Source organism: Mycobacterium sp. IDUB_1 (genome assembly GCF_055419625.1).
Map to the genome: position 1 here is coordinate 1,511,904 of NZ_JBVAYA010000001.1, position 50,464 is coordinate 1,562,367.

The window sequence follows — 50,464 nt, forward strand, 5'->3', positions numbered from 1 at the left end:
CGTCGACGCCGAAATCGCGTTCCTCCGCACCATCCCCGGCGGTGACCAATGACCGCCCCGGTCACGCACGACGGGGATGAACGGATGGGCCTTCGACGCGGAATCGAGTCGCTCGAGGGACTCATCGGACATGTCACCTTCGCCGACGCATTCCGGTGCAGCCAGTGCACTTCCGACGAAGGCAGCCGCAAGCACCGCGGCACCCACGCCATGGCGAAAAGCCGGAGCCGGCGAGATGAGCGGACCGCTCAAATGGCGGGTCGGCTAGCCGCCAAGGTTGGCGACGATGCGCTCTATCCGCTGTTGGCGTTCTGCGAGATCGGATATAGCGCTGGCCAGCTGACCCAGGCCATCGGCAAGCTGCTTGTGGAATTCGCTCGGTCCCGCCGCGCGATACGCCGCCCCGAAGGTGGCGTAGGCGGTATCGGCGTGGTGAACGGCGTCAGCCATCACGATCTCCTTACGTCTGCACGGGCTGTCACCCGTTATGTAGCCGGCGCGATCCTTACCGCGTCTCGGTGGTTGCAGCGTAGGGCGGGGTTCCGACGCGCCGCGGTTCCGCGGCCGTCTGACTCCACTTCGTTCCGACTACTCGATGATTTCGAACGCGGCGTAAGCGCCCGGGTCGATTACAGCCCAGCCCGTGCTCAAAGGCAGGCTCACCGAGTCGCCCGGACGGCACTGGAGCAGCTGACCGCCAACCTCCGAGGGGTCAAGGCTGTCGTCGAGGGTCCATTCGATCGCCTCGGTCGAGCCCTTCGGGAAAGCCTTCAGTACGGCCACGGTGATCTCCTCGCGTTGCACGGGCCTATGCCCCGTCGTGTGACCGGCGCGGTCCTCGCGGCGCGCCTGCAGTTGCAGCGTAGGGCGTGGAACCGGCCTTGCGGCGGTGCGCGATGACCGTGTCTCGTCGCCCGCTGCACTGTGCGCCCGCCGCCCCGTACCCGCCGTGCGGGCTGATCCATCACCGTCCCGGATCCAAGGTCCAGTGGCAGCGGTGGCGTGACGGCCGATTCGACACCGTCACCGGGACTGTCCGCTCCCACCGTGATCGGGTCATCACGATCGCCGCTGAACCCGACGGCCGCCCCCTCACCACCTCTTGCGGGCACGTCACCCCGGCGGAGGTGTCCACATCATGAGCTCAGTTGCCTTCCAGCTTCGCGATGCGTCGGACAAGGTGCTGGTTCTGCGCCTCGAGGGCCTTCACCGCGGCGGCGAGCATGCCCAACTGACCGACGGCCACGTATCCGTACGGAGCCTTCCCGGCATGGCTGGCGGTGACGTGTTCGAAACCGTTGATGACCATCTTGTAGATCGGGAATTCGTCGAGCGGTCCAGCGTCGATGAGCGGTGGCTCGTCAGGGCGCACGCGGACGAACGATTCAAGGTCAGCCAGCCCGGAGATGAGCACGTCGTCTGTCGTCCACTCTCCACTGTCGATTCGTCTTTTTGCTTCGGCGCTGATCTCCAAGTAGTCCGGGACGTTCAGTTCGTGCGGCATGGTGTTTCCCCCTCGTTGGTTGGTGTCATCACCACGGTAGGAGACTTCGCGACGCTGTCGGCCGAATTGGCGGTGGCTTGATGTTCGAGAGGTTCACTGGCCGCGCGAAGCATGTGATCACCGCCGCGCAGGACGTCGCCCGTAGCCGCCACCACCCGCGCGTGGAGAACGCGCACCTGCTCATCGCGCTCGCCGCGTGCGATGGTGTCGCCGGCCAGGTCCTCGCGGATCTCGGTGTCACCCCCGACCAGGTTGTCGTCGAGGCGTCCGCGGTCGCGCAGGAACTTCATCACATCCCGATGTCCGGGCCTGTCAAGGATGCGCTGCACCGTGCCTGCGCGCTGGCGACGAACCTCGAGCACGACTCGGTGGGTACCGAGCACCTGCTGCTGGGGTTGTTCGCCTATGACGACGACCCGGCGATCGCCGGGTTGTTGCGCGACGTCACACCGAAAACTGTTCGCGCTGAGACACTTCGACACCTCGCCGCGCTCGCGCCGGCGCCAGACCCCGCGGTGGACCCCCCGGCCGCGGACCCCTCGGAGACTCCCCGCTCCGAGGACGGGACCGGAACCCCTTCTTCCCCCCCTGGGGGTTCCGGTCCCACCAACCTCGCCGTTCTGCGCGGCGCCGTGTGCTCGGCGCGTGTCGCGGTCCTCGACGCCCAGGCGGTATTGATCGCGGCCGAGCGGGCACTGATTGAAGCCGAAGGTCACGATCTGGCTCAGGCATCCATGCGGGCCGGCGCCGACGCCACCACCGCGTTCGGCGCGGCGTTCGCAGCATTCACACGCGACCCGTCCGGTCTGCACTCCACCCCATAGAAGCGGCCCGCCCAGCGGTGCAACGCGGGGCGGGCCATCGACAACGACAGGAGCCGAAACGCCGTGTCAATTAGCAGCATAGAGCGCCACGAAGACCGATGGTCTGGGATACCGACGTTCCCCACCCCACCGGGAATGTTCATGCCCGCCGTCGACGGCGACATCGCGCAGCTCGACGAGCTCGCCGACCGCATCTTCGACACCCTCGCCGCCGGCGTCCCGTTGCGCACCCCCCGCGCCGCGGTCCTCGACCGAGCATGGCTGTCGATCGCCGCGCTCCGCTCCGTCGCCGCGACCCTCACCTGGCCGGCGGATGACGCCGCCACCCAGCTCGCACAGTGGAAGGCAGCAGCGTGACGTACGCAGTTATCACCACATTCATGGCCGTCGTGCTCGGCGTCCCCACCGCCCCCGGCCTGCACAGCAGCCGCCGCGCACCCGGCCCCGGCGTCACCCCGCCGGGTCGCCTCATCGACGGCGGACGCGTCATGGACCCCGACCGGCTCCGACGGGCGGTCGACTAATGGCCCTCACCGCGAAGCAACTCGCCTGGGACGCATACAAAGCCGCGCAACGCGACGAACGCCGCCGGCCGAGCGTCAAAGATCCGCGGCTCAGCGTTCCGCAGACAGGCAGCTTCTACCGCGACCCCCGCCGCGGCCGCGGCGTCCGCACCCCCGTCATGCCCGCCGGCACGATGCGCGGACGGTGCCCTGCGTGCCCGCACGGCTGGAAACACCACAGCAAAGCCGGCGGATGCCGCACCGTATGCCCTTGCACGAACGGGGCGAACCGATGACCGATCTCACGCTGATGCATTACGCCGGCGCGCCGTTGACGTTCGATCCGGAGCGCACCTACACCCAGACGGACCGCCTGTTCTCCTACGGCAAGCCGATCGGGTTCTGGGTCAGCATCCAGGGCGAAAACGACTGGCCGGCGTGGTGCCGCTCCGAAGAGTTCCGCGTCCACACGCTCGCCGCCGCACACCGCGTGGTCCTCGCCGACACCGCCAAGGTCCACGTCATCGACTCCCCGTTCGCATTGGACGCGTTCACCGGAACCTACGCGGTACAAGGCGAATTCGATCGCGGACTGCCTTGGCGTGAAGGCGATCACCGGAAGTGGTCGATCGACTGGCGTCAGGTCGCTATGGACTGCGACGGCCTCATCGTCGCTCCCTACCAGTGGTCCTGCCGGTACGACTACGACTGGTACTACGGCTGGGACTGCGCCAGCGGCTGCATCTGGAACCTGTCAGCCATCGCATCCGTCGAACCGGTCGACGCCGAGGCGATCGCATCATGACCGATACCTACGTGATCACGCTGCACGTCGGCGAGATGTTCATCGACCCCGAATACCAGCGGGAGCTCGACGCGCCCCGGGCACGCAAGTACGCCGCCGAGTGGGACCGCCGCCTCGCCGGCATCCTCGAGGTATCCGACCGCGGACCCCAACCCGACCACGTCGCCCGCTACGCCATCATGGACGGGCAACACCGCTGGGAAGCCGCGAAGCTCCTACCCGACCCGCCGCTGCTCGTCGTCAACGTCCACGAAGGCCTCACCGTCGCTCAAGAGGCCGACCTGTGGGACCGACTGAACCGCGAACGCCGCCGCCCCTCCACCTGGGATCACTGGCGGGCCCGCCGCAGCTCCGGCGACCCCCATGTGATGGCCATCGAAAACACCGTCACCGCTTGCAAACTCGTCATCTCCGAACGATCAGTCGACGGGAACATCCGCTGCATCGCGACGATGGAGAAAGTTGTCGCGCTCGGCGGCACCGAGCTCCTCGAAGACACCCTGCTGCTGCTCGCCGAGATCTGGGGGCGTCGCCTCGACGCGTTCGACGCGCCGATCGTGCACGGCCTCGCGATGGTGTTGCACTTCCTCGACGACCGTATCGAACGGAAACGCCTGGCCGAAGCGTTGATCGACGTGTCGCCGCGCCAGGTGAAAGCCCGCGCGCAGGCCATGCGAGAAACGCAGTCCGGATCGCTGGGCAAGCTCGCCGCGCTGACGATCGTCGGGTTCTACAACGCCCAACCCGGCCGCAACCTCACCGTCCGTCCCTCCGACCTCGAGGTGAAGAAAGCCAAGCCCGCCGCCGACGGTAAGGCGGTGGCGTGATGCGGAACCGGCACAGCTACGCCGACTGCGACATGTCCCAAGTCGACCTGCTGGCAGTGGAATTCGTGTGCAACGGCACCCGCATGCGGCTCAACGCCGACGAACGCGTCTACGCGGTGAAGCTCCTCGGCGGCATGGTGAAACCCCACGACCTCGCCGACCGCATGTACACCTACGAACGCGAGATCAACCGCATCATGATCGCGACCGGGGCGCAGCTGTGCCCGGTCTGCCGGCAGTACACGTTCATCGACGACGGCGTCTCACGGCGGCACCTGGACTTCCGGCAGGGCCAGGACCAGGTGCTGTGCCGGATGAGCGGCCACCGCGTCGACGACGACGCGATCGTGCACCAGACCCGACGCGGCCGCCGCGGATGGGAAGCCATCGCACGCGACCACCAGGTGGCCTCATGAGCGGTACGAAGCGCATGGCGCGGCGATCACGCGGCTTCTTCGGCATCGTGGTGCACCGCCCGAAGTCCGAGGTGAACATCGGAACACTCTGGCGCACAGCGTTCCTGTACGACGCCGCGTTCATCGGAACCGTCGGCGCACGCTACGATCGGCAAGGCTCCGACACACCGGGCACCCCGAACCACCTGCCCCTCGTGACGTACACCGACGTCGACGACCTGATCGAGCACCTGCCTGAAAGCTGCCCACTCGTCGGGGTGGAGCTCGACGAGCGCGCGGTCCCGCTGCCGACGTTCACGCACCCCGCACGCGCGGTCTATCTGCTCGGCGCCGAGGACCACGGCCTGCCCCCGGCCGTGATGGCTCGCTGTCACCACGTCGTGCAGATCCCCGGTGTTCGCGACTGGTCGATGAACGTCAGCGCCGCCGGGTCGATCGTCATGTACGACCGGTTCGCGAAGGCCTCCGCGATCAGCCAGCGGGCGGTCTCATGAGCATCCGCCACATCGGCGTCTACACCCCGGGCGACCCGGGCTGGATCGCCCCGGGATCAGTGCAGCACCGCTCGATGATGAGCCCGTCGAAAGTCGCTGCAGTGCTGGGCTTCTCCCGCTGGCAGTCACCCTACGGGCTGTGGCACGAGATGAAGGGTCTCGTCGAGCCGGACGGCCCGAAAGACATCTACGACGTCGGGCATGACGTCGAGCCGTACGTCGCGAACCGGTGGCGCCGCCTCAACCCCGGATGGCGGCTCTCCCCGAACGAAGTGCAGTACGTCGTCGACCCCGACCACTTCGGGTTCCCCGCCGTCGCGACCCCAGACCGGCGCGCATCCCGCGGCCGCTCCCGCCGCGTCCTGCAAATCAAGATGGCACGCGACCTCACCGATCTCGAGAAGTTCGGCGACGACCTCACCGGCGACTGCCCACCCGACTACGCCGCCCAGGTGCTGGCCGAGATGCTGTTCACCGGCTTCACCCGCCTGCCCGGCCATCTGATGGTGTGCGGCCCGTTCTGGACTGAACGGTGCTACCCGATCGAGTACGACGCATCCGTGGCCGCCTACATGCTGGCCGAGATCCGGAAGTTCTGGGAATCACTCGCCTCGGATACGCCTCCGCCGCTGGACAACTCGGTCGCCACCTACGAGACAGTGCGGAAACTGCACCCCGACATCACCCCCGAAACGTCGGTGCAGCTCGACCCGGCGATCGCGGTCGAATTCCTCGACGCCCACGCCGGCCAAGAGGACGCGAAGAAACGCCTCACCGGCGCGAAAACCCGGGTCCTCGACGCGATGGGGGACACCGAAGCCGCGCTCGTTGGCGCCCTCCAAGTCGCGAAACGGTCTCCCCACGCGTCGGGCTCGGTCGCCCTCACCAAGGCCCGCAAGATCACCGCCGACGACATCCCCACGGAAGGAACACCGCAATGAGCACCCAGACCACCAACCAGGACGATGTGAGCATCGGCCCGAACGTCGACGCCGCACAGCCCCCGGCCACCAAGGCAAACGCCGAAGTCGCAACCGTGCCAGCACGATTCGACGAGTTCGAGCTGGCGGTGCGCCGAATGCTCGGCCTCGAAGACGCCTCCGACGGCGAGATGCGGCTGTTCCATCACGTGTGTCAACGCTCCGGCCTCGACCCGTTCAACAAAGAGATTTACATGATCGGCCGCAACACCGAGGTGGGCTCCTACGAGCCTGTCAACGCGAACGAGCCGGACGGGCAAAAGCGCAAGGTGATGCGCTGGGTCACCAAGTACACGATCCAGGTGGCGATCGCCGGCTTCCGCCGGCGGGCCCGCGAGCTGTCCGCGATCCTCGGTGTCGAGTACGAGCAGGCCGACCCGCTGTGGTGCGGTGACGACGGCGTATGGAAAGAGGTGTGGCCCGAGAAGACTCCGCCCACCGCAGCGAAGTTCACCGTGTTCCGCGACGGCAAGCCCTACTCGTTCGTGGCTCACTACTCGGAATTCGTGCAGGAGTCCGGGTCCGGCGCTAACCGTGGCCCGAACTCGATGTGGACGAAGATGCCGCGCAACCAGCTCCGAAAGTGCGCGGAGGCCAACGCTATCCAGATGGCGTTTCCCGAACAACTCGGCGGCCTCACCCTGGACATCGCCGCGCAGGGCGACGTCATCGACTCGGCCGGGAACACGCTGACACAACCGCAGCGCCGCGGGCCGCAGCCCGCGCGCGGTGTCGACGCGCTTCGCCAGAAGGCGGCCGACGCGCAGACATCCGCTCAAGAGCAGCCCGCCGCGCCGGCAAGGGACAGCTTCTCCCCGTCCGCGCGGGAGAAGTGGCTGAAATCGATGTTCGCCCACCTCAACGAGGGCGACTGCACGGGCCGCGACGACCAGCTCATCGTCATCTCTGCCCTCGCGGGCCGCACCGACGCCGACCAGCTCGAGCACCGCGACGCCGTCACCGACGAAGAGCTCCGCAATGTTGTCAACGCGCTCGCCGAAGCGAAGAAGGCCGGCACCCTCGCCGCGGTGATCACCGACATCCTCAACTCCTACGTGCAGCGCCAGGCCGAAGCCGACGAGGCGCAACAGTGAGCAGCGACGACACCGCCCCGCCGACCACGCTGAGCATGGATCAGGCCATCACCCAGTTCTTCGACGGCTACGTATCCGGGATTGCCTCGGCGCTGGTGAACTTCAGCAACGCGACCAACGCGCAAGCCATGGCGATCTCCATGCGCGCAGCCGACACGTTGAGGGGTGACCCGCTCGCGATGGACGCGGTGCGCGCCGCGATCGCGCTACGGCTTGCCGGCGGCAAACCCGCACCGATCGCGATGACGGCCTACGGGGTGACGGACTGATGACCGAGATCCACACGCCGAGCTGGCATTACCAGCAGGCCGACAAGCTGCTCGCGACGGTAGCCGACTCGGACCCGTCGACCGAGCGGGCGTTCGTTGTCAACGTCACCTCACGGGCGCACGTGCACGCCATCCTCGCCACCGTCCCGCCCACCATCGCCTCCGGGCCCACCCCATTCCCGCTGCCGCGCCGCGAAACCACCCACACCCCCGTCTGAAAGGCCCCCACCCTCATGGCACTGATCACCGACCAGCCCGACGACCTCGCATCCACCAACGCGCTCGACGACATCGACGACCCCGAAACCGACGACGCCGGCCTCTCGATCGACCGATACCTCGCGTTCGGCACTACCCCCCGAGCCATCACCAACCCGCCCAAACGCGGCCACGTCGTCACCTACCAAGTCAAGGTCGAATGCGTAGGGGAGAGCTGGAAAGAACGCTCCGACGGAGAAATCCGCTACAGCTCTGACCTCAACATCCTGTCCGTCGCCCGGATCGGCGAAGAACTCCCGCCCGACTTCAAGTCGAAGAAACAGCAGGACGCCGAAGCGAAAGCCGCCGCGAAAGCCGCCGCGAAAGCCGCCGCGAAAGGCCGCGGGCTGTACGACAACCCGGACGAACCCCCCATCCCCGGGACCGAGCCCGGCAGCGACAGCACCGAGGGCGACGGTGACGGCCAGCCCGCCGACGCCGAGCCCCCGGCCGGCGGCACCGACAGCGGCGTCGAGGCGCCCGAGTTCTCCGACGCGAAGAAGACCGAACCGAAGAAACGCCCCGCCCCCCGCACCGGCCGCGGCCGCCTCAAATCCGTCGACAAAGACCCCACCATGGCCGCCGAAGCCCGCGCCGAAGCACGAGCCGAGGGTGACGAGTGATGCCTGCAGAACCGTTCTCGCTCAGCGCCGACGAGCACGAGGCCGTGGTCAACGTCCTCCGCTACACCGACAGCGTGCCCGACCGACGATCGGGTGAACCTGATCGTCGCCGCCATCAACCGGGTCCGCATCGACGTCCCCGGCACCGTCCGCCGCAACCCCGAGACCGGCGAGATCGCCATCCTCTGCAGTGGCGGTCAGGACGCACCCGACACGTGGCGGATCATCAACCCCCACCGCGACGGCATCACCGACCCCTGGGTGACACCGGCGACGTGGCCGCGGGTCTTCCGGCCCGGCGACTCCGTCGTCGACGCCCAGGTCGTCGAGGAGCCCCCGTTCTGATGGCCGGCACCACGAGCGATCGCAGCGATCCGCGCCTCACCCACGGGGCTGACACCGAACCCAGCCCGCAAGCCGACGTGTACCTCGTCGCCACCGCGGAAGAACGCGCGAAAGGCTTTGTCCGGCCGGTGCGCCGCACCTACGTGCACGACACCTGCAGCGTGGCCACCACGATGAGCCAGGACATCGCCGAAACTTACGCTCGCGACCCGCAGTTCTACGGCGCCACCTACTGCATCGGCTGCCGAATGCATCTGCCAGTCAGCGAATTCCGCTGGGATGACGGATCGAGGGTCGGGTCGTGAGCGAGACAGTCGAGCAGGCGCAGGACCGCTACCAGGCCGCATTACATGCGATGCAGACCGGGGTGAAAGCTCTCCGAGAGATCGAAGGCGGCGGCGGGGGAGACGCGTCCGAGACGGGCCCCAAGCATCTGCGGGTCGGCGTCAACTCCGCCCTGATCAGTAGTTCCGCCGTCGTGCAGCTGCTCATCGAGAAAGGCTTCATCACCGAGCTCGAGTACTTCACCAAGCTCGCCGACCTCACCGAGGCCGACGTGCACTCCTACGAGCAGCGCCTCAGCCAGTACTACGAACGGCCGGTGACGCTGCAGTGAAACCGGTCATCGTCAACGCGCTCTGGCTGACCCGCGTCGCGTTGCGCGCTGTCGACATGCTGCTCACCCACCTCGCCGAACACCCCCACATCGACGAACCCCTCCCCGACACACTCCCCGCCGAGCCGCGCGGCATCTACAGCCACGACGAAGTATCCGCCGCCATCGAAGACCTCTGGACCCACCGCTAGGAGCCCCCGTGCTGGACATCGACATCAAACCCCGCGCCGACGCCAAAGTCGACCTCTACATCACCGACGGCGGCAACCACGAACCATTGGCCAACACGTCCCAAGGCTACGAAAACCACGGTGATGCAGTTGAGTTGGCTGAACGGTTCTTCGGACCCGACGCCCGCGACGAGAAACTCGACGGCATCCGTCAGGCCCTTGTGTCGGCGCTCGACAACGGGGTCAGCCGCATCGAACTGATCACCCAGATCCGCCGCATCCTCGACACCGGACCGTCGGTCGAACCCGTCCGCCTCACCATCCACTGGCGCAACGGCACCACCGACCGCCGGCAACTCCGATGAGGTGGTTCTACCGCGGCCGCCACCGCGCTGGCCCGCACAGCATCCTTGTCACAGACATCGCCGAACAACTCGCCAGCGAAGTCGTTGACCGCATCGTCAACTGGGAAGTACTCGGCGACGGCACCATCGTCATGCGGAACGTGTTCGTGTCCGTGCCCGTGTACGGGATCGATGAGTCGGTCGAGAAGGCGTACGTGACGATCACGCCGCCCGCCAGCTTCATCACCAACATCCCCGCGGCGCTCTTTGAGCAACCCCTACTCGGCGACGGCCCCGCCGCCGACACCACCCAACCCCTCGCGGTGACGAACTGATGGGCTACGACTACGAGATCCACGTGTGGCAACGCGGCATCGGACCGCGGCCCGGCGTCTACCAATGGCACCCCGTCTGGTCAGGCAACAGCCGAATCCGACTGCTACTCGCGCTGATCCCCGCACTGGCCGCGCGCCGTGACCGCCCACTGAGGGTGATCTACCGATGAAGGCGTTAACCGTGATGCAGCCCTGGGCGTGGGCCATCTTCAACGGTAAGAACATCGAGAACCGCACCCAACAGTGGAGCTACCGCGGACCGCTCGCCATCCACGCCGGCGCACGCTGGTCCGAACGCGGCGAACAGCACCCAGAGCTCCGCCACGCGTTTCGCCGCGCAGCACCCGGGTACAACGGCGGCCGCCTCCCGCACTGGATATTCACCATGCACGGCGAGCACCTCACCGGCACAGGAATGTCGGCGATCATCGGCGTGGTCGACCTCGTCGACGTCCACCCGGCCGCCGGCTGCTGCGCCCTCTGGGGCGAAGAGCAGTACGTGGAGCACGGTGGCCGGGAACGCCGCCACATCGTGCACCTCGTCCTTGAGAACCCTCGCACCCTGCCCGTGCCGATCCCGTGCGCCGGCGCGCTCGGCCTGTGGACACCACCAGCCGACATCCTCACCCAACTCGAGGCCGCTGTATGAGGTCAGACCTTGCTCAGAGGAAACCGCTGCCGTCGCTCTCGCGATTTAAACCACCATTCCTTTTTCTTCCGTGTGGGCGGTGGCCACCAAGTGATTTCAAGAGAGGCCGCGTCCAAGTTTTCGTGGCTGGCGGCGCTGAGATGCACCCAGAAGCTGTCACCGGTGCGCAATACAGGGATGGGCAGGTGCACCTCTGGTCGATAACCGTTCGGACGCTGTTCAGCGGCGCCCGTGCGCAGTTCTCTGACCCTCGCGTCCGCCACGGCTCTGACCTTGTGAGCGGTTCCGTCGCCGATGTTCTGCACGACCACGCCGATATCAGGGCTAGCGACCCACTGGCCGTCGTCGTTACGGGAACCCTCGCGATCAACTCGAATCGAGAACTCTGCCTCAGTTCGGTCCTGATAGCGCCACCAGATGGCCGTAGCTGTCGAGGCCGCGGTGGCCAGCGCGGTCGCGATCGCCGACGCAAGGCCCACCGCGCCCCAATAGCCCGTCGTGAAGGTGTCCGCCTGCGCGAACAGCTCAAACCCCATGCGGGGAGCCTACGGCCGTCGTCGAGAAGTCGGAATCACTCGACGCGGCGCGCCGACTGCACATTCGACATCAACGACGAGGGGGCGACCGCGTAGTGCGCATCCGCAGCACCAAACCGGAGTTCTGGCGGTCGAAGACGATCGCCGAGCGTCTGCCCGACTGGGCAGATCGCTTCGTCTTGAAGGGCCTCGAGGCCTACGTGGACGACAACGGAGTCGGCAAGGACGACCTCGCGCTGATCGCCGCCGACGTCTTCCCTCGCGACCTCTCCGCGAACCCTCGCGAGACCCTCGCGAGGCTGTCCGAAGCGATTACCCGCATCCATCAGGCCGGTTTGATCGCCCGATACGCCATCGACGGTGAAGATCTGCTCTACGTCGACAAGTGGAAAGACCTGCAGCGCATCGACAAACCGGGCAAAGGACGTTTCCCCAGGCCAGACGGTACAACGGAGTACGCCGAACCTGTAAATCGCGACTCCTACAGGAACACTCGCGAAACCCTCGCGAGCCCTCCCGAAACCCTCGCGCCTGGAACAGGGGAACAGGGGAACAGGGGAACAGGGGAACAGACGACGACCGAGCGCGAAATCGACGAATCTCTCCCACCCGAGCCTCGCACCGAAGACGTCGTCGTCCCCGAACACATCGACAACGCATCTCGCCCCACCCGGCGTCACCCCTCGAACGCCGCCAAGACCGTCGTCCGCCAGGAACTCAACGACGCCGGCTACCCGCGCAGCACCATGGAGCGCCTCGCCATCCAGACCGAAAAGCTTTACCAGCAAGGCGGAAGCGACCCGCTGATCCGCGAATCGCTGCGTGAGTGGGACCGCCGACCGAACTGCGACCGACCTGAGTACCTCGAAACCGTTTACGGCGACGTCGTCAAACGATCCCGTGCCGCCCCCGACGCCTCGGCCGGCGAAGCGAAAGTCCTGGCCTGGGCCAACCTCGGCACACCCGACCCCACACCCGACCGAAAGGCGCTCGGCCAGTGAATAACCCGAACGACACCGCCGCCAAAGCACTCGCCAAGTGCGCCGCCTACGACCCCTGGTTCCCGCAACCCAACCGCGCAACGGTCGCCGCCTGGGCCGAACAGATCCAGCGGTATCAGCTCGAGCTGCCCGACGTGCTCGCCGGCGTCACGAAGATGTACTCCGACAACGGATCTGGTTTTCGCCCTCTCCCAAAGGATCTCGTCGACGCATCCCGCGCCGTCCGCAAGGACCGCGGCGATCGCGCCACCGACCGCACCCCGTACGAAGCAATCTGCGACGCCAAAGCTGAACCCAGCGCCGCCGAACTCGCCGCGAACCGGCAACGCCTCGAGGCGATGGTGGCCACCGTCGGAAAGTCGATCGACGATGTCTGATTTCGATCTCGAGGAGGTGCGGCGCCGCCAGGCCCAGGCTCGCGCTGACCTCGCCGCCGAACAACCCGTCGACCTCGACGCCCCCCGGCCGCACCGCGACCCCCAAGCGATCGCCGACTGTGAACGCTGCGACGACGACGGCTACCGCGGCCACTACGTCTGCGACCACCAAGACCACAGCGCCGCCGCGGCCCGTGGCATGGAACGCATCCGCGCAATCCTGAACGGAGACAACCGATGATCGCCCCCACCGTGATCGGCCCCATCCCGCAGTGGCCCGGACAGCCGACATCCGCGGACCCGCGCGCCCGATGCCAGTGCATCCACAAGGCCGACCACCACGAGTTCCTGTTCGCGATCAACCGCGTCACCAACGAGACGACGGTGTGGCGGGAATGCTCACGCTGCACTTGCCGCGAGTACCGGCCGCGCCAGGCCTGGACCGTCGCCACCGCCCAGCCGGGCGAGCGTGGTGTCGTCGAGATGTTCGCACCTCACGAACCCCCGAAACGCTACGAAGTCCGCTCACCATCTGGCGAACACCGCTGGGGCACCAACAGCATCACCGCCGCACGCGAATTCGCCTACCTCATGGCATCCGTCGACGCCCTCCTCGCCCGCGCACAACAGGTAGCCGCATCGTGAAAAACAGCCACGCCACCCCCGCCCAGGTCGCCGCCGTCGACCAAATCCGCGCCCGCTGCAACACCGCCGTCGACGAACTCCTCGCCCTCTACCGCGCCCACGCAGCGCATCACGACGGCGAAACCGCCTGCGCGTTCGCCCACGCCTACGCCGCCGGCGCCCGCCGCCACCCCACCGACACCGCCGGCATGCTCGCCGCCGCGATCGCCCGCCTCGCCGAACAGGAGATCACGGCCCAATGACCCTGATCGCCGTCACCGTCTACACCACCGGGCCCGCCTGCATGGCCTGCACACAGACCAAACGACACCTCACCCGCCGCGGAATCCAGTTCACCGAGACCCGCATCGACTCAGACCCCGGAATCAGTGCCGCGATCGCCGAACTCGGATACACCGCAGCGCCCGTCGTCGTCGCCGCCACACGCGAAGGTGAGCAGCACTGGTCCGGTTACCGCCCCGACCGACTCGACGCACTCGCCAAGCAGATCCAGGCAGCCGCATCATGACGATCACGCTGCGCACCGCCCTGGAAAACCTGATCCGCAACCACCCCTACGACCCCGACAACAAAACCTGCCTCTGCGTCACTGAAGCCGCCCCCAACGAAGACGCGGAACCCATCGACGAACACCAACACGCCGCCCACGTCGTCAACCACATCTTTGGCATCCTCGACGGAACCCACCGATGAGCGACAAGTTCATCATCACGCGCAGCGAGCCCGGCGACTGGTTGCTCGAGTACCCAGAGGGCTTCGATGAGCACCAGTGGGGCCGCGGATATGCCACCTACCCCGAAGCCGTCGCCGCGTTCATCGAAGCCTCCGATCGGCGCTGCATCACCTGCGATCGCGGCGCCGTGGAGAACCGGCCGTGGGGTTGGGAATGCACCGCCTGCGGCTCATACGACGTCGCGGTGGGATGCAAAGCGCCACAGGACTGCCCGCATTGCGGACGCGTCGAGACGTGCATGTGTGGAGAGCCGAGGCACGACCGATGAAGATCGCCGGCGTCGACATCAGCCTCACCGCCACCGGAATCGCCGTCCTCACCAACGGCCACTGCACCACCCTCGAAGCCCGCGGATGGGGCGGAGAAGACGGCGCCAGCGACGAACAACGCTGCGACCGCATCGTCGAAATGACGTTCTACGTCCTCGACGCCATCCCCACCGACACCGACCTCGTCGTCATCGAACGACCCCTCTACCGATCCACCACCGGCCACGCCTTCGACCGCGCCGGCTTCTGGAACGGCGTCTACGCCCACCTCCACCGCGTCCGCAACACCCCCATCGCCCTCGTCCACATCAACACCCTCAAAGCCTGGGGGAGCGGGAAAGGCGGCAGCGACAAGAAAGCCATGATCGCCGGCGCCAACACCCGCTGGGGCATGAAACTCACCGCCACCGACGACGACAAAGCCGACGCGATCGCCCTCGCCGAAATCGGCGCCATCAAACTCGGCGACGGCCCCAAACTCCCATTCCGGCTCATGCCGCGCCACCACAACGGCCTGCACTCCACCGGCATCTCCTGGCCCACCTCGTGGACCACGAAAGCCCGCCGATGACAGCACAACCCAACGTCGACCGCGACACCGACGAAGAATGGAAACTCCGCGCAAAATGCCGCGACCACGACGAACCCGACATGTGGTTCCCGGGTAGCGGCGAGAAAGACGCCGGTTACGACGCTAAGTGGATTTGCGGCGGCTGCCCCGTGAAAGCCGAATGCGCCGACTTCGCCATCCGACATCGCATTCGCTACGGCATCTGGGGCGGCCTTGGCCAGAGCGACCGCCCCGGCGGCGTCGGCTACAAACCACCACGGAGGGACCGATGACGAAGATTCGGCATGAGACCGTCACCCGCCGCGTCGAGTACAGCGATAACCCCGACGAGGTGCATCGCTGCCTCGCTGGCCCCGCCTGCCGCGACGTCGAGATCACCGACCCGGACCCCACCACGGGGGAACGCCGCCGCCTCCCGAAGATCACTGAAAAGCCGGGCACCGTGTGCCGCCGCTGCTACTCCGCCATACGGCTGGCAGTCGAGGACCTCCCCGGCGACTACCGCGATCTCCATGCGGCGATCGGTGACCACCAACGCGTCCCTGGCGAGAAGGTCGGCGGCGGCTCCCACGCCACCAGCTCACCGATCGACGTCGCGAAAGACGAACTGATGCGCGACATCGCCCACCAACTCCGGATCGCCGCCGCCCGCGTCCACAGCGCCCGCAACACCACCGGCGCCCCGCCCCGCGACATCACCGAATGCTCCACCCTCGTCGTCAAACACCTCGGTGTCCTCATCGCCAGCCCCGCCCAACTCGAAGAGGAATGGGTCGGCCGCGGCGAATCCGTCCTCACCCGCGACCGCGACACCGGCCAACCCATCTACCGACCCAACACCCGCATCGTCACCCGTACCGGCGTCGACACCGGCATGAAACTCGTCAAACTCCGCTCCGCAGCACGAGCCCGCCTCTCCGGCTCCACCACCGAATACTGGCGCCTCCCAGCCAAACTCGGCGGCTGCACCGAATGCGGCGAACAGCTCTACACCAACGGCCACAAAGTCGTCTGCCGCGCCTGCGACCGCGACTGGACCGAAGAAACCGGCGGCCTCTTCAACCGCGAAATCAAACGCCAAGCCGAACTCGAAAGGGCCCAACGCATGGACGAACTCACCTGGTGCCTCGCCGAAGCCCAATGGCAACGCGACCAAGCCTGGGCTCGGCTCGACCAGGCCGCCACCCTCGCCGAAGCCATCTACAGCCCCGACTACGACGCCGTCACCACCCACCAATTCGCCGAACTCCTCACCGGCATCCTCGACGGCCACCCCACACCCGAAGAGCGCGCCGCCGCTGGGGAGGTCGTCGCCGGTGAGTGATCGCGACGTGATCGACGACATCGGCTCCCTCGTCGACGAACAGCTCGCCGGCGGTCCCGTCGACGACTACACAGCCGACCGCTACGACCGATGCCCACGCTGCCACCGACACTGGCACGGCCTCCCCACCACCGTCCGTATCGCATCCATGTACCACCTCGGCGTATACGACGAAAACTACCGCGCCGCAAACGATGACAGCCCCACCCTCTGCCCCGGCTCCGACTTCATCGGACCCATGCCCCCCATCACCGGCATCGCCCGACACCTCCACCCCGACCTGAACGACATCCCCGACAACGCACCCCGCTGGCTGCACGAGATGATCGCCGCCGCCGAACGGTTCGTCCTCGACTCACTGCAGCTGATGGGACTGCCTGCAGAATGGTGGTTCAACTGGGCCGACCAGGCCACCGCGCTCCCATCGCCGCGCGCCATCGAATCCGGCCCCCGCGGACACGCCGCCGTGGACCTCATGCAACTCGACGAGGGTCAGCTGATCACCGTTGTCGGAGCAGACGGCCAAACCTTCACCGACCGCATCACCCATCTCCACGAAGACCGCGACACCGGCCAAATCCAGATTCAGGTCGGCGACCAATGACCGAACCCAACGCCAGCACGAAGGTTCACCGGTACCGGTCCCGTGAAGACGCGCTCCTCTCCATCGTCCTCGCTATGTGGCTCGAACTCCGCAAACCCGCCGAACAGCAGAACCCCGACGCCCTCGACGCCGGCATCCGACGCGAAGGCCACGCCTGGGCACTCCCATCCATGGCCCACATCGACGACGACGAACTCCTCACCACCACCCAACTCGCTGACCTCACCGGATACCGCGAATCCACCATCCGAGACTGGCCCGCCCGCTACGGAATCCCACAAATCGACGGCCGCTACCGCTGGTCAGACGTCGACACCATGCTCCGCAACCGCTGAAAGGATCGAACGAATGTTTGACAACACCCGTCGCATGCGACACCATAGGCCCTGGCAGACGCTGCCCAAGTCCCGGGCGTCACGGCCTCCGCTTCTTCTCCCTCTTCTTCAAATCGGCCAGCAACTTCAGTCGGCGCGCTTCACCGCCGGCCGTGTGCTCGTCGTACATCTTGGCCACGCCTGGGTCCTCAAGACACACGATCACAGCGGTCCGGAACACCCGTTTACCCGCCAGATGCAGGTCCTCGGCGTCCTCGGCGAACGCCGCCTTCCACAGCCGGATCTTGGTAAGACGGTTCGGGTCCACGCCCGTGCCCTCGATCTGGGACTGTGCGGTCATCAGCTGGTTGAACACTCCCGCCAGGTATTGCCACTGCGACGAGAAACGCGTGTAGAGGGCTGCGTAGACGGCGGCGAAGATGGCGCCGAACCAGGGGATCGTCTCAGACACCGCGTGCCCGAGTTCTCCGACATCGAACTGGGTCGACCACTTCGATCCCGACCAGGACCACAGCGCCATGGCGGGAACGTAGAGCAGCATCGCGATCCACGCCGAACGGCCCACAATCACTCCGCCGCCGTTCGATCTCGCCCTGAGCATCCACTCAGCGGAGAGCCAGTACACCACTCCACGGCGTGCAAGCCACGGGTCCCGAGCCATCACCGCTCCTTCCTGATCGGTCACAGTGAATCAGAGCGGCGCGTGATGAGATGAATCCCGTCGTCGACCTGTACGCCCGCGGCCTCGCCGAAGGATTCCTTCACCCCGACGGGAAACCCCGCGTCCTCTCGAACTACCGCCACCAGGCTCTCCCACCCGAGATGGCCGACGAGGTGAAGAAGCAGAACCGCGGCCTTGCCGAAGCACTGGTGCACCACGCCGAAACCAACGGCTACCAGTACATCCCGACCGCCGAGCTCGAGCAGCTCCGCGCTCAAGCCGCCAAAGCCGACGGCATCCGACCCCACACCGTCGAAGTGTGGTGCTCCAACCCCAACTGCGAAGCCAGCGCCCCACTACTCACCCTCACCGCCAGCGGTGAACGCGTCTCCACCCACGGCCCCACCCTCATCGGCGCCCTCCACGCCCGCACCTCCGACTGCCCCCACGCGGTGATCGCATGAACCTCATCCGACGCGCACTCCGACGCTTCCGTTCTAAGAAGTCGCCCGATCTGCACGGGTCCATGCTCGGCACCGCCATAACGCCCTACATCGACGGTGTGTACGTCGCACCCCAACTCGGCGTCCACTTCGTCGAACCGTGGGAGATCCAGCGATGACCATGCCGCAGATGCCCGAGCTCCCCATCCCCGAAGAACTCCGACGCACACTCGACCCCACCCGGCCCCTCACCCCACAACAAGCCGGACTCATGATCATGAGCTACGCCAACATCCTCGCCGCAGCCTTCGGCGACCCACGCGCAGCAGCCATTGACCACACCATCACCACCGACAACGACGACGGCCTCCCAGGCTTCACCTTCACCTGCAAACTGAAGCCCCCCGTGATCGACCACGACGCCATCAAAGCCCTCGGCCAGTAGATGGCGGGCAAGACCACCACCGAGAAAGGCCTCGGCTGGCGACACCAGCAGGCCGCCAAGGCCCTACTCGACAACCACCGCGACGGGTCACCCTGCGGCTGGTGCGGCCGCCCCATGTGGAAAGACCGCACGAAGAACTGGGACTACAACCCCAACAGCACCAACCCGATGAGCGGGAAGCTGCAGGCCGACCACTCCGAAATGACTCGAGCGCAAGCCATCGAACGCGGCCTGCCCATCCCACTACCCAACCGCCTACTCCACGGCGAATGCAACCGACAACGCGGAGACGGAAGCAACGACCACCTCGCCGCCAACGCCACTACCAGCGCAACACCCGACGCCATAGACACCACCGACCTGCTCATGCCATGGCCCTGGACCATCGTCACCGAAAACGACTACACCGCAACAACATTCGTGGCGCTCGCAGTGTCGAAATATGTTGCAGCGCAACAGAATCGACCCGCAAAAAGATTGAGGGGGGGAGGGGCCAACACACCTGACGAACGTCAGGACTTTTTCACACACGGGGTGGAAAGTTTGCTGGCGCGGGTGAAATGCGTTGTCGCATATGCGATTTCGCGGCCGTGTGATACGCGAATGTTGTTGTGGCGTATGCGATTTCGCGGGTTGAGTGTTGGCGCGGCGTAAGGCGGCTGCGCCGGCCGGTTCGACTGCGGGCGACGAGCTGGTGGCCGCGTTGTCGCGGCCGAATGATCCGGTCGAGCTGCGGTTGTTGATTGAGGAAGCTGGTCAGATCAAGGACTTCATGGATCGGTTGCGGCCGGTTCTCAATGGTGATCGTGGCGCGTGGCTCGAGGTGAAGATCGGCGCGAAGACGGTCGAGGTGGTGGTGACGAACGTGTTGGTTCAGTACCGCCAGCTCGCGGAGCAGTTGCGGAAGCTGCTTGCTGAGGTGAAGCGGCAGCGGGGGATGACGCCGGGAAGTCCGAGTGGCAACGGCAGCGGCGACCCGACGAACGTCTAAGCGTCGGACCGCGGCGAAGGGGCCGGCCACGCCGGCGCCGAAGTCGAAGCCGAAGTGGCCGGAGTTCGTGGGGGAGTGGCCGCGGCTGACTGGCCGGCAGGAGCCGGAGTTCGAATCGAGGCACGGCCCGGGCTTCTGTGACTGCTGCCCGGACGCCGATGAGTCCGAGGGTGATCGGTGCGCCCAGTTCGGGTTCAATCTGCACCGCGACTACGGGACGAAGACGCGGTGCATGCCGTGGCAGTGGTCGACGATCCGGGGGATCACGTCGCTGCGCGCGCCGAACGATTACGGCGAGCGGGTGTGGACGCACCGAGACGTGTGCATCGAAGCCACACGGCAACAGGGCAAGACGCTGATCGTCGTTCTGTTGATCCTGTTCTATCTGTTCGTCGCGCCGTGTGTGGGTCGGGCTCGGCCGCTCAAGATCGTGTACACGGCGCAGCGGTGGTCGACCGCGAAGGACGTGTTCGAGCGGACAGTCCGGGTGATCAACCGGGTGCCGTGGCTGAGGCAGAAGCTGGCGCGGAACCCGTCGGTGCGCGACAACCACGGCATCATCGAGGTGGTCGTTGAGCGCGACGACGCCGGTGTCGCGATCGTGACGTCGGTATGCGAGTTCGCGCCGCGGTCGCAGGAGTTCGGGCGTGGTGTCACCGAGCTCGACATCCTGTTCCTCGATGAGGCGTACGACATCGACCCCGGCATTGAGAACGACTTGACGGGTGCGCAGTCGGCGTCGGAGAACCCGCAGACGATCTACTTGTCGACGGCACCGGTGTTCCTGAAGCATCCGAAGTGCCATTCCCTGGCGGATATGCACCGGTTGGGGTTCGCGCGGGCGCCGCTGCTGTTCTACCGACTGTTCGCGGCGCCTCGGCACTTCACGCGTGACCAGCCTGCCGCGTGGGTGGCGGCGCAGCCATCGCACGGTGTGGCCACCGACGAGCGCGAGGTGTGGTCGAAGCTGCAAAAGGCGAAGAACGCCATCAAGCGCGCCATCTTCGAGGCGGACTATCTCGGCTGGGGAACCTATCCGCCGCCGGAGGTCGAGGACGACACCGAGATCTCAGCTGAGAAGTGGGCAGCGATGGGACCACAGCCAGGAATGCGGACGCCGGCACTGACGGGTGCGACATCGCTGGTGATTGAGAAGGCGCCGGGCGTTTCGGGGCTGTGGGTGATCGTCGGGGCGCAGCGCACTGATGATGGCCGCACCCATATCGAAGTCGGGTACTGCCAGACGGCGTCGGTCGAGGTGATCGTTGATCGAATCCTGCGGGTCGTCAACGCGTGGGACCCGGTGGCGATTGGTGTGCGGAATCGTTCGGGCGCGGCGGATCTGATGCCGAACCTTGAGAACGATCTCGACGTCGAGCTGCTCAACGGCACCGAGGTTGCCCAGGCGTGTGGCGGGTTCTTGCTGGCGGCGCAGGGCGGGAAGTTGTCACACCGCAACCAGCCCGGTCTCAACGACGCTGTCGGTGCGGCCATGAAGAAGCAGCTGCCCGCGGGCGCGTTCGTGTGGGAAGTCATCGACGAGGCGTCGTTCCCGCAGCTGATGGGTGCGACGTTGGCGCACTATCTGCTGGTGAAGCACGGGCAGGTGCAGGCGCCGCCGCCGCGACCGTCGGCCGGCGGGCGTGCACCGGTGGACGACGAGCTGGACCCGTTCGGTGGGCTCGGCGTGATGGACGTGGGCGGTGAGTTCGACCCGATGACAGCAGTGTTCTGACCCCGAGACAGGAGGTGGTGGCGGTGACGAAGCGAGTGCAGACCGCGGCCAACACCTCCGAACGCGGCTATGTGGTGCCGTCGGCGACGAACACCGGTGACCCGTTCTTCGGGTGGCTGTCGTGCGATCCGTTCGAGAAGGTGCCCGAGCTGCAGCACCCGCAGTCGGTGGTCATGTACTCGCAGATGGACAACGACGACTCGCGCGTGACGTCGCTGCTCGAGGCGATCGCCGGCCCGGTGCTGGAAACACCGAAGCGGATCGACCCGAACGGGGCACCCGACCACGTCGTCGAGTTCGTCTCGCAGGCACTGAATCTCCCGATTGTGGGGGAGGACAAGGTGCGGCCCCGCCCGGGGGATGCGGGCCGGCAGCGTGACCGGTTCTCCTACGACCAGCACCTGCTCGAGGCGTTCGGCCCGACGCAGCAGTACGGGCATTCGGTGTTCGAACAGATCTACCGGGTCGGCGACGACGGCCGATTCTGGATCCGAAAACTCGCGCCGCGTCCGCAGTGGACGATCCAGAAGTTCAACGTGGCGCTCGACGGAGGACTCCAGTCGATCACACAGCTGCCCCCCGCATCGAGCAGCGGCGTGCTCTACGGCATCGCGCCGCTCGACATCCCGGTCAACCGGCTCGTCGTGTACTCGCGGAACATGCGGCCCGGCAAATGGGTTGGCCGTTCCATCCTGCGGTCGGCATACAAGCACTGGGTGCTGAAAAACCAGATCATGCGCGTGCAGGCCGCCGCGGCGCAGCGCAACGGCATGGGTCTGCCGGTCGGTCGGGCGGGCACCAATAACCAGGACGAGGTCGACACCATGGGGGCTCTCGCACAGGGCGCCCGCTCCGGTCAACGCTCAGGCATCGGCCTGGGCAAGGACCAGGACTTCAAGCTCGTCGGCGTCTCGGGGAACATGCCCGACACCCAGTCGATGCTCGAGTACCACGACAAGATGATCGCGCTCGGCGGTCTGGCGCACTTCATGAACCTCGACCGCGGCGGCTCTCACGCGCTCGCGTCGGTGCTGGCCGATCCCTTCATCCTGGCCGAGAACGCGGCGCTGAAGTTCTTCGTCCGCATCGGAAACGAGCACGTCGTCGAGGACCTCGTCGACGTCAACTTCGGACCGGACATGCCGGCGCCGCTGATCGTGGCCGACAAGATCGGCTCTGAGCAGGAAGCGACCGCGAACTCGCTGAAGCTGCTCGTCGACGCCGGCCTGCTGTCGCCGGACGTGCTGACCGAGCAGGCGCTGCGGCAACGGCTGCGGCTGCCGACCAAACCCGCCGACGCCGAACCCGCACCGAGTGCCGGTGGCCCGTCTACCGACGGTGGCGGCGACACACCGGGCGATGAGTTCTTCGGCGGCCGGGAACCGGCCGCGGCCACCGCCCGGCCCCGGCGACGCTCCATGGTGCCCGCTGGGCAAGGAAGGTTGTTCGATGTCTGAGCGGCAATGGTTTTCGATCACCCGATCCGCGGCTGCGCAAGCGAAAGAGCCGTCGCGGGCGACGATCCGGATCAACGACGTCATCGGGGCCTCGATCTTCTTCGGCGGCGTCGATGCGGCCAAGCTGATCGAAGAGATCGACGGACTCGACGTCGACGAGCTCGAGGTCCGCATCAACTCCGAGGGCGGATCGGCCTACGACGGGTTGGCGATCGCGAACGCGATCATGCGGAACAAGGCAGCGACGACGACGCACATCGACGGGCTGGCCGCGTCGGCGGCGTCGCTGATCGCGTTGGCCGGTGACACGGTCGTGATGAGCAAGTACGGGCAGATGATGCTCCACAACGCCCGCAACGGCGTCTACGGCACCGCCGAGGAGCATCACACCGCGGCGAAGTTCCTCGAATCGCTGAACGCGTCGATGGCCGACTTCTACGCCGACCGCGCCGGCGGCGACCCGAAGGAATGGACGCGGGCGATGGCGCGCGAAACCTGGTACCGCGCCGACGAAGCCCTCGAGGCCGGTCTGGTGACCGCGATCGACGAATCAACCAAGCGCGAGGACGTCGAAGCCGCAGTGGCGGCGGCGTTGTCGCGACCGTCGGCGAAAGCCGAGTTCAAGTACCCCGGCCGTCAGGCCGCTCCCGCACCAACCATGCGGGTTGAGAACGGGCCGCCCGGCCCGGATGACAAGGAGGACACCGTGCCCAGTGAAAAGGTGCTCGAGCGCCTCGGTCTGCCGGCCGACGCGACCGACGACGATGTGCTGGCCAAGCTCGACGAGCTCGACAGCCGCGACGACCACCAGGACGACGACGACCAGGGCGGCGACGCCAGCGGTGAGGGTGCTGAGGCGCCCGCCCCGGAGCTGGCCGCCGCGATGGCGTTCGCCGAGAAGGCCGGCATGACGCTGGTCCCCGCCGCCCGCCTCGAGCGTCTCGAGGAGCAGGCCAAGGCGGGCGTGACGGCGCTGGAAAACCAGACCGCCTCCGCGCACGCCAGCGTCGTCGACGACGCGATCGGCAAGGGCAAGATCACCCCCGCCGAGCGCGGCCAGTACATGGCGCTGATGAAGGCCGACGCCACCACCACCACCAAGCTGCTCGCCGGTATCCCCGCCGAGGCGCGCGTCCCGCTGACCGAGGTGGGTCACGGCACCGATTCGGACAACGCCGGCACCACCGGCGAGAACAACCCCCTCCTGAAGGAGCTCATCTGATGTCCAGCGTTCCGATCGTCACCAAGCAGGGCCCGCGGACCTACACCCCGGCCGACGACGCCACCGTCCTGGGCGGGCGCATCGTCGAGGCCGTCACCGGTGGCCGTATCCAGCACGCGCAGGCCGGGTCGTTCAAGGCGCTCGGCGCTGCGCTCAACGACGCCGTCGCTCCGGAGGACTTCCCGCCCGCCGACACCACCGATGCGCTGGGCCGCTCGGTCACCTCGATGGTGCCGGTGCCCACCTCCACCGCAGTGATCTACGGCGGCATGGAGACCTACGTGGAGTACGCCGCGAACGCAGCGTTCGGTGAGCTGCTGATCTGCGCAGCGGCCGGAAAGGTCACCCCGGCCGGCTCCACCCCGGACGCCCGCACCCTGGTCGCGCGTTGCGTCGAACCCGGCGGTGTCACCGTCGGCACCAAGTCCTCCGGTCTGACCCGGATTCTCTGACCCGAAACAACAAGGGAGACAACCACTATGGCACTCAACAATGTTGTGGTCAGTTCCGACGGAGGCCGAGTCACCGTCAGCGACCTGATCAATGATCCGCTGCTGGTCCCGACCGTGCAGAAGGTGAAGATGGAAAACATCTTCATCTCCTCGACGCTGCTGCGTAACGGCGGCGCGAACACCTCCGGTGTGGTGAAGTACTTCGAGGGCGACCCATCGTTCCTGCTGAACGACCCCGAGATCGTCGCCGAGGGCGCCGAGATCCCAGTCGCGGCCGGTCAGAAGGGCACCCCGAAGTCGGCATACGGCGTCAAGCGTGGCCTGGGTATCCGCATCACCAAGGAGATGCGGATCGCCAACGCGATGGACGAGTACCGTCGCCAGTCCGATCAGCTGAAGAACACGTTCGAGCGGGCCGACGACCGCGCAATCAAGGCGGTCGTGCAGTCCGCCGCGGTGCCCACCCTCGGCGTCGCGAACGCGTGGGACACCACGAACGGCAAGCCGCGCAAGGACCTCGCGAAGGCGATCAGCCAGATCTCCGCCGCGGCGCCGAACCTCGCCGCCGGCGGCAGCGACGTCGAGTACTCCGGGTTCCAGCCCAACACCCTCGTCGTGCACCCCAGCCTGCTCGCCACGCTGCTGGACAACGACAACTTCCTCAAGGTGTACAACGGCAACGTCGCCAACGAGTCGATCCTCTATACCGGGAAGTTCCCGGGCCAGATCTTCGGCCTAGACATCCTGCAGTCGTGGGCGTTCCCCGTCGACAAGGCGTTCGTGTGCGAGCGCGGCACCATCGGCTTCTTCAGCGACATGTGGCCGCTGCAGTTCACCCCGCTCTACGCCGAAGGTGGCGGCCCCGACGGCGGCCCCACGCAGACGTGGCGCTCAGACGCGTCGCATCACCGCGCGATCGCCCTGGATCAGCCGAAGGCCGGTCTGTGGCTGACCGGCCTGGTCACGCCGTGACCGCCTACGTGGTGACGGGCTTCCGGGTGGATCAGTCCCGCCCGGACGGCTCGGAGAAGAAGCATTACCGCGGTGACGTCGTCACCGACTTCTCCGACGACGACATCGCCCGTCACCTCGCCTCCGGCATGATCGCCAAGCAGCGATCCGACGACGGGAAGGACGCTGCGGCTGACGCCGAAGCGACCGCGGCGGCAGCAGCGGCCGAGATCGCAGCCCAGGCCGCGGCCGAAGCGGCAGCGGCGGCGGTCGCGAACGCCGCAGTGGCACAATCCAACACCGACGGTGCGGACGACGCCGCCACGACGACGGCGAGCGCCGAGCTCTACGAGCGGCCCAAGCAGGCCAACAACGTCGACGTGTGGCGCGAGTGGGCCCGCAAGGCACACCCCGGCGTCGACGTCGACGACATGACGAAGAAGCAGTTGCAGGAACTGACGTGACGTCCCCGCCGGCGTTCTCGTTCATGACCATTGACGAGTTCGCCGGCGAGTACGGCAACCTGCCCGATAAGGACCGCCCGCAGGCCGAGCGGATGCTGGACATCCTGTCGGATGCGATCCTCGAGCGGAAACCCGACGTCGCCGAGGCGAGAGCCAAGCAGGTCGTCTACGAAGTGACCCGCGACGCGGTGCGTTTCGGTGACTACACGCTGCTCAAGGACTTCGCGAACACGACGAGCCGCCGCAGCGAATCGGGCACCTTCGACGACACCGTCAAAGCGGCACTCGTCGACGACTACCTGACCGGGCGGCAACTCGCCCTGCTGGGTATCGCCCCCACCACGGTCAAACCGGCCTACTACTTCGGGGACTGACCGCGGTGTCGATGTACTCGATCGGTAACGACACCGTCGGGATTGTGAAGCGCGGCAACAGCACTGGCCGCGACCGGTTGAATCAGCCGTTGCCCGACACCGACGATGAGGTGATCCGCAAGGACGGGTGTTCGTTCGAGGTGCAGCCGGCGACCGCCGCGGATGCCCGCGAGTCCACCGACGGCACCACGACGGTGTTGTCGATGGTGGCGTGGGTGACGTTGCCGGTCGACGCCGACACCGTCGGGATCACGTTCGTCGACGCGATCCAGTTCCCGATCGTCGACGACAACGGTGACCCGGTCGACGGGCCCGTGTATGAGCAGGCCGGTGATCCGGTCGTTGAAACCACCATCCGCGGGCAGCGTGATCACGTCGCGCTGGTCGTGGAATACCAAGCGGGATAACCGAAACAGGAGGCAGTCATGCCGGAATACACCGTTGTCAAGCCGATCACCGTGGACACCGAACTGGGCGGGCAGGCGGTGACCGTGCACTACCCGAAGCGGGGTGTGGTCGTGCAGCTGACCGAGGATCAGGCCGCGCCGCTGCTCGAGGCCGGCCGTGTCGAAGCCGTCGAGGCGGCGAAAGCGGAGGCGGTCGACGAGAACGCCGACGAACACCAGGACCGTGAGCAGACGTCGGACGCCGACGTGCCGGCGCCGGCCGCCCCCGGTGACGCTGCGGCCCCCGTGGACACCGCCGACGCACCCGAGACCGCCGAGACCGCCGAGACGCCGGCGTCGACGCGCCGTGGCCGTGGCGGCAAGGCGACCGCCACCTCCTGATGGCCTCGAGCGCCGCCGACATCGAAGCTGAGATCCGCGCCAAGATCGCCGCGGACAACGCCGAGGTGGTGCGCACCGCCGAACTGCTCGCCGATGACATGGTGGGTTATGCGAAGTCGATCTCACCCGAGTACACCGGCGCCTACAAGGACGCCTGGCATGTGCGGCGCGGCCCCGACACCGACGAGGGCCTGCCGACGTTCAAGGTCGTCAACGACGACGACATCGCCAACCTGGTCGAGTACGGCACGAAGTACATGCGTGAGCACGCCGTCGCGGCGCGCACCGTCGCGCATTTCGGTGGCACGGAAGCACCCGAATGAGCGTCGAGCTGTTCCCCTACACGATTGACGACGGTGTCGAGCTGCTCATCGCGTGGTTGCTGCCGCTCTGTGACCAGCAGGGGTGGGGTGTCGGGCCGACACGCAACGCGAAAGCCGATCTGCCGCAGGTGATCGTCTCCGACGCGCCTGCCGGCGCCGACGAGGACAAGGTGACCGACCACAGTATCTACTCGGTGCATCTGCTCGCCGGCGGCGCCAACTACGCGGCGGCGCTGCTGGCCGCCCGCGACATGGCGCCGCTGGCGCACCGCCGCATGCTGGCGCTCGGCCCGCCGCTGGCCCCCCAGGAGCGGGTACAGATCAGCGGCGGCCGCACCGCGTTCGTCGACCGGATCGTCACGTCGCTGAAGTTCCGGGAAGAACCCTACGGCGACGACAAGATCGCCCGCATGATCGGCCGCTACGCCGTCGATCTCCGCATCCACGCCGCCTAACCAATACCCACCAGTTCTTCGCGCTCCGACCGTCCCGGTCGGGGCGCGTTGTTGTTGCCCGCCTTCGCCTTCGGGTGCAGGGCACATCACCGAAAGGAACACCGGAATGACCCTGCCCGCTAACGGAGTGTCTCTGAAAGAGGCCCACCACCCGTTCATCAACCCGCTGGCCATCTTCAAGGGCACCAGCGTCCACGTCATCGCCCGCGACTACCTGCAGTCGGCGACGAACCTGAAGGACCCCGCGATGGGGTTGTGCGACGACGGTGTGATGACGCCGTTCGCCGAGGACGGGTTGTGGCGCGACGACCTCTACGACCCCGACTTCCCCGGCGGGCAATGGCACAACGTCGGCCTCATCAAGGACACCGGATCGAAGTTCAGCTCGGACTTCGACGTCGAGAAGGTGGCGTCGGCGCAGCTGATCCGCGCTGCCCGGTGGGACGAGACGATGCAGGACAACGAGTTGGCGTTCACCACCGAAGAGGTCAACGAGGTGTTCGCCGCCCTGTTCCGTAACCTGTTGCTGGCCACCAACGTTCGCGACCTCGGGTCGGCGGGGCGGGCGTGGATCGCGCCGTCGGAGGCGACCCGCGCGGAGTACCAGTTCGGTGTGTGCGCCGACGACGGCGACAAGCGGCTCGCGCTGATGCTTCCGCGGATGGCGCGGAAGAAGGTCGGCGACATGGAGTTTAACCGCAAGACGCCGGTGGGGGCGGAGCTGCGGTACGGGGTGGAGCTGTGCCCGTTCGCCGACACCCCGTTCTATCTGGTGCCCGAGGGCGCCGGGTACCGCGGTTTGGCCGGTGCGCCGATCTTCACCGGCCCGCCGGTGGCCACCCCGGGCGGTTCGGGGGCGGCGTCGGTGGCGTTCATGATTCCGCACCTGCCGAAGGACCCCGCCCCCGACGTGTTCGCCTACACGTGGGAGAAGAAGGTCGGTGCCGGGGCGTGGGCGCCGGCCACCCCCGCCGGTTCGTCGGTCGCCGGCGTCACGATCACCACGTCGTTCACCGGCCTGACCGCCGGGTCGACGCAGTTCCGGGTCACGGCGCTGGCGGATTCCGGTCTGTCCACGACGTCGGCCGCGTCGACCGCCGTCACCATCTCCTGATCCCTCGTCGGGCGGGCTGCGGTGTGGGGCTGCGCCCGCCCGACGAGTCACCACCATCCCCACACACCGCCCCACATCCCCACACTGAAAGGACAACCCCACCAATGAATCCCATGGACGCCGCAGATGCCCGCCGCGAGACCGCCGCGCAGGACGCGCACGATCAGGCCGCCGACAACGACAGCTTCATCGAGGGCGACATCTACACAACACCCACCGGCAGGACGTTCCCCGTGCCGATCCTGAGCGTGCTCGACGACGAGCAGCAGGAACGGTTCGACGACGTGCAGTTCACCTACGAGCAGTGCGACAAGGCACCCGACGTGCAGGTGCCCGAACGCACGGTGACGAAGAACGGTGAAACGGTGAAGGTCTCGGCGCATACCCGCCCGGGCGGCTACCTCATCCCGTACCGCAAGGACGGGCAGCTGGTGAAGCCGTCGTACAACGTTGCGCTGGTCACCGCGCTCCTCGGCGACGACGGCTACGAGGAATTCAAGCAGGCCAAGGGCAAGTCGAGCGAGTTCGTGCAGATGATCACCGACCTGTCGAAGAAGATCGAGGAGCGGGGCCGCGCCGACAAAAGCAGTGAGACAGGTACTTCCGACGTGGCGGCAGTTCCCGCGGGAGATCGCAGCTGACCTGTCGCGGTACCACCACCGGCACATCCGGGAGTGGCACACCGGCGTCATGAGCAGCCGGGACCTGATCGAACTGATCGAATTTCTGCCCGAATTGTCGGCGTTCAAAACGGCTCTGCGGGGCGGTGATTGGAGCATCGATCAGTACGTCGCGGCACGCACCGCCAACGAACTGGCGCTGTCCCGCGCTGATGGGAACGACTATCAACCCGAGCTGGTGCGCTCTCCGGCGCAGGAACGCGCCGAGGCGCAACGTGAGCGGCTGCGGCGGGAGCTCTACGAACGCGGCCAGGCCGAGATGCGCGGCGAATCCAGAGTCCGAGTGCGAGTGAAGGCGGTGAGCTGACATGTCGATCGACGTCGATGTGGTGACTCGGCTCAACGAACGGTCCGTCGCGCAGACCTCGGCAGAGCTCGAGAGCTCGTTCGACGATGTGTCCGTCCGGGTCGGCGACAGGTTCGACGCGAACATGTCCGACAGCTTCTCCCGCGTCTCGCGTGGTGCGCAGGGATCGGCGTCGCAGGTCGAACGCTCCTACCTCGACTCGTTTGACCGCATCGTCGACGGGTTCGGGCGGATGCACAGCGACATGGACCGCGCGGCAGGCGATTTCAGTCTGCGGTCGATGCATGACGAGATCCAGACGGCGGAGTCGGCGACGCGCACCCTGTCGAGCACCATGAGCGCGGCGTCGCAGAGCGCGACAGGGCTGATGGGGTCGGTCACCGAACTGGGAACCGGTATCGGGGCGCTCAGCCGCATCGCCGCGCCGGCCGCCATGATCGGCCTGGCCGGCGCGCTGGTCCAGGTGGGCGGAGTCGCCGCATCTGCCGCCCAGTCGCTGTGGCTGCTGCCCGGCGCTCTCGGCGCGGTGGGTGCCGCGTTCGGCACGATCAAGCTGGCCACGGCAGGCCTAGACGACGCGTTCAGCAACTTGGGCGACCCCGAGGCGTTCGCGGAGTCGCTGCAGACGTTGGCCCCGGCGGCGCAAACCTTCATGCTGTCGGTGCAGTCCATGATGCCCGCGCTGACCGATCTGCAGCGAGCGACGCAGGACGCGTTGTTCACCGGTGTCGGGCAACAGATCACGCAGCTGGCGAACCAGTACCTGCCGACGATCCAGTCGGCCACGACGAGTATCGCGGCGTCTTTCAATCAGATGTTCACCGGGGTCGCGAACCAGCTGTTGACCCCGGAGACGCAGCAGTCGATCCAGACGTTCGTGCAGAACATCACCCAGTCGTTCCAGGCGCTCGCCCCGGCGACCGCCCCGCTGACTCGGGCGTTGACCGACATCATGGCGGTGGGCTCGGGTGCGCTGCCTGACCTGGCGCGGGCGGCCACCGACGCCGCGAACTCGTTCTCCACGTTCATCACTCAGGCGCGCGCGTCGGGCGACCTCAACCGGTGGCTCAGCGAGGGTCTCGACACGCTGCGGGATCTCGGAACGATCGCGTGGGGTCTCGGTGAAGCGTTCATGTCGCTGGCGCCGACCGCCCGCGAGATGCTGCCCACCATCCGGGACCTGCTCGGTGACATCCAGACGATCATGCCGGCCATCGAGATCGCCGCGATGACAGTCGGTGCGCCGATCGGGTTGTGGGCCACGGCGATCGACAACGCGGCGCGAGGCTTCGAGGGCATCAAGACCGTCGTCGAATCGGTCGGCAACGCCGTCATCCCGGTGATCAACTCGATTGGCTCCGCGCTGAGCGCCGCGCTGGCGCCGATCCGCGCAGCGATCGACGCGGCCAACACGGTGTCGCCAGTCGATCTGCCGCAGATCCCCACGTACACGCCGATCAACCAGCTCGACTTAGGCTCCGGAGGCGGCGGCGGTCAAACACCGGGCGGCCAGTACCTGCCGAAGACCGGCGGGCCTGGCCTGCCCACCGCGGGGCTCGGCGGTCCGGACCCATCGATCCCGTGGGATCAGCTCTCGCCGGCGGATCGATGGCTGCGCGCCGACGCAGCGGCGAACCCTCGGGGCAACGATGCGCTTGCGCCCGGTCAGTACCGGCGCCGCGACGGCTCGATCGGCTACACCGCGCCGCCCAGCGCCCGCACATCCGACGGGTCGGCGGCTAGCCCGGGAGGAACATCGGCGAGCCTGCCGGCCGCGCCGGTGCTGCCGATGGAGTACTCCAACACCTCCGGTCTGCCGACGGCGATCGCGAACGCGCAGAGCCGCATCGACGAAGCCCGTCACGCGGTCGCCGAAGCGAACGCCCGCGTTCAGCAGCTCGAGGCCTCCAACGTCGCAACCGCCGACGAAATCCAGAAGGCGAAGAACGACGTGACCCGCGCCGAGCAGGATCAGCAGCAGGCGGAGCGGTCACTCAACGACGCGAAACGCAACCAGCTCGAGTCGATGATCAAGGCCGGCAACAGCGCCACCAGCCAGCTGCAGAAGCAGGCCGACAACTTCGGTCAGATCGGCGCGCAGCTCGACAACGACTTCGGCATCAGCAAGGGCTTGCCGGGCATCTTGGAGAACGTCACCAAGTTCGTCGGAAACCTCATCGCCGCACCGGCTTTGATGCAGCTCGGCGCGATACAGGCCGCAAACCCTAACGAAGGCTCCGGTCTGATCGGCATCGCCGCCGCCCAAGGGGCGTTTGGTCAGCAATACACTCCCGGGGCGATCGGGGCGGCCAGCGCCCCGTCGGCGTCGGCGATCGGCCCCGCGGCCCTGCAACCCCCCGGCACGTCGAGCAGCTTCGCAGGATCGCCCATGCCTGGTGAGTCGCCGCGTGACTTCGCGCACCGCGTGATGATGCCGTTCTGGGAGTCGCAAGGCCTCACCGTCGGTGACCATGCCGCCGATCAGCATGGCGAGCATCAAAACGGTGCGCTGGACATCATGGTTCCCAACATCCAAGCGGGACAACAAGTCCTGCAGCAGGTGCTTTCGGACCCCAACGTCTACGGCGCCATCTTCAACAACAAAACGTACGGCTACGGCCACGGGCTCACCCCCCAGGACTACGGAAGCACGGGCGGCCCGACCGACCGCCACGAGGACCACGTGCATGCCTGGTACAAGCCCGGAGGCAACAACAACATCACCCCGGGCGCCCCCGGTGCACCGGGCATGGTGCCAGGCGGGGTGCCGTCGGCGTTCAGCGGCGGCAGCGTCGTACCTGTCTACGTGGTCGGCGGCAACTTCGGCGGCGCCGGGGGTGGCCCGGGTGTGGGCCCGTCCACCGGCGCGCCGGTGGGCACCCCCGCGTCCGGCCAGGGCGCCGGGCCCGCGCCTGGGCCTGGCGCCGCTGAGAGTCTTTGGGATGCCGTCGCGGCAGCCGAGTCGAGCGGCAACTGGTCCAACGCCGACACCGGTGGCAATGGCCACTACGGCGGTCTGCAGTTCTCCCCGTCGACGTGGAACGCGTTCGGCGGCCAGGAGTTCGCAGCGATGCCGAACCAGGCGACACGCGAGCAGCAGATTGCGGTCGCGAACCGGACAGCGTTCACCGGCTACAACGGGACAGCACCACAAGGTCTCGACGCGTGGCAGGCCATCACCGACGGCAACGTACCCGGCGTCACCACCGCCACCCCGGCGAGCGCTTTCGGCGCGGGTGCACCTGTGGCCGCGGGACCCGGCGGTCTTCCCGGCATGCAGCAGCCCAGGCAGCCGGGACAACCGGGGCAACCGGGGCCGACGTCGTCGGCCATGACTGGTGGTCTGGCGCCAGCGGGCGGCATAGGCGGCGGTTTCAACGGAATCGGCGGGCTACCGATGGCGGCTGCGACGGCCGCGGCGAGTGCCGCGCTTCCGGGTGCCGGTGCCGCGGCCTCGATTGCGATGCAGGCCATCAACCGCACGATCGGCTACGGCGGTCAGGTCGCAGGTATCGCGGCTCAGGGTGTGCTCGACACGTTCCTGCCGCACGGTTCGCAACGCGCCTCGAATTCTTGGCTCACCCGCATCCTCGGGGGTATCTCAGGTGCTAAACCTGCGCTACCGAACACCGCCGGCGCTGGAGGCGGTGCGGGGGAACCCGCGCCTCAGCAGGGACCCGAAGCGGCGAAGTCGGGGGCACAGGCCGGGTTGGCGCAGCAGAAGGCCGGCCCGACGGTGCAGATCGGGGAGATGCACAACCATGGACCCGACGGGCAGCAGGTCGGCCAGGACATCGCGGTCGCGGCGTACGCGGCGGGCCACTGATGGCGCTGGTCCGCAAAACCTATCCGGCGGGCCCGATCACCCCGATGGGTGCACGCCGGCTGCTGCAGGGCGACGAGCCGATGCTGGCGTATCGCAGCTTCAACGACGCGATCGCCTGGCACATCTCGGGGGCGATGGAACCGATGCCCGGCGTGCAGGCGGGCGCGCTGCTGCCGGAGGGTCCGTCGAACCTGCTGCCTACGTGGCAGACCCAGGACATCCAGGGCGCCCACATCGACGGCGTGATCTTCAACGGGTCGGTGCTCGACCCGATCATGCTGTCGATGGTGGTGGAGCTGCACGGCAACACCCCGAGTGAGACCCGGCAGGTGGTGCGCGACTGGATCGACTCGTGGTCGGAGTACCACACCGGGGAGTTGTTGGCGATCACCCCCGACGGCGGGCATTGGTGGGCTCAGGCCCGCTGGATCAAGACTCCGACGGAGAAACTGGCCCGCGCGCTGTCGTGTAAGCAGCGGTTCACCTGGCAGGCCCGCATCGACCGCGGCTCGTGGCGCTCGTATGACTCGGTGTCGATGTGGGCGCCGGACTACCGCGACGACGAGGACCTATTCGGCGTCGACTACCCCGACGACATGGGGCCCGGCTGGGACATCGACTTCCGTGGCTCCGGCGGCGGCCACCCCTACGTCGACAAGGGGCAGTTGCGCTGGCTCGACGACCCCGACGACGTGTTCTTCACCGACGAGCGCGAATACGTCGCCCGCCGTGTCGGTTTCGCCACCGTCACCAACAACCAGGTATTCGAGGTGGAGTACGGGTCGATCCCGGAATACTCGCTGGGCAGCTTCGCCGCCAACGACCTGTGGGGGAGAGTGGCCACCGCCGGCACCCCCGGCCAGACCGGTATCCGGCTGCGGGTGCGCCGCCACCTCGTCGAGCTGGCCGCGTTCGTCGGCGGGGTGAAGAAGGTCCTCGACACCCGCGCCCTGCTGTTCCCGCCCGGGCCGCGGGAGACGTTCACCCTCGTTTGCGGCTACGAGGGCAACGAGCGCCGCTTCCAGGTGATGCGGGGCCGGTTCCCGCTCATCGACACAGTCGACGGCACGAACTTCTCCGCGCTCGGCGCCGACTACCGGGGCGGCGCGATCGGCGCGTTCGCCGGATCACGATTCATCTCGCAGGCGACGCCAGCCCGAATCCGGGATTGGTCCGGCGGGGACAACCACACGGCGGCGCAGTCAGGGGTGTTGCCGCTGACCAACATCGGTGACCAGGACGAGCCGTTCCGGTTGACGGTGTGGGGGCCAGGCACCTTCACGTTCAGCAACGGTGGGGACGCGTCGAAGCCCATCGTGTTCGGGCCACTCAAGGACGGGCAGGTCGCGCAGATCCACACCGACGAGATCTTCCGCGGCGTCGTCGACTTCTCCGACGTCAAACCCACGACCGAGCAGCTCGCCGAGCTGAACGCGACAATCTCCGAGCTGGAGAACCTGGCCGCCAACGGTGATGTCAGCAAGCTGCTCTCGCTGTTCGAGTCGGCGTTCGGTCAGGTGCCGATCCAGGGCGAGTTCTCCCGGCTGCTGCAGGGCCGGTTCACCAACCGCATCCCCGCCAAACAGGCCGGCATGGCGGCGGTGGAGACGCCGATCACCGTGAAAGTCGAAGGCGGATCGGTGACGTCGAAAGTCATCGCCGCGATGACGCCGAGGCGCCGGTGGCCGCTGTAGACCCTGGCACCCAGGTAGCTCTACGGCAAGGACTTGATCTCGACCCCTACACCGCTGCGGACACCGCGGAGTGGGTGGCCACCCGCATCTCGGCGGTCCCCACCGAGCTGGTCGTCACGATCCACGACAATTTGTGGCGGCCGGTCGCCGGCTGCGGCAACTACGTCGACCTGACCCGCAACAAGCCGCGCAACCGCACAGCGGCGGCGAAGATCACTCTTCCCGGCGCGATCCGCGGATACAACGATCTGCCCGTCACCAACCCGCTGGTGCCGATCGTGCGGAACTGCCGAAACACCCTGGTGGGCATCACCATCGAGATGGGCGAGGACGTGTGGGCCGGGTTCGTCGACTCCACGAACTACAAGATGGACAAGGGTGTCCGAACCTGCGTCGTCAACATCCTGGGCATCTTCGACATCCTGTTCTACATTTTCATACTCCCGGTGTGGTGGTTACCCCTTGCCGTGCAACCACTTTCACACGCCGTGTTCTTCGGCAACATCGTCACGGTCATCGAATCGATGATCGCCGAGCAGGCGATGCGCATCCAATCCGGGATGTGGGAACTGGTCAACAACCTCGTCTCGCTGAACTTCGATCTGCGGAACTGGTTCGCCAAGTGGCTGCTCAACAACGGCAACCTCCACCAGATGCTCACCACCCCGATCTACGTGGTGCGCACCAACCCCCTCAAGGACGGGTCACCGTTCGTGGCGGCGACGTTCCGGATGACGTCGCTGGGGGAGGCAATCAAGCAGGTCACCGAAACCTACGGCATCGACGTCACCATGGAGCTGTGGCGGCCCGGCGACCCGCAACCCGACAAATGGGCAAACCTGACCGTCCCGACTTACGTTGTGCGGGTTCGCGATCGCAGCGGCATCACCGGACCGACGCACTCGTTCCTGGACGGCATCATCCGGCAGATCGTCGACCTGGCTGGCTCGAAACTTGGTCGCACCCTGCGCCCGGTCATCGAGCAGGCCGAAGGCCTCGAGGGCGTGTACATCTCCCCGAAGCTGGGTGTGAACTATGTGCCGCCGTGGGCGGTGCTGATCGACCCCGGCCCGGGGAAGCGGACACCGATGGAGTCGTTCTCCATCGACGACCACTTCCCCAAGGGCCACACCGTGATCGTCGGCGGCAAATCACCGGCATGGCTCAACGCGCTGCTGAACGCGTTCTACTCCTACGCGATCGACATGGTCACCATCGTGGCCGGCGTTACGGGAGTGCCGAATTCGCTGCTGGACGGGTTCCTCAACGACGCGTTCCTCGCATTCCAGGCGATGCCCGACTTCGACATGCGCGTCGAGGTCGGACCCTACGGCCGACCCGAGAGCTTCTATCCCACCCAGTCGGCGCCGTACAACGTCGACACCGTTTTCGCGTTCATCAAGGCCCGCTACGACGGCATCGGATACCGCAGCGTCACAGCACGATTCCGCAACGGCATGCCCATCTCCTATGGGCGGGACTTCAACACCGGGTGGCTGCTGTCGATCGCCTCGGAAGGGGAGATCACCACCGACTACGTCGAAGACGTCGTCGTCACCGACGACCGCAAAGCAGGGGTGCAGTGCTTCGCGCAGATCGGCGACGGCAAACGCGAAGAAGCACCAATTGTCAAGCATCAACGCAACATCACCGCGCTGCAGGAAATCGTCAACGTCCTGACGCTGGCGCCCGGTGGCGGCGGATAAGAGAGGACCCCTGTCATGGCTGTGGCCGAATGGTCCGACAACGGCGAGTTCTACATCTGGCGCGGCGAGGTGTGGATTCCGAAGAACTTCGACCCCACCACCCGCGCCTGCACCATCATGCTGGGCCCGCCCGGCGGGACCGCGATGGTACCGGCGATGGTGCAGGGCGATCCCGGCCGCCCGTTCACCCCCCGCAACGTGTTCATCGACGAGAAGGCCTGGAACGACCCCACCCCGGCGTCGGGGGAGTGGGTCACCGTCACTCCCGCCACGGACAGCACCCCCGCGGTGATGGACCTGAAACTGGTACTGCACGCCGGACAGCCCGGGGCGCCGGCCACCATGACACTGCTGGGTGCCACCGACCTCGATACCGGTGACGACGGCGAGAACATCATCAACGGCTACACCTTCGCCGTCGTGACGTCGGACTCCGAAGACCCGAAGGTGACGCTCGTCGCCCCGAAAGTCGGCGGCTTGTACTGGCCAACGGTGATCAACTCCACCAGCGTCGGCGCCGGCGGTGAACGCGACCTCACTGCGATGACGATTCCCGGGCAGCCGTGGCCGTGGCGTCCGCGCTGCGCCGGTCAGTCGGTGATCACCGCCGATGGTCCTGATGTGCGGGTCGACCTGTTCGCGCGCATCGGCGGCTCGAATCAGATCGTGGGCCGCACCTTCGGGCCGGCCGGCGGCTACCCCTTCAACCTCGGCCTCAACCCGGTACCGCCGCCGGCCAGCAGCGGCGCCGACTATGGCATCGTCCCGGCCAACACCATCGCCACCATCAAGTTCCGCTCGGAGAAGCAGGGCAGCGGCGTCAACGACTACTCGACCAGCGCCACCACCACCACCTTCCAGGTCGAGGTCGCGCCCGTCCCGTGAGCGAGCCGGTCCCGGGTTACGTCACCCAGATCTCTGACGACTCCATCCACCACCCGCCCGGGGGCACCACCTACAAGCCGCCCAGCCGCCAAGTCCTGCGGGCCCGCAGCGACCTGGCCCGGGCCACCATGCTCGCCAACGTGGCGATCGCGCTGGCCGGCATCCTGCCGATCGGGAAGCTCGGCCAGGACGCGATCCGCGAGTGGGGGGAGGCGCGGATCGCCGAAGCGCAGCAGGCCTACCTGTCCGCGCTCGGCGCGCAGAGTTCCGCGAACTTCGCCAACTCCCAAATCGCGGCGTTCCTCACCGACCGGATGGCCTCCGAAGTCGAGGGCGGTGTCGCCCTCTCCGACACGTTCGGCGGCGCCGCAGCCACGAACTTGGGCGCGAACTACACCCGCCGGTCGGTCGACGTCGGGAACGGCGCATGGGGGCCTAACGGTGAGGGCTCGGCGGTGTGGACGAAGAACGGCGGCAACAACCGCTACCACTTCGACCGGCACAACACACCGCTGACCACCGACACCCACATCGTGCGCACCGTGCACGCCTCGATCGCCGAATCCAGCACCACCTCATGGCATCCGAAAAACTACCTGCGCGGCCGGATCAACGCCGACCAGTCCAGCTGGGTGTACGCGGCCATCGAGATCGACCAGCTCATCGTCGGGTTCTGGGCCGACAACGACGAACACATCCTCGCCACCATCCCCGTGGTGCCCGAGGTGGGCGACACCTGGCTGTTCTACATCGGCACCGACGTCGACGACCGCGAATTCATCGTCAAGCAGAACAGCATCGAACGGTGGCGTGGCATCGACGACACCGGCCTGTCCTACCTCGGCGCCGACTACCGCTACGTCGGTCTCGGCGCGCACGGCGCGGCCGGCTTCGGGTTCTTCTCCCAGCGCGCACCGGCCTCGATCGACGCCTGGGCCGCCGCCGACCGACTCCCCGCCACCGTCTAGAAGAAAGGGTCGCAATGGCAATCATGTTGCAGCGCACGCAAACCCCGCTCAAGGCGTGGCACCTCACCGACCAAGCCGCGATGCTCGACGCCCTCAACGAGCTGATCGCGCTCGGCTGGCGCGGATCGCTGATGTGCGCCGACAACGCGTGGCGCGTCGAGCTCAACTCGGGCAACACCTCCGTGCAGGCCAGCATCGGCGACTGGCTGGTCCTCGACGGTGATCTGCGACGCCTCACCGCTGATGCGTGCGCCGCCGACTACGAGCCCGCGGAGTCCTGATGCCCCTGAACTTCACCCTCGAATACGACCACCTCACTAACGACGTCGACGACGTCGACGCCGACATCCAAGCAACACCGGTCACCGGTGACATGTGGTTCGAATTGCTCGTCCACCCCGGATTCCCCATCCCCGCCCTCAACAACACGCCACGCCCGGCCGGGCTCTCGACGCGCGCGTTCCCCGCGTTCCTCGACGTCGACGGACGGCTACGCACCGAACGCAACGGCACCCCCGGAGTTCGGCTGTGGGCCAACGACCCCGCCTGGAACATCCCGCGCCTGCAGTACCGATGCACAGCCAGCCTCACGGATCTCCTCGGCCGGCCCGTGCCGTGGCGGCCTGTGTATTTCGACGCGCCGAAAGAAGACATCGTGCGCCAGCTCGCGGTCGACCTTCCGCGGCCTGGCACCGACTACCGGCGCGGCCGGCCCGGGTTCGGTTTGGCACGCAACGGTGTCACGGTCAACGGCGACGGGTTCCTCGTCCTGACCCGCGAAGACGGCTACGAGCTGGGCACCGTCGAGGTGCCCGAACTGTCGGACTCGCTGAACGAAGCGTCCGCCCACACCATCGCCTACGTCACCACCTTCGGGCGATGAACCGCGACATCACCCCCGACGGGCCCGACGTCGCCTCGGTCGAGCTCACCGACGACGGCGCGTTCGTCACTACCTGGGGCGACGGGGAGAAAATCCAGATCCTTCCGCCGCTCGAGCAATTGATCACCGAGTACCAGCGCGCCAAAGCGTTTGCGCTGCAAGCGACCTTGAAGAGGAAGAGACGGTTATGGCCGACACCCCGAATCTGATCCGTGCGACGCAGAACTTGCCGCAGGTCCTCGTCGCGGCGCAGCTCGCCTCGGCGGAGGCGGCGATCTACACGTGCCCAACGGCCAAGACGGTGGCGATCGCGACGGCGACGCTGTGCAACACCTCAGGGTCGGCGAGAACGATCTACTTGTCGGTGGTGAAGGCGGACGGTGCGGCGGGCGCGGCGAACCGTGTGGCGATCATCGACCTTGACCCCGAAGAGTCGTGCGTCGTCGAGGAACTCGTCGGGCTGCTGCTCGGGCCCGGCGACTTCGTGTCCGGGTATGCGTCGGCGGCGACGTCGGTCGCCATGGTGGTCAGCGGGGCGGTGTCGTCGTGAAGCGGGTGACCCGTCGGAACCCGCGCGCGACGTGGCGCGATGTGGAGCCGGTCGTCGCGTCGGAGCTGGCCGAGCAGACCCCGCCCGCGGTCGCCTCGGAACTGACCGAGCAGGTGCCCGTCGTGGTCGACGCCGACCTGTCCGGCCGCGCGATCACCTACCAGGACGTCGGCGGCGGCCAGGGTGTCATCAAGGCCGGCAGCGTCACAATCGGTGGCCCGACAACGTGGCCGGCCGGGACAACGTGGAGCGGGCTGACGAAGCCGGCGGCCAGCGTCATCCGAGACGACATCCAGGCCGCGAGCGCCGTCGCAGTAAAGCAGGGTGTCGGCTGGCGGGATGCGGTATTCCCTGCACTCGCTGCCGACGACACGCCCGTCGTGACGATCTCGTCCACCTCCCAGATCGCTGGCGGTGCTGCGGTCACGCCCACTGCCGACTACTACGGCGATGTCCGCTTCCGTTATGACGGCACCCCCGACGTGGTTTCCGCGGGAACGAACCTCGTCTCGCCACCGCTGCCCACCAACGGCATCAGCTACCGCCTCATCCCGGAGTGTGTGACCGGCCAAGGCGTCGACGTCATCGAGTTCAAGGTCACCACCAACGGCGCTGGCACCTACATCGGCCTGCGCGTGGAAGTCAACGGCGTATGGATGAGCGTGCCGCTCACCTGGTATGCGGCCACCGCCAGCGCCACCCAATACATCAAGCTCGCCTTCCCCACCGCGAAGCGTCGATTCCTCAAGCTCTGGATCGAGAACATTGCCAACTTCGGCGGCGTGATCGTCCCGGCCGGCCAGACGGTGACACGCCCACCCCGCCCCGTCCGCAAGCGCATGGTGAGCAACGTCGACTCGTACGGCGCCGGTGCAAACGGCCACTCGACCAACGACCCGGCAACCAGTGGATGCGCGAAAACCGAGACCTACATGGCGATCCTGGCCAAGCTGCTCGGCTGCGACGCGCACATCAACTGCTCGGTCGGCGGCACCGGACCCACCAACAACGGTGGCGGCGGCAAGTCGACGTTCCTCGAGCGCATGCCCGACGTCGTCAACTGCAAGCCCCACATCGTCGTCACCGGCACCTCGATCAATGATTCGGGAACCAGCTCCACCGCGGAACAGAACGCGGTCACGGCGATGCTAAACGAACTGCAAGACGTACCAGCGGTATTCGTCGTCAGTACCTCGAAGATCGGTGACTACGACGTGCTCGACGACGCCGCGAGGCAGGCCGCCATCGCGGCGGGTCGCCCATTCATCGACGTTCGCGACGTCATCACTGATGCGCTGAAGAACGCCGCTGACAACACCCACCCGTCCGTCGTGGGTGCGCAGGTGCTCGGCCTCGCTGTGTATGCGCAGATCGACCGGCTGCAGGTCGACGCCGATATCGCCGCGATCAACGCCGCACTGGCCTCAATCGACCTGACGCTGACCGCGAGTCCCACAAACTCCACGGCACTGGGGAACACCGTCACCCTGACCGCAACCCAGGTCGGGTCCAACCGTGCCGGCAAGGTGACCTTCTACGCCGACGGCGATGTAATCGGAACAGCGACGGTCTCCGCAGCAGCAGCGTCCATAACCACCTCTAGCCTTGCCCTCGGCACGCACTCGTTGACGGCCAGATTCGTTCCAGCAGATCCGAATTCGGTCAAGTCGACAACGTCAACGCCCCTGAGTTACATCATCTCGACAAACTTGGGGTTCGTCGATCACTTCGACACCGACGGATCGCTCGTCGCTACACCGAACGGCAAGGCCTACAGCGCATTCGGCAGCATCACTGGTGCGGTCAGCGGTGGGAAAGCAACCTTAACGGTCACCTCGGGTACCGCCTATCTTGCTCCCGACGCTGGCTCGCCCAACGGCGTCCTGTCGGTCACCATCGGCGGAACCTCGCCCACCTCCGCGACGATCGCGTTGCGATTGGTGGGGCAAACGAACCTTCTGCGGGTGCGCATCGTGTCGGGGCAGATCGAGTTGGGCCAGGTGGTGAGCAATACCCCGAGCGTGCTGGGGACAGGTTCTGTTGGGGCATGGGCGGCGGGCGACGTCATCAGCGTCATTCTCAACGGCGACAGCATCACCGTTCAGAAGAACGGCGTGAACGTGACCGGGCTGGTCGGTATCACGGTGTCGCAATTCAACACCGCCACCCGATTCGGCATCGGAGGGTCGACGTCGGTGAGCAATGTCGCGTGGGACGACTTCGCATTCGTCGCTGCATAAAGGCTTCTGGCTTTAACCCCTTTCACCCCCCGACCGAGGAGGTCTTAACGATGCACATCGCACGCATCCTGGCCGTATCAGCGGTGGCCGCGGTCCTCGTCGACTGCGGCATCGCCTACTGGTGGCTCGTCTGCGGCCCGTTCCCCGAGAGCGCGTGGCCGGCATGACCACCGTGTTGACTGTCCCGCCGTGGCTGATGGGGTTCCGGCCCGCCGCACCGCTGGTCATGGCGCTGGCCTGCCGCCGCTACGCCACCACCGGCGGCCGTACCCAACTGCCGGTGCCCACCGCGGTGAACACGTCGCGTCGCTGCGTCCGCGACGGCGTGGCCACGCTCGACCGCATGGTCCGCGAGACGGCCGGCCCGCTGGTGCTGATGGGCCAGAGTCAGGGCTGCGTGATCATCAGCGAGTGGCTGAACGCCCACGGCCGCGCACTCAGCGATGCCGAGAAGGGGCGCATCCGCGTCGTCCTGCTGGCCAACCCGGTGCGAGGTGTTCGTCACGGCGCGGCGCGCGTCGACACATTCAACGGCGTGCCCGTGCAGCCGACGCCAACCGACACCGGCATCATCCTCGACGACGTCGCGCGCCGCGGCGACAAGTACGCCGCCGCGGCCGGCGGGATCTCACCCGGCGTGCACATCAACTACCTGCGGGTCGATCTCGACAACCTGCAGCGCGACGCGCTGAGTGTCGAGCGCGTCGGCACCACGGTCTACTGGACGGTTCCGTGACCCTCTTCGACCACCTTGACGCCTTCGGGATGGATGACCCCGACAACAACGAAGGCCACCCCGATGAGCACCAGGGCCACCCGGCTCGGCGCACGTCCACTGTGTGGCTGCATCGCTGGCACGCCCTGCGCGCCTTCGCCTGATCCGCCCCCTGACACCCTGCTCGTCAACTCGGCGCGCGGGGATCTCGTCATGCCCGAGAGGAACAGTCCATGCCCGTCACTCGCGCAAATGTGGAGTTTGCCAAGCGCATTGGCCTTGATCGCGTCGGCAATCGATACGTCTACGGGGGTAACTGGAACCCGTTCGACAAGAGCGTGGGCACCGACTGCTCGGGGCTGTGCGTCGACGAGCTCGACGCTGCAGTCAACGGCACCAAGATGGCGTGGACTCGTCACGGCATGTCGACCGAGAGCTGGCGGCCGATCAACGTCGGCCAGACCGGAACTATCTTCGGCACCGTCTGCGTGGCACACCCGCGCGACTTCCCCCCCGATGCTGCAGTCAAGATCGCCATCCACCACGGTCCTGGCGGCGGCGCGAACTCGCACATGTGGTGCGAGGTCGACGGTGTGCGCCTCGAGTCCAACGGATCTCACGGCTGCGTCACTGGCCCCAACGCCCGCGACGTCTACGACACGTCCTACGCCAACGACTGGCACTACCTGCCGGGCCCGATCGTCGACGACGGCACGCCGATCGTGGTGCCGACCGAGCCCGACCGCACGGTCTACGGCATCGACATCAGCAACCACCAGGGCACCATGGACCTGCAGCGCGTCAAGGCTGAGGGATTCGATTTCATCTTCTGCAAGGTCACCGAGGGTGCGAACTACCGCGACCCGTTCTGGCCCGACAACCGCGCGCGGGCCCAAGCGTGCGGGCTGATCCTCGCCGGCTACCACTACGTGCGCACCGGCGACGCCATGGCGCAGGCGCGGGCGTTCGTCGACCACCTCGGCGACAACTCCATCCCCGCCATGCTCGACTTTGAAGCGAACTCCGGTGCTATGTCGCAGTTCTGGGCGGTCAAGGATGCGATCGAATCACTCGGCGTGCGGGTGGCGCTGTCCTACATCCCCGACTGGTACTGGGAGCAGATTGGCAAACCCGATCTCTCGCGAGTGCCGGGCCTAATCCGCTCGGAGTATGTCGGTGGCACCGGCTACGCGTCGTCGCTGTACCCGGGTGACAACTGGTGGGGATGGAACGCATACGGCGGCCGTGCGCCCGACATTCTGCAGTTCACCGACCGCGCCGTCGTGGCCGGTAAGTCCGTGGATGCGAACGTCTTTCGCGGCACCCCCGAAAAACTCCGCAGCCTGCTCGGGCTGTCGGACTGGACCACCGTTTACAACGAACTGATGGGAATCGGATAATGGCAACAGCAGACGATGTGCGCGCCGAGATCATGGGCGAGAACGCACCGGCGAACCACCACAACACCGTGATCGGCGAAGGCGGGCCCAGCCCGTACACCGCCCGCACCATGCAGGACAAGCTCTCACACGCGGTGCGCGAGGTCACCCTGTGGTTGCCGCGCCGCGGCCTCGAGGTGCTGCGCGGCAAGGCCGGCAAGACCGACACCACGCTCGGCCACGCCATCGACGCAGCGTCCTACGGCGACATCAACTACCGCGTTCTGGCCAAGATCGCCGACCACCTCGACATCGACATCTCCGACATTCAGTGACCACCACGTTCTACGGCGTACCCGGCACCTGGTCGCTGTTCGACGGGGGCTTTCAGGCTGACGTGGCCCGCGGGCTCGTCGATGAGTTCGATGTCGTCTTCGCCGAGATCATGGGAGAAGAGGGGCCCCGGTTCCGCTGGCAGGGAGTGAACTACCCCGCCAGCTTCGGCCCGGTCAACCCCCCACCGTGGGCCGACCACCCGGCACCGTCCTACGCCGACAGTGTCACCATCGGCGTCGAGCACGCCATCGACATGATCGACAGCACGCCAGGCAAGTTCATCCTCAGCGGCTACTCCCAAGGCGGCGGCGTGGTGGGCCTGGTGCGCAACGAGCTCGTCGCCGGCCGACTTCAGCACCGCGTCGACGACTGCCTGCTGTCCATCACGTTCGGCGACCCCACCCGCCAACCGGAAGATGAATGCTACGGCGGTGGAAAGGGTGCGGGCATCTCTCGGCTTGAGATTCCTGAGTGCCCGTTCCGGTGCGTGACCTACGCGCTGACGGGCGACATGTATTGCACCACACCAACAACCGGTCAAACCGGCGACGACATGCACGCGGTGTACGAGGCGCTGACGTCCATGGGCGGCGAGCTGATGGTCGGCGATCTCGTGACGGCGGTGATGGGAATCCTGACGAGTCCTATCGCTGGCGGCTACGCGGCGGTCGAGGCAATCATCCGCGCGCTCAAGGTCGGCGCCCACGGCCAGTACGGGCCATGGGTCGGCCACGCCACCGACATCGTTCGCAGCGTTGCGCCGTAAATCCGTCCCGAAGTCACCGCCACATCGGCATTGAATCCGTTCGCGCACAACAGAAAGGCCCTCACATGAAGATCCCCCCGTTCCTCGCAGACCTCGTCGAGCGCGCGGTCAAGACGTTCGCCTACGCCACACTCGGCGCGCTGCCGGCGACCGCCGCCACCACGCAGATCACCGGCGTGCCGTGGTTGGCCGCGGTATCGGTCGGCGCCTCGGCCACGGTCCTCTCGGTGCTCGGCTCGCTGGCATCGTTCAAACTCGGCCGAAGCGGCACCGCGTCGCTGACCAAGGCGGTCGAGCCGGCCAACAGCTCTGAGGCATGAGCCTCGCCACATCGTCGCCCATCAGCCTCACTGGCCGCCTGAAAATCTGGTGGCTCAACAAGCTCGACAATGACTCGGTTCGCGAGTTCGTGCCGCACTACAACGCGGCGTGGCTGACGTGGGCGCTGCTGGCGACGTTTCTCCTGCCCGCAGTGCCTACAATCAGCGAATCGATGGGCACCTCGGCCTACTGGGTGTGGACGTGGCTCGCGATGCCGGCCAACGCGCTGCCGATCATCGGTTTGCAGATGCGCCACGGCGGCTCGGCGGTGCAGGACATGTCGACCCGGCTGCTGATGCGCGACTGGTATGGCCTGTTTTTCCAAGCAGCCGGGCACGCGCTGGCATTCATGCTGCTGATCATGTTCGAGATCTCGGCCGTCATCACAGTCGTTACCTACGACGGGCCCAACACCTACGCTGGGCTGACCGTGTTCGCGGCATTCATGCTCTGGCCGTGGATGGAGGGCACGCTAATCCTTTGCGCGCAGTCGTTGCGAAAGGTGCAGCGAGGCCTTCAAATTGAGCGTCACGGCGGCGTCTTGTGACTGCCTGGGCGAACGTCATGGTGGGCATCGCGATCGCCATCTGCGTGGCCATCCTCGCGCTGGGCTGGTACACCTTCAAGCCGCACCGGGCGCGCAACGTCAAATACGCCGAGATTCACCACGCTACGGTTGTCGAGCACGTCGCCGAGGTAAAGCTGGCCCACCCCGAAATCGTCAAGGTGGGCCGCTACGACCGACACCCATGGTTCATCGGCATTCACCTGTGTGTGCTGGCTTACTCGCTGTGCATGTTCGCTGGCGCCAAGCTCACGAGTAATGTTGCGGCGCTGGGCAGTACCCCCCGTTACACGATGGCCACGTGCTTCCTCGTCGGATCGGTGCTGGTGCTGACCGGCGTGATCCTGGGCGCCCGCGTTGGCCACTGGGTGATCGCCCGAGACGTGGCCGAGCATCTAACCGCACGGTGGCTCGGCGACGACATCGCGCTTCCCTATCGCCTCGAAATGGGCGGCATGGGGGCTATGGTCGTAAGCGCAGGCACATACTCGTTCACCAGCTTTCAATCGACTGCAGGGTCACTGGGCGGCTGGCTCACACTGGGCATCTCAGTGCTCTGCGTGCTTTCAATCATCTCCCTCTACCGCGCCGTCGAGGTGTTCCAGACCTGGGACAAAACCCTGATTTCCGAGGCTGAGGCGCGACTAGAAGCCGGAGATGCAACCGATGATCGCTGACTACGCCCCGCTGTTCGCCTCCGGTGGCGCCATCATCGTTGCCCTACTGGCCTATCTGTCGAGCCGCAAACCCAAGCTCGACGCCAAACAGGTCGAGAAGCTGGCGATCGAGATCGAGAAGGGCCAAGAGGACAACCGACAGGCCAAGGCTCGCGCCGACGTCAGGCGTGACCGCCACATCCTCAACCTGGAGAAGTGGGGCTTCGAGAAGGTGATGCCGTGGGGGCGCCGCGCGGCCACGATCGTCGACGAGCAGAACGAGTTGCTGGTCGAACTCGCCGCCCGCGCGACTCCGCCCATCGAGTTCACTCCGCAGCAACTGGCGCCGTTCCCCGAAATGCCCGCGATCGACGACGAGTGACCGACCACGACCCCGACGCGCAGATCAGCTGTCGCATCTACCTCGCCGCGATGGCGCTGGGCCTGTCGTTTTTCGCGCTCGGCGTCTATGTCGGCACGCTGATCTAGTCCGCGCGACGCGGTCGGTGTCCGATCTCGCGGGCGTTCAGGCAGGCCAGCGTCAACATCAGCAGCCCGCCGATCGTCATCCACGCGGTGGCGCCCATCAACATCACCACCGCGATCGCCAGACAGATGATCGCCTGAACGGCGGCGCGCAGGTCGGAAGCCCTCACCCGCACGTCCTGGCCGTGCGACGATAACGGTCGGGGGAGCATGACACTCAGTATGCGCGGTATGGACGGGGCCTGGGAACCAAAGTGTTGGATGACGATGACGTACCGGTGGTCACGATCTCGACTCACCCGTCCCCGGACATGCCGCCGTTCGCCGAGATTCGCTGCAGCAATTGCGGTGCGCACCCGCCGATGGGCGACGGGGCCTCGATGGTGGGTATCTCTGTCAACGAAGGCGGAGCGATCTCGATGGGCGAGTTCGTCTGCCAGGCGTGTGGCCACCTCAACCCCAAGAGGGGAAGCTACCGCGCCGAGAACGTCGGCGGCACCCTTCAGATGGTGTTCTACGACCTCACCATCGACGAACTCGAACATCTGCTCAAAGAGGTCCGTGAAGCCGCCTCCTCCGCCGAGACGGTCGATGATCTGGCCGACGCGATCGAGGGGCGATCGAAGTCACTCGCCGACTGGCTACGCGGCCAAGCCAACCGGATGGAATTGTGGGGTGTGCTGGCCGTCCTCATCCCCACCCTGCTGTGGGCAATCGATCACGAAAAGCCCCCTCCCGCACCACAAATCAATCAGGTCATCATCAACGTTGAGACGGGAAACTTCCGCGACCTGCCCATCCGACCCAACGATAAATGCTTCTGCGGTCGCGACGCGAAGTTCAAAAAGTGCCATGGCCGGCACCCGACGGCCGAACCCCCACCCGCTCACCAGCACGGCTAGTCGCGGAGGTGCACGGTCAGCACCTCGTCGCGGGTCATCCCCGGTGCCAGGTCGTCGAGCAGCCCGCTCACGTGCCGCCGCGCAGCCTCGCGCGAATCGTGGGTGTGCGTCTGATCGGTCGTCCTGCCCTGCACACGCCAGGTCCACTCGACCTGCCAGTGTTCAATGCCCAATTCGTCAGGGTCCAGCTGGCTGACAATCACACGGGTCACGTTGAGGGACATGCGTTCCGCTCGTCGAGCAGCTCATCGGTCAACGCCATCGACCCGACGTACAGCGCGCGCACCGCGGCCAGCAGCTCGAACTCCCGGTCAACGTCGTCGACAGAGCGCGGTCATCGCGCCGCCGGAACGCTGCTGACGACACGGCCCGCCGGGTTGCGCCACAGCACGGTGCCGTAGTCGTCGACTTCGACGGTGAAGTGCTTCGAGCCTCCGGTGAATGCGACCATCAGCCAAACCGGCAGCCACAGGCCGCAGAGCAGGATGGTGACCAGTGCGTGCACGAGGTGGTTGACCGGCTCACCGATGACGACGGAGGCCGCGGTGCTCGAGCGCGTGAGCACTTTGCAGTGCGAGCCGATCAGTGCGCGATCAAGAATCTGGGATCGCTGCGCCCCCGTCATCCCAGCGGTGCGGTGCTCCGTCCACACCGAGCCGTCGAAGTAGCGTTGACCGCGCGCACCCGACGGGTCGGGGTACCAGCCGGCGGGCGACGTCATTTCCCGAGGCGCGCCCACATCAGCGCGCCCGGGTCAAGTTGCCACATGCCTTTATCGCCGTCGGCCGTGACGTGCACGGTCACGTCGCGCCGGGTGCCGTTCACCTTGCTGAGCGTCGCGATGCCCTCGTACTGATTGCCGTCCGCATGCACCAGCCTGACATCTTCGACCTGCAGAAATGGCAGGTCGCGATTGGTCTGAAACTCCTCCTGCATCGACTGCTTGACGTTCTCGGCCAGCTTGTCCTCATCAACACCGCAGCCGGCGAGCACCACACACAGCGCGGCAACCGCCGCGATCCCCCTAGTTACCGCCCCCATAGCTGGATGTTATCTGTGCGCAGCAAGGAGCATGCACGGTTTCGGGCCTCGTCGGCGCCGCTTCGGCCAAGCCGAGTAGTTCGGTGAACGCCCACCGTTCGTCGAGCAGCTGATCAATGATTTCTATCGACCCGCCGTGAAGCATTCGGGCCGCGGCCACGGTTGCGAGCTCCCGGTCGATCGCCTCGATGATCCACACGACTATTTGGACGCGTCAGGTGGAAGAACGGTT

81 protein-coding genes and 2 pseudogenes (1 of these 83 running past the window's edge) are annotated in these 50,464 nt (G+C 66.7%); 74 read left to right on the plus strand and 9 right to left on the minus strand.

Features of this window, described 5'->3' with window-relative positions:
* Positions 1-52, plus strand: partial view of a hypothetical protein gene (locus tag ACZYYX_RS07670; RefSeq protein WP_463813823.1) — the final stretch only. 92 nt of this gene lie to the left of the window's left edge; only the last 52 of its 144 coding nucleotides appear in the window; its start codon lies off the left edge, out of view; the stop codon is at positions 50-52.
* A gap of 212 nt (positions 53-264) precedes the next feature.
* Here ACZYYX_RS07670 and ACZYYX_RS07675 read toward each other — a convergent pair whose 3' ends face one another.
* Both ACZYYX_RS07675 and ACZYYX_RS07680 read right to left on the minus strand, forming a co-directional pair.
* The gene (locus ACZYYX_RS07675) at positions 265-450 is read right to left on the minus strand and encodes a hypothetical protein (RefSeq protein ID WP_463813824.1); all 186 of its coding nucleotides are present in this window, start codon (positions 448-450) and stop codon (positions 265-267) included.
* A gap of 138 nt (positions 451-588) precedes the next feature.
* Positions 589-783 (minus strand): hypothetical protein, encoded by a 195-nt coding sequence (locus ACZYYX_RS07680; protein WP_463813825.1) that lies wholly within the window; start codon positions 781-783, stop codon positions 589-591.
* A 113-nt stretch (positions 784-896) separates the two neighbouring features.
* Here ACZYYX_RS07680 and ACZYYX_RS07685 point away from each other — a divergent pair, with 113 nt between their 5' ends.
* A complete protein-coding gene (locus ACZYYX_RS07685) occupies positions 897-1,142 on the plus strand; it encodes a hypothetical protein (RefSeq protein ID WP_463813826.1) in 246 nt (81 codons plus the stop codon).
* 2 nt (positions 1,143-1,144) lie between these two features.
* Here ACZYYX_RS07685 and ACZYYX_RS07690 read toward each other — a convergent pair whose 3' ends face one another.
* Positions 1,145-1,504 carry a hypothetical protein gene (locus tag ACZYYX_RS07690; protein ID WP_463813827.1) on the minus strand — a complete coding sequence of 120 codons (360 nt, stop codon included), beginning with the start codon at positions 1,502-1,504 and terminating at the stop codon, positions 1,145-1,147.
* A gap of 80 nt (positions 1,505-1,584) precedes the next feature.
* On the opposite strand from ACZYYX_RS07690, the gene ACZYYX_RS07695 reads away from it, so the two are divergent.
* From ACZYYX_RS07695 to ACZYYX_RS07790, 20 genes are all read left to right on the plus strand, one after another.
* The gene (locus ACZYYX_RS07695; protein ID WP_463813828.1) at positions 1,585-2,328 is read left to right on the plus strand and encodes a Clp protease N-terminal domain-containing protein; all 744 of its coding nucleotides are present in this window, start codon (positions 1,585-1,587) and stop codon (positions 2,326-2,328) included.
* 141 nt (positions 2,329-2,469) lie between these two features.
* Positions 2,470-2,685, plus strand: coding sequence for a hypothetical protein (locus tag ACZYYX_RS07700; protein WP_463813829.1), 216 nt, complete (start codon positions 2,470-2,472; stop codon positions 2,683-2,685).
* Positions 2,682-2,852 carry a hypothetical protein gene (locus tag ACZYYX_RS07705; protein ID WP_463813830.1) on the plus strand — a complete coding sequence of 57 codons (171 nt, stop codon included), beginning with the start codon at positions 2,682-2,684 and terminating at the stop codon, positions 2,850-2,852. The genes ACZYYX_RS07700 and ACZYYX_RS07705 overlap by 4 nt, the downstream gene beginning before the upstream one ends.
* Before the next feature lie 271 nt (positions 2,853-3,123).
* Positions 3,124-3,636 (plus strand): hypothetical protein, encoded by a 513-nt coding sequence (locus ACZYYX_RS07710; RefSeq protein WP_463813831.1) that lies wholly within the window; start codon positions 3,124-3,126, stop codon positions 3,634-3,636.
* Positions 3,633-4,463 carry a DUF6551 family protein gene (locus ACZYYX_RS07715; protein ID WP_463813832.1) on the plus strand — a complete coding sequence of 277 codons (831 nt, stop codon included), beginning with the start codon at positions 3,633-3,635 and terminating at the stop codon, positions 4,461-4,463. The genes ACZYYX_RS07710 and ACZYYX_RS07715 overlap by 4 nt, the downstream gene beginning before the upstream one ends.
* Positions 4,463-4,879 carry a DUF7368 family protein gene (locus tag ACZYYX_RS07720; protein WP_463813833.1) on the plus strand — a complete coding sequence of 139 codons (417 nt, stop codon included), beginning with the start codon at positions 4,463-4,465 and terminating at the stop codon, positions 4,877-4,879. The genes ACZYYX_RS07715 and ACZYYX_RS07720 overlap by 1 nt, the downstream gene beginning before the upstream one ends.
* Positions 4,876-5,373, plus strand: a complete 498-nt coding sequence (locus ACZYYX_RS07725) for an RNA methyltransferase (RefSeq protein ID WP_463813834.1) — start codon at positions 4,876-4,878, stop codon at positions 5,371-5,373. Before ACZYYX_RS07720 ends, ACZYYX_RS07725 begins: the two co-directional genes overlap by 4 nt.
* Positions 5,370-6,314, plus strand: coding sequence for a YqaJ viral recombinase family protein (locus ACZYYX_RS07730; protein ID WP_463813835.1), 945 nt, complete (start codon positions 5,370-5,372; stop codon positions 6,312-6,314). The genes ACZYYX_RS07725 and ACZYYX_RS07730 overlap by 4 nt, the downstream gene beginning before the upstream one ends.
* Positions 6,311-7,447 (plus strand): recombinase RecT, encoded by a 1,137-nt coding sequence (locus ACZYYX_RS07735; RefSeq protein WP_463813836.1) that lies wholly within the window; start codon positions 6,311-6,313, stop codon positions 7,445-7,447. The genes ACZYYX_RS07730 and ACZYYX_RS07735 overlap by 4 nt, the downstream gene beginning before the upstream one ends.
* Complete coding sequence (locus tag ACZYYX_RS07740; protein ID WP_463813837.1) at positions 7,444-7,716, plus strand: hypothetical protein; 273 nt, start codon at positions 7,444-7,446, stop codon at positions 7,714-7,716. The genes ACZYYX_RS07735 and ACZYYX_RS07740 overlap by 4 nt, the downstream gene beginning before the upstream one ends.
* Positions 7,716-7,934 (plus strand): hypothetical protein, encoded by a 219-nt coding sequence (locus tag ACZYYX_RS07745; RefSeq protein WP_463813838.1) that lies wholly within the window; start codon positions 7,716-7,718, stop codon positions 7,932-7,934. The genes ACZYYX_RS07740 and ACZYYX_RS07745 overlap by 1 nt, the downstream gene beginning before the upstream one ends.
* 15 nt (positions 7,935-7,949) lie before the next feature.
* Entirely contained in the window at positions 7,950-8,597 is a 648-nt protein-coding gene (locus ACZYYX_RS07750) for a hypothetical protein (RefSeq protein WP_463813839.1), read from the plus strand.
* Between the two features lie 93 nt (positions 8,598-8,690).
* On the plus strand, positions 8,691-8,942 hold the full coding sequence (locus ACZYYX_RS07755; RefSeq protein ID WP_463813840.1) for a hypothetical protein: 252 nt from the start codon (positions 8,691-8,693) through the stop codon (positions 8,940-8,942).
* Positions 8,942-9,247, plus strand: a complete 306-nt coding sequence (locus ACZYYX_RS07760; protein WP_463813841.1) for a hypothetical protein — start codon at positions 8,942-8,944, stop codon at positions 9,245-9,247. The genes ACZYYX_RS07755 and ACZYYX_RS07760 overlap by 1 nt, the downstream gene beginning before the upstream one ends.
* A complete protein-coding gene (locus tag ACZYYX_RS07765; RefSeq protein ID WP_463813842.1) occupies positions 9,244-9,558 on the plus strand; it encodes a hypothetical protein in 315 nt (104 codons plus the stop codon). The genes ACZYYX_RS07760 and ACZYYX_RS07765 overlap by 4 nt, the downstream gene beginning before the upstream one ends.
* Positions 9,555-9,749, plus strand: a complete 195-nt coding sequence (locus ACZYYX_RS07770) for a hypothetical protein (protein ID WP_463813843.1) — start codon at positions 9,555-9,557, stop codon at positions 9,747-9,749. The genes ACZYYX_RS07765 and ACZYYX_RS07770 overlap by 4 nt, the downstream gene beginning before the upstream one ends.
* A gap of 8 nt (positions 9,750-9,757) precedes the next feature.
* Positions 9,758-10,093, plus strand: coding sequence for a hypothetical protein (locus tag ACZYYX_RS07775; protein ID WP_463813844.1), 336 nt, complete (start codon positions 9,758-9,760; stop codon positions 10,091-10,093).
* Entirely contained in the window at positions 10,090-10,407 is a 318-nt protein-coding gene (locus ACZYYX_RS07780) for a hypothetical protein (RefSeq protein ID WP_463813845.1), read from the plus strand. The genes ACZYYX_RS07775 and ACZYYX_RS07780 overlap by 4 nt, the downstream gene beginning before the upstream one ends.
* Positions 10,407-10,577, plus strand: coding sequence for a hypothetical protein (locus ACZYYX_RS07785; protein WP_463813846.1), 171 nt, complete (start codon positions 10,407-10,409; stop codon positions 10,575-10,577). The genes ACZYYX_RS07780 and ACZYYX_RS07785 overlap by 1 nt, the downstream gene beginning before the upstream one ends.
* Entirely contained in the window at positions 10,574-11,056 is a 483-nt protein-coding gene (locus ACZYYX_RS07790; protein WP_463813847.1) for an ASCH domain-containing protein, read from the plus strand. Before ACZYYX_RS07785 ends, ACZYYX_RS07790 begins: the two co-directional genes overlap by 4 nt.
* 2 nt (positions 11,057-11,058) lie before the next feature.
* Here ACZYYX_RS07790 and ACZYYX_RS07795 read toward each other — a convergent pair whose 3' ends face one another.
* Positions 11,059-11,592 carry a hypothetical protein gene (locus ACZYYX_RS07795; protein WP_463813848.1) on the minus strand — a complete coding sequence of 178 codons (534 nt, stop codon included), beginning with the start codon at positions 11,590-11,592 and terminating at the stop codon, positions 11,059-11,061.
* Positions 11,593-11,771: 179 nt separating this feature from the next.
* Here ACZYYX_RS07795 and ACZYYX_RS07800 point away from each other — a divergent pair, with 179 nt between their 5' ends.
* Genes ACZYYX_RS07800 through ACZYYX_RS07860 form a run of 13 tightly spaced genes read left to right on the plus strand, consistent with a single transcriptional unit; the run spans position 11,772 to position 17,451 of the window.
* Positions 11,772-12,593 (plus strand): hypothetical protein, encoded by an 822-nt coding sequence (locus ACZYYX_RS07800; protein WP_463813849.1) that lies wholly within the window; start codon positions 11,772-11,774, stop codon positions 12,591-12,593.
* Entirely contained in the window at positions 12,590-12,970 is a 381-nt protein-coding gene (locus ACZYYX_RS07805; protein WP_463813850.1) for a hypothetical protein, read from the plus strand. The genes ACZYYX_RS07800 and ACZYYX_RS07805 overlap by 4 nt, the downstream gene beginning before the upstream one ends.
* Positions 12,963-13,211: a hypothetical protein gene (locus ACZYYX_RS07810; protein WP_463813851.1), complete on the plus strand. Its 249-nt coding sequence runs from the start codon at positions 12,963-12,965 to the stop codon at positions 13,209-13,211. The genes ACZYYX_RS07805 and ACZYYX_RS07810 overlap by 8 nt, the downstream gene beginning before the upstream one ends.
* On the plus strand, positions 13,208-13,615 hold the full coding sequence (locus ACZYYX_RS07815; protein ID WP_463813852.1) for a hypothetical protein: 408 nt from the start codon (positions 13,208-13,210) through the stop codon (positions 13,613-13,615). Before ACZYYX_RS07810 ends, ACZYYX_RS07815 begins: the two co-directional genes overlap by 4 nt.
* Positions 13,612-13,857 (plus strand): hypothetical protein, encoded by a 246-nt coding sequence (locus ACZYYX_RS07820; protein ID WP_463813853.1) that lies wholly within the window; start codon positions 13,612-13,614, stop codon positions 13,855-13,857. The genes ACZYYX_RS07815 and ACZYYX_RS07820 overlap by 4 nt, the downstream gene beginning before the upstream one ends.
* Entirely contained in the window at positions 13,854-14,123 is a 270-nt protein-coding gene (locus ACZYYX_RS07825) for a glutaredoxin domain-containing protein (RefSeq protein WP_463813854.1), read from the plus strand. Before ACZYYX_RS07820 ends, ACZYYX_RS07825 begins: the two co-directional genes overlap by 4 nt.
* Positions 14,120-14,308: a hypothetical protein gene (locus ACZYYX_RS07830; protein WP_463813855.1), complete on the plus strand. Its 189-nt coding sequence runs from the start codon at positions 14,120-14,122 to the stop codon at positions 14,306-14,308. Before ACZYYX_RS07825 ends, ACZYYX_RS07830 begins: the two co-directional genes overlap by 4 nt.
* Complete coding sequence (locus ACZYYX_RS07835) at positions 14,305-14,616, plus strand: hypothetical protein (RefSeq protein ID WP_463813856.1); 312 nt, start codon at positions 14,305-14,307, stop codon at positions 14,614-14,616. Before ACZYYX_RS07830 ends, ACZYYX_RS07835 begins: the two co-directional genes overlap by 4 nt.
* Complete coding sequence (locus ACZYYX_RS07840) at positions 14,613-15,188, plus strand: hypothetical protein (protein WP_463813857.1); 576 nt, start codon at positions 14,613-14,615, stop codon at positions 15,186-15,188. The genes ACZYYX_RS07835 and ACZYYX_RS07840 overlap by 4 nt, the downstream gene beginning before the upstream one ends.
* Positions 15,185-15,460 carry a WhiB family transcriptional regulator gene (locus tag ACZYYX_RS07845; RefSeq protein ID WP_463813858.1) on the plus strand — a complete coding sequence of 92 codons (276 nt, stop codon included), beginning with the start codon at positions 15,185-15,187 and terminating at the stop codon, positions 15,458-15,460. Before ACZYYX_RS07840 ends, ACZYYX_RS07845 begins: the two co-directional genes overlap by 4 nt.
* Positions 15,457-16,512, plus strand: a complete 1,056-nt coding sequence (locus ACZYYX_RS07850; RefSeq protein WP_463813859.1) for a hypothetical protein — start codon at positions 15,457-15,459, stop codon at positions 16,510-16,512. The genes ACZYYX_RS07845 and ACZYYX_RS07850 overlap by 4 nt, the downstream gene beginning before the upstream one ends.
* Complete coding sequence (locus tag ACZYYX_RS07855; RefSeq protein WP_463813860.1) at positions 16,505-17,116, plus strand: hypothetical protein; 612 nt, start codon at positions 16,505-16,507, stop codon at positions 17,114-17,116. Before ACZYYX_RS07850 ends, ACZYYX_RS07855 begins: the two co-directional genes overlap by 8 nt.
* A complete protein-coding gene (locus tag ACZYYX_RS07860; protein WP_463813861.1) occupies positions 17,113-17,451 on the plus strand; it encodes a hypothetical protein in 339 nt (112 codons plus the stop codon). The genes ACZYYX_RS07855 and ACZYYX_RS07860 overlap by 4 nt, the downstream gene beginning before the upstream one ends.
* Positions 17,452-17,530: 79 nt before the next feature.
* On the opposite strand, the gene ACZYYX_RS07865 is transcribed toward ACZYYX_RS07860, so the two are convergent.
* Positions 17,531-18,112: a hypothetical protein gene (locus ACZYYX_RS07865; RefSeq protein WP_463813862.1), complete on the minus strand. Its 582-nt coding sequence runs from the start codon at positions 18,110-18,112 to the stop codon at positions 17,531-17,533.
* A 50-nt stretch (positions 18,113-18,162) separates the two neighbouring features.
* Here ACZYYX_RS07865 and ACZYYX_RS07870 point away from each other — a divergent pair, with 50 nt between their 5' ends.
* From ACZYYX_RS07870 to ACZYYX_RS08055, 38 genes and pseudogenes are all read left to right on the plus strand, one after another.
* Positions 18,163-18,576, plus strand: coding sequence for a hypothetical protein (locus ACZYYX_RS07870; protein ID WP_463813863.1), 414 nt, complete (start codon positions 18,163-18,165; stop codon positions 18,574-18,576).
* On the plus strand, positions 18,573-18,734 hold the full coding sequence (locus ACZYYX_RS07875; protein WP_463813864.1) for a hypothetical protein: 162 nt from the start codon (positions 18,573-18,575) through the stop codon (positions 18,732-18,734). Before ACZYYX_RS07870 ends, ACZYYX_RS07875 begins: the two co-directional genes overlap by 4 nt.
* A complete protein-coding gene (locus ACZYYX_RS07880) occupies positions 18,731-19,000 on the plus strand; it encodes a hypothetical protein (RefSeq protein WP_463813865.1) in 270 nt (89 codons plus the stop codon). The genes ACZYYX_RS07875 and ACZYYX_RS07880 overlap by 4 nt, the downstream gene beginning before the upstream one ends.
* Positions 19,001-19,654 carry a hypothetical protein gene (locus ACZYYX_RS07885; RefSeq protein ID WP_463813866.1) on the plus strand — a complete coding sequence of 218 codons (654 nt, stop codon included), beginning with the start codon at positions 19,001-19,003 and terminating at the stop codon, positions 19,652-19,654.
* Positions 19,655-19,694: 40 nt separating this feature from the next.
* Positions 19,695-19,991, plus strand: a complete 297-nt coding sequence (locus ACZYYX_RS07890; RefSeq protein WP_463813867.1) for a hypothetical protein — start codon at positions 19,695-19,697, stop codon at positions 19,989-19,991.
* Positions 19,957-21,726 (plus strand): DEAD/DEAH box helicase family protein, encoded by a 1,770-nt coding sequence (locus ACZYYX_RS07895; RefSeq protein WP_463813868.1) that lies wholly within the window; start codon positions 19,957-19,959, stop codon positions 21,724-21,726. Before ACZYYX_RS07890 ends, ACZYYX_RS07895 begins: the two co-directional genes overlap by 35 nt.
* A gap of 23 nt (positions 21,727-21,749) precedes the next feature.
* Positions 21,750-23,183 (plus strand): phage portal protein family protein, encoded by a 1,434-nt coding sequence (locus ACZYYX_RS07900; protein WP_463813869.1) that lies wholly within the window; start codon positions 21,750-21,752, stop codon positions 23,181-23,183.
* Positions 23,176-24,405 carry a head maturation protease, ClpP-related gene (locus ACZYYX_RS07905; protein ID WP_463813870.1) on the plus strand — a complete coding sequence of 410 codons (1,230 nt, stop codon included), beginning with the start codon at positions 23,176-23,178 and terminating at the stop codon, positions 24,403-24,405. The genes ACZYYX_RS07900 and ACZYYX_RS07905 overlap by 8 nt, the downstream gene beginning before the upstream one ends.
* On the plus strand, positions 24,405-24,857 hold the full coding sequence (locus ACZYYX_RS07910) for a hypothetical protein (protein WP_463813871.1): 453 nt from the start codon (positions 24,405-24,407) through the stop codon (positions 24,855-24,857). The genes ACZYYX_RS07905 and ACZYYX_RS07910 overlap by 1 nt, the downstream gene beginning before the upstream one ends.
* A 27-nt stretch (positions 24,858-24,884) precedes the next feature.
* Positions 24,885-25,829: a phage major capsid protein gene (locus tag ACZYYX_RS07915; protein ID WP_463813872.1), complete on the plus strand. Its 945-nt coding sequence runs from the start codon at positions 24,885-24,887 to the stop codon at positions 25,827-25,829.
* On the plus strand, positions 25,826-26,272 hold the full coding sequence (locus ACZYYX_RS07920; RefSeq protein WP_463813873.1) for a hypothetical protein: 447 nt from the start codon (positions 25,826-25,828) through the stop codon (positions 26,270-26,272). Before ACZYYX_RS07915 ends, ACZYYX_RS07920 begins: the two co-directional genes overlap by 4 nt.
* Positions 26,269-26,646, plus strand: a complete 378-nt coding sequence (locus ACZYYX_RS07925; RefSeq protein ID WP_463813874.1) for a hypothetical protein — start codon at positions 26,269-26,271, stop codon at positions 26,644-26,646. Before ACZYYX_RS07920 ends, ACZYYX_RS07925 begins: the two co-directional genes overlap by 4 nt.
* Positions 26,647-26,690: 44 nt before the next feature.
* A complete protein-coding gene (locus ACZYYX_RS07930) occupies positions 26,691-27,053 on the plus strand; it encodes a hypothetical protein (RefSeq protein ID WP_463813875.1) in 363 nt (120 codons plus the stop codon).
* A gap of 18 nt (positions 27,054-27,071) precedes the next feature.
* Positions 27,072-27,434 carry a hypothetical protein gene (locus ACZYYX_RS07935; protein WP_463813876.1) on the plus strand — a complete coding sequence of 121 codons (363 nt, stop codon included), beginning with the start codon at positions 27,072-27,074 and terminating at the stop codon, positions 27,432-27,434.
* Positions 27,434-27,757 carry an HK97 gp10 family phage protein gene (locus ACZYYX_RS07940; protein ID WP_463813877.1) on the plus strand — a complete coding sequence of 108 codons (324 nt, stop codon included), beginning with the start codon at positions 27,434-27,436 and terminating at the stop codon, positions 27,755-27,757. The genes ACZYYX_RS07935 and ACZYYX_RS07940 overlap by 1 nt, the downstream gene beginning before the upstream one ends.
* Entirely contained in the window at positions 27,754-28,212 is a 459-nt protein-coding gene (locus ACZYYX_RS07945; protein ID WP_463813878.1) for a hypothetical protein, read from the plus strand. Before ACZYYX_RS07940 ends, ACZYYX_RS07945 begins: the two co-directional genes overlap by 4 nt.
* Before the next feature lie 106 nt (positions 28,213-28,318).
* A complete protein-coding gene (locus tag ACZYYX_RS07950) occupies positions 28,319-29,326 on the plus strand; it encodes a fibronectin type III domain-containing protein (RefSeq protein ID WP_463813879.1) in 1,008 nt (335 codons plus the stop codon).
* Between the two features lie 104 nt (positions 29,327-29,430).
* Complete coding sequence (locus ACZYYX_RS07955) at positions 29,431-29,967, plus strand: hypothetical protein (protein ID WP_463813880.1); 537 nt, start codon at positions 29,431-29,433, stop codon at positions 29,965-29,967.
* Between the two features lie 49 nt (positions 29,968-30,016).
* Entirely contained in the window at positions 30,017-30,313 is a 297-nt protein-coding gene (locus ACZYYX_RS07960; protein WP_463813881.1) for a hypothetical protein, read from the plus strand.
* 1 nt (position 30,314) lies between these two features.
* On the plus strand, positions 30,315-34,139 hold the full coding sequence (locus tag ACZYYX_RS07965; protein WP_463813882.1) for a transglycosylase family protein: 3,825 nt from the start codon (positions 30,315-30,317) through the stop codon (positions 34,137-34,139).
* Positions 34,139-35,833: a DUF7257 domain-containing protein gene (locus tag ACZYYX_RS07970; RefSeq protein WP_463813883.1), complete on the plus strand. Its 1,695-nt coding sequence runs from the start codon at positions 34,139-34,141 to the stop codon at positions 35,831-35,833. The genes ACZYYX_RS07965 and ACZYYX_RS07970 overlap by 1 nt, the downstream gene beginning before the upstream one ends.
* Entirely contained in the window at positions 35,821-37,539 is a 1,719-nt protein-coding gene (locus ACZYYX_RS07975; protein WP_463813884.1) for a Gp37-like protein, read from the plus strand. Before ACZYYX_RS07970 ends, ACZYYX_RS07975 begins: the two co-directional genes overlap by 13 nt.
* 15 nt (positions 37,540-37,554) lie before the next feature.
* The gene (locus ACZYYX_RS07980) at positions 37,555-38,424 is read left to right on the plus strand and encodes a hypothetical protein (protein WP_463813885.1); all 870 of its coding nucleotides are present in this window, start codon (positions 37,555-37,557) and stop codon (positions 38,422-38,424) included.
* Entirely contained in the window at positions 38,421-39,392 is a 972-nt protein-coding gene (locus ACZYYX_RS07985; RefSeq protein WP_463813886.1) for a DUF7257 domain-containing protein, read from the plus strand. Before ACZYYX_RS07980 ends, ACZYYX_RS07985 begins: the two co-directional genes overlap by 4 nt.
* 14 nt (positions 39,393-39,406) lie before the next feature.
* Entirely contained in the window at positions 39,407-39,673 is a 267-nt protein-coding gene (locus ACZYYX_RS07990; RefSeq protein ID WP_463813887.1) for a hypothetical protein, read from the plus strand.
* Complete coding sequence (locus ACZYYX_RS07995; protein ID WP_463813888.1) at positions 39,673-40,275, plus strand: hypothetical protein; 603 nt, start codon at positions 39,673-39,675, stop codon at positions 40,273-40,275. The genes ACZYYX_RS07990 and ACZYYX_RS07995 overlap by 1 nt, the downstream gene beginning before the upstream one ends.
* Positions 40,272-40,484, plus strand: coding sequence for a hypothetical protein (locus ACZYYX_RS08000; RefSeq protein ID WP_463813889.1), 213 nt, complete (start codon positions 40,272-40,274; stop codon positions 40,482-40,484). The genes ACZYYX_RS07995 and ACZYYX_RS08000 overlap by 4 nt, the downstream gene beginning before the upstream one ends.
* A complete protein-coding gene (locus ACZYYX_RS08005) occupies positions 40,463-40,825 on the plus strand; it encodes a hypothetical protein (RefSeq protein WP_463813890.1) in 363 nt (120 codons plus the stop codon). Before ACZYYX_RS08000 ends, ACZYYX_RS08005 begins: the two co-directional genes overlap by 22 nt.
* On the plus strand, positions 40,822-43,065 hold the full coding sequence (locus ACZYYX_RS08010) for an Ig-like domain repeat protein (protein ID WP_463813891.1): 2,244 nt from the start codon (positions 40,822-40,824) through the stop codon (positions 43,063-43,065). Before ACZYYX_RS08005 ends, ACZYYX_RS08010 begins: the two co-directional genes overlap by 4 nt.
* A 163-nt stretch (positions 43,066-43,228) precedes the next feature.
* Positions 43,229-43,801, plus strand: coding sequence for an alpha/beta hydrolase family protein (locus tag ACZYYX_RS08015; protein ID WP_463813892.1), 573 nt, complete (start codon positions 43,229-43,231; stop codon positions 43,799-43,801).
* Positions 43,798-43,944: a hypothetical protein gene (locus ACZYYX_RS08020; protein ID WP_463813893.1), complete on the plus strand. Its 147-nt coding sequence runs from the start codon at positions 43,798-43,800 to the stop codon at positions 43,942-43,944. Before ACZYYX_RS08015 ends, ACZYYX_RS08020 begins: the two co-directional genes overlap by 4 nt.
* Before the next feature lie 69 nt (positions 43,945-44,013).
* A pseudogene (locus tag ACZYYX_RS08025) lies at positions 44,014-45,132 on the plus strand (glycoside hydrolase family 25 protein); the annotation flags it as partial.
* Between the two features lie 47 nt (positions 45,133-45,179).
* Positions 45,180-45,494, plus strand: a complete 315-nt coding sequence (locus ACZYYX_RS08030; RefSeq protein ID WP_463813894.1) for a hypothetical protein — start codon at positions 45,180-45,182, stop codon at positions 45,492-45,494.
* Positions 45,491-46,261 carry a cutinase family protein gene (locus tag ACZYYX_RS08035; RefSeq protein WP_463813895.1) on the plus strand — a complete coding sequence of 257 codons (771 nt, stop codon included), beginning with the start codon at positions 45,491-45,493 and terminating at the stop codon, positions 46,259-46,261. Before ACZYYX_RS08030 ends, ACZYYX_RS08035 begins: the two co-directional genes overlap by 4 nt.
* A 65-nt stretch (positions 46,262-46,326) precedes the next feature.
* A complete protein-coding gene (locus ACZYYX_RS08040) occupies positions 46,327-46,581 on the plus strand; it encodes a holin (protein WP_463813896.1) in 255 nt (84 codons plus the stop codon).
* On the plus strand, positions 46,578-47,129 hold the full coding sequence (locus tag ACZYYX_RS08045; protein ID WP_463813897.1) for a hypothetical protein: 552 nt from the start codon (positions 46,578-46,580) through the stop codon (positions 47,127-47,129). The genes ACZYYX_RS08040 and ACZYYX_RS08045 overlap by 4 nt, the downstream gene beginning before the upstream one ends.
* Before the next feature lie 17 nt (positions 47,130-47,146).
* Entirely contained in the window at positions 47,147-47,824 is a 678-nt protein-coding gene (locus ACZYYX_RS08050; protein ID WP_463813898.1) for a hypothetical protein, read from the plus strand.
* On the plus strand, positions 47,814-48,185 hold the full coding sequence (locus tag ACZYYX_RS08055) for a hypothetical protein (RefSeq protein WP_463813899.1): 372 nt from the start codon (positions 47,814-47,816) through the stop codon (positions 48,183-48,185). The genes ACZYYX_RS08050 and ACZYYX_RS08055 overlap by 11 nt, the downstream gene beginning before the upstream one ends.
* 103 nt (positions 48,186-48,288) lie before the next feature.
* Here the strand turns inward: ACZYYX_RS08055 and ACZYYX_RS08060 are convergent, their stop codons facing one another.
* Positions 48,289-48,459, minus strand: coding sequence for a hypothetical protein (locus ACZYYX_RS08060; protein ID WP_463813900.1), 171 nt, complete (start codon positions 48,457-48,459; stop codon positions 48,289-48,291).
* Between the two features lie 141 nt (positions 48,460-48,600).
* On the opposite strand from ACZYYX_RS08060, the gene ACZYYX_RS08065 reads away from it, so the two are divergent.
* On the plus strand, positions 48,601-49,191 hold the full coding sequence (locus ACZYYX_RS08065) for an SEC-C metal-binding domain-containing protein (RefSeq protein ID WP_463813901.1): 591 nt from the start codon (positions 48,601-48,603) through the stop codon (positions 49,189-49,191).
* On the opposite strand, the gene ACZYYX_RS08070 is transcribed toward ACZYYX_RS08065, so the two are convergent.
* The 3 genes and pseudogenes from ACZYYX_RS08070 to ACZYYX_RS08080 form a co-directional block, all read right to left on the minus strand.
* The gene (locus ACZYYX_RS08070; protein WP_463813902.1) at positions 49,188-49,394 is read right to left on the minus strand and encodes a hypothetical protein; all 207 of its coding nucleotides are present in this window, start codon (positions 49,392-49,394) and stop codon (positions 49,188-49,190) included. The genes ACZYYX_RS08065 and ACZYYX_RS08070 overlap by 4 nt on opposite strands.
* A gap of 131 nt (positions 49,395-49,525) precedes the next feature.
* Positions 49,526-49,903, minus strand: a pseudogene (locus ACZYYX_RS08075) (DUF2510 domain-containing protein); the annotation flags it as partial.
* Positions 49,904-49,908: 5 nt separating this feature from the next.
* Positions 49,909-50,232, minus strand: a complete 324-nt coding sequence (locus ACZYYX_RS08080; protein ID WP_463813903.1) for a hypothetical protein — start codon at positions 50,230-50,232, stop codon at positions 49,909-49,911.
* Positions 50,233-50,464: the final 232 nt, after the last annotated feature.

Excerpts from the sequence above, each read along its gene's own strand:
- ACZYYX_RS07675 (WP_463813824.1), bottom strand. The coding sequence starts at position 450 with ATGGCTGACGCCGTTCACCACGCCGATACCGCCTACGCCACCTTCGGG.
- ACZYYX_RS07685 (WP_463813826.1), top strand. The coding sequence starts at position 897 with ATGACCGTGTCTCGTCGCCCGCTGCACTGTGCGCCCGCCGCCCCGTAC.
- ACZYYX_RS07690 (WP_463813827.1), bottom strand. The coding sequence starts at position 1,504 with ATGCCGCACGAACTGAACGTCCCGGACTACTTGGAGATCAGCGCCGAA.
- ACZYYX_RS07695 (WP_463813828.1), top strand. The coding sequence starts at position 1,585 with ATGTTCGAGAGGTTCACTGGCCGCGCGAAGCATGTGATCACCGCCGCG.
- ACZYYX_RS07700 (WP_463813829.1), top strand. The coding sequence starts at position 2,470 with ATGCCCGCCGTCGACGGCGACATCGCGCAGCTCGACGAGCTCGCCGAC.
- ACZYYX_RS07710 (WP_463813831.1), top strand. The coding sequence starts at position 3,124 with ATGACCGATCTCACGCTGATGCATTACGCCGGCGCGCCGTTGACGTTC.
- ACZYYX_RS07715 (WP_463813832.1), top strand. The coding sequence starts at position 3,633 with ATGACCGATACCTACGTGATCACGCTGCACGTCGGCGAGATGTTCATC.
- ACZYYX_RS07720 (WP_463813833.1), top strand. The coding sequence starts at position 4,463 with ATGCGGAACCGGCACAGCTACGCCGACTGCGACATGTCCCAAGTCGAC.
- ACZYYX_RS07725 (WP_463813834.1), top strand. The coding sequence starts at position 4,876 with ATGAGCGGTACGAAGCGCATGGCGCGGCGATCACGCGGCTTCTTCGGC.
- ACZYYX_RS07730 (WP_463813835.1), top strand. The coding sequence starts at position 5,370 with ATGAGCATCCGCCACATCGGCGTCTACACCCCGGGCGACCCGGGCTGG.
- ACZYYX_RS07735 (WP_463813836.1), top strand. The coding sequence starts at position 6,311 with ATGAGCACCCAGACCACCAACCAGGACGATGTGAGCATCGGCCCGAAC.
- ACZYYX_RS07745 (WP_463813838.1), top strand. The coding sequence starts at position 7,716 with ATGACCGAGATCCACACGCCGAGCTGGCATTACCAGCAGGCCGACAAG.
- ACZYYX_RS07750 (WP_463813839.1), top strand. The coding sequence starts at position 7,950 with ATGGCACTGATCACCGACCAGCCCGACGACCTCGCATCCACCAACGCG.
- ACZYYX_RS07760 (WP_463813841.1), top strand. The coding sequence starts at position 8,942 with ATGGCCGGCACCACGAGCGATCGCAGCGATCCGCGCCTCACCCACGGG.
- ACZYYX_RS07780 (WP_463813845.1), top strand. The coding sequence starts at position 10,090 with ATGAGGTGGTTCTACCGCGGCCGCCACCGCGCTGGCCCGCACAGCATC.
- ACZYYX_RS07785 (WP_463813846.1), top strand. The coding sequence starts at position 10,407 with ATGGGCTACGACTACGAGATCCACGTGTGGCAACGCGGCATCGGACCG.
- ACZYYX_RS07790 (WP_463813847.1), top strand. The coding sequence starts at position 10,574 with ATGAAGGCGTTAACCGTGATGCAGCCCTGGGCGTGGGCCATCTTCAAC.
- ACZYYX_RS07795 (WP_463813848.1), bottom strand. The coding sequence starts at position 11,592 with ATGGGGTTTGAGCTGTTCGCGCAGGCGGACACCTTCACGACGGGCTAT.
- ACZYYX_RS07810 (WP_463813851.1), top strand. The coding sequence starts at position 12,963 with ATGTCTGATTTCGATCTCGAGGAGGTGCGGCGCCGCCAGGCCCAGGCT.
- ACZYYX_RS07815 (WP_463813852.1), top strand. The coding sequence starts at position 13,208 with ATGATCGCCCCCACCGTGATCGGCCCCATCCCGCAGTGGCCCGGACAG.
- ACZYYX_RS07825 (WP_463813854.1), top strand. The coding sequence starts at position 13,854 with ATGACCCTGATCGCCGTCACCGTCTACACCACCGGGCCCGCCTGCATG.
- ACZYYX_RS07830 (WP_463813855.1), top strand. The coding sequence starts at position 14,120 with ATGACGATCACGCTGCGCACCGCCCTGGAAAACCTGATCCGCAACCAC.
- ACZYYX_RS07835 (WP_463813856.1), top strand. The coding sequence starts at position 14,305 with ATGAGCGACAAGTTCATCATCACGCGCAGCGAGCCCGGCGACTGGTTG.
- ACZYYX_RS07840 (WP_463813857.1), top strand. The coding sequence starts at position 14,613 with ATGAAGATCGCCGGCGTCGACATCAGCCTCACCGCCACCGGAATCGCC.
- ACZYYX_RS07845 (WP_463813858.1), top strand. The coding sequence starts at position 15,185 with ATGACAGCACAACCCAACGTCGACCGCGACACCGACGAAGAATGGAAA.
- ACZYYX_RS07850 (WP_463813859.1), top strand. The coding sequence starts at position 15,457 with ATGACGAAGATTCGGCATGAGACCGTCACCCGCCGCGTCGAGTACAGC.
- ACZYYX_RS07860 (WP_463813861.1), top strand. The coding sequence starts at position 17,113 with ATGACCGAACCCAACGCCAGCACGAAGGTTCACCGGTACCGGTCCCGT.
- ACZYYX_RS07865 (WP_463813862.1), bottom strand. The coding sequence starts at position 18,112 with ATGGCTCGGGACCCGTGGCTTGCACGCCGTGGAGTGGTGTACTGGCTC.
- ACZYYX_RS07870 (WP_463813863.1), top strand. The coding sequence starts at position 18,163 with ATGAATCCCGTCGTCGACCTGTACGCCCGCGGCCTCGCCGAAGGATTC.
- ACZYYX_RS07875 (WP_463813864.1), top strand. The coding sequence starts at position 18,573 with ATGAACCTCATCCGACGCGCACTCCGACGCTTCCGTTCTAAGAAGTCG.
- ACZYYX_RS07880 (WP_463813865.1), top strand. The coding sequence starts at position 18,731 with ATGACCATGCCGCAGATGCCCGAGCTCCCCATCCCCGAAGAACTCCGA.
- ACZYYX_RS07885 (WP_463813866.1), top strand. The coding sequence starts at position 19,001 with ATGGCGGGCAAGACCACCACCGAGAAAGGCCTCGGCTGGCGACACCAG.
- ACZYYX_RS07905 (WP_463813870.1), top strand. The coding sequence starts at position 23,176 with ATGTCTGAGCGGCAATGGTTTTCGATCACCCGATCCGCGGCTGCGCAA.
- ACZYYX_RS07910 (WP_463813871.1), top strand. The coding sequence starts at position 24,405 with ATGTCCAGCGTTCCGATCGTCACCAAGCAGGGCCCGCGGACCTACACC.
- ACZYYX_RS07915 (WP_463813872.1), top strand. The coding sequence starts at position 24,885 with ATGGCACTCAACAATGTTGTGGTCAGTTCCGACGGAGGCCGAGTCACC.
- ACZYYX_RS07935 (WP_463813876.1), top strand. The coding sequence starts at position 27,072 with ATGCCGGAATACACCGTTGTCAAGCCGATCACCGTGGACACCGAACTG.
- ACZYYX_RS07940 (WP_463813877.1), top strand. The coding sequence starts at position 27,434 with ATGGCCTCGAGCGCCGCCGACATCGAAGCTGAGATCCGCGCCAAGATC.
- ACZYYX_RS07945 (WP_463813878.1), top strand. The coding sequence starts at position 27,754 with ATGAGCGTCGAGCTGTTCCCCTACACGATTGACGACGGTGTCGAGCTG.
- ACZYYX_RS07950 (WP_463813879.1), top strand. The coding sequence starts at position 28,319 with ATGACCCTGCCCGCTAACGGAGTGTCTCTGAAAGAGGCCCACCACCCG.
- ACZYYX_RS07955 (WP_463813880.1), top strand. The coding sequence starts at position 29,431 with ATGAATCCCATGGACGCCGCAGATGCCCGCCGCGAGACCGCCGCGCAG.
- ACZYYX_RS07960 (WP_463813881.1), top strand. The coding sequence starts at position 30,017 with ATGAGCAGCCGGGACCTGATCGAACTGATCGAATTTCTGCCCGAATTG.
- ACZYYX_RS07965 (WP_463813882.1), top strand. The coding sequence starts at position 30,315 with ATGTCGATCGACGTCGATGTGGTGACTCGGCTCAACGAACGGTCCGTC.
- ACZYYX_RS07970 (WP_463813883.1), top strand. The coding sequence starts at position 34,139 with ATGGCGCTGGTCCGCAAAACCTATCCGGCGGGCCCGATCACCCCGATG.
- ACZYYX_RS07980 (WP_463813885.1), top strand. The coding sequence starts at position 37,555 with ATGGCTGTGGCCGAATGGTCCGACAACGGCGAGTTCTACATCTGGCGC.
- ACZYYX_RS07990 (WP_463813887.1), top strand. The coding sequence starts at position 39,407 with ATGGCAATCATGTTGCAGCGCACGCAAACCCCGCTCAAGGCGTGGCAC.
- ACZYYX_RS07995 (WP_463813888.1), top strand. The coding sequence starts at position 39,673 with ATGCCCCTGAACTTCACCCTCGAATACGACCACCTCACTAACGACGTC.
- ACZYYX_RS08000 (WP_463813889.1), top strand. The coding sequence starts at position 40,272 with ATGAACCGCGACATCACCCCCGACGGGCCCGACGTCGCCTCGGTCGAG.
- ACZYYX_RS08005 (WP_463813890.1), top strand. The coding sequence starts at position 40,463 with ATGGCCGACACCCCGAATCTGATCCGTGCGACGCAGAACTTGCCGCAG.
- ACZYYX_RS08015 (WP_463813892.1), top strand. The coding sequence starts at position 43,229 with ATGACCACCGTGTTGACTGTCCCGCCGTGGCTGATGGGGTTCCGGCCC.
- ACZYYX_RS08030 (WP_463813894.1), top strand. The coding sequence starts at position 45,180 with ATGGCAACAGCAGACGATGTGCGCGCCGAGATCATGGGCGAGAACGCA.
- ACZYYX_RS08040 (WP_463813896.1), top strand. The coding sequence starts at position 46,327 with ATGAAGATCCCCCCGTTCCTCGCAGACCTCGTCGAGCGCGCGGTCAAG.
- ACZYYX_RS08045 (WP_463813897.1), top strand. The coding sequence starts at position 46,578 with ATGAGCCTCGCCACATCGTCGCCCATCAGCCTCACTGGCCGCCTGAAA.
- ACZYYX_RS08050 (WP_463813898.1), top strand. The coding sequence starts at position 47,147 with ATGGTGGGCATCGCGATCGCCATCTGCGTGGCCATCCTCGCGCTGGGC.
- ACZYYX_RS08055 (WP_463813899.1), top strand. The coding sequence starts at position 47,814 with ATGATCGCTGACTACGCCCCGCTGTTCGCCTCCGGTGGCGCCATCATC.
- ACZYYX_RS08065 (WP_463813901.1), top strand. The coding sequence starts at position 48,601 with ATGCCGCCGTTCGCCGAGATTCGCTGCAGCAATTGCGGTGCGCACCCG.
- ACZYYX_RS08080 (WP_463813903.1), bottom strand. The coding sequence starts at position 50,232 with ATGGGGGCGGTAACTAGGGGGATCGCGGCGGTTGCCGCGCTGTGTGTG.